The organism is Cellulomonas terrae (genome assembly GCF_007990265.1).
Classification (GTDB): Bacteria; Actinomycetota; Actinomycetes; order Actinomycetales; family Cellulomonadaceae; genus Cellulomonas; species Cellulomonas terrae.
In genome coordinates this window covers 114,983-172,653 of sequence record NZ_BJWH01000006.1, presented here as the reverse complement: position 1 = coordinate 172,653, position 57,671 = coordinate 114,983, and the positions used below count along the sequence as shown (strand labels likewise).

The 57,671-nt window shown below is 73.1% G+C and carries 52 protein-coding genes and 1 tRNA gene (2 of these 53 running past the window's edge); 32 read left to right on the top strand and 21 right to left on the bottom strand.

The genetic code is table 11. The features are described 5' to 3' along the window. Positions 1–1,479, bottom strand: partial view of a polysaccharide biosynthesis tyrosine autokinase gene (locus tag CTE05_RS08305; protein ID WP_186814783.1) — the 5' portion only. 567 nt of this gene lie to the left of the window's left edge; the window shows 1,479 of its 2,046 coding nt (coding positions 1–1,479); its start codon is at positions 1,477–1,479; its stop codon lies off the left edge, out of view. Between the two features lie 296 nt (positions 1,480–1,775). Here CTE05_RS08305 and CTE05_RS08300 point away from each other — a divergent pair, with 296 nt between their 5' ends. The 7 genes from CTE05_RS08300 to eno all read left to right on the top strand — a co-directional run bounded on the left by CTE05_RS08300 (position 1,776) and on the right by eno (position 11,760). Then, on the top strand, positions 1,776–2,225 hold the full coding sequence (locus CTE05_RS08300; RefSeq protein ID WP_146845652.1) for an FAD synthase family protein: 450 nt from the start codon (positions 1,776–1,778) through the stop codon (positions 2,223–2,225). A gap of 134 nt (positions 2,226–2,359) precedes the next feature. Next, entirely contained in the window at positions 2,360–6,037 is a 3,678-nt protein-coding gene (mfd, locus tag CTE05_RS08295; protein ID WP_146845651.1) for a transcription-repair coupling factor, read from the top strand. A 51-nt stretch (positions 6,038–6,088) separates the two neighbouring features. Further along, complete coding sequence (locus CTE05_RS08290) at positions 6,089–6,667, top strand: SurA N-terminal domain-containing protein (protein WP_146845650.1); 579 nt, start codon at positions 6,089–6,091, stop codon at positions 6,665–6,667. After that, positions 6,664–7,296, top strand: a complete 633-nt coding sequence (locus tag CTE05_RS08285; protein WP_307724284.1) for a nucleoside triphosphate pyrophosphohydrolase — start codon at positions 6,664–6,666, stop codon at positions 7,294–7,296. Before CTE05_RS08290 ends, CTE05_RS08285 begins: the two co-directional genes overlap by 4 nt. A gap of 157 nt (positions 7,297–7,453) precedes the next feature. Continuing rightward, the gene (locus CTE05_RS08280; RefSeq protein WP_146845649.1) at positions 7,454–9,007 is read left to right on the top strand and encodes a Re/Si-specific NAD(P)(+) transhydrogenase subunit alpha; all 1,554 of its coding nucleotides are present in this window, start codon (positions 7,454–7,456) and stop codon (positions 9,005–9,007) included. A 4-nt stretch (positions 9,008–9,011) separates the two neighbouring features. After that, positions 9,012–10,394, top strand: a complete 1,383-nt coding sequence (gene pntB, locus CTE05_RS08275) for a Re/Si-specific NAD(P)(+) transhydrogenase subunit beta (protein WP_146845648.1) — start codon at positions 9,012–9,014, stop codon at positions 10,392–10,394. 85 nt (positions 10,395–10,479) lie between these two features. Next, positions 10,480–11,760 (top strand): phosphopyruvate hydratase, encoded by a 1,281-nt coding sequence (eno, locus tag CTE05_RS08270; RefSeq protein WP_146845647.1) that lies wholly within the window; start codon positions 10,480–10,482, stop codon positions 11,758–11,760. A 53-nt stretch (positions 11,761–11,813) separates the two neighbouring features. On the opposite strand, the gene CTE05_RS08265 is transcribed toward eno, so the two are convergent. Together CTE05_RS08265 and CTE05_RS08260 are read right to left on the bottom strand one after the other, a co-directional pair. Continuing rightward, complete coding sequence (locus tag CTE05_RS08265) at positions 11,814–12,374, bottom strand: HAAS signaling domain-containing protein (RefSeq protein WP_186814782.1); 561 nt, start codon at positions 12,372–12,374, stop codon at positions 11,814–11,816. Beyond that, complete coding sequence (locus CTE05_RS08260; protein ID WP_146845645.1) at positions 12,374–12,724, bottom strand: PadR family transcriptional regulator; 351 nt, start codon at positions 12,722–12,724, stop codon at positions 12,374–12,376. The genes CTE05_RS08265 and CTE05_RS08260 overlap by 1 nt, the downstream gene beginning before the upstream one ends. Before the next feature lie 107 nt (positions 12,725–12,831). Between CTE05_RS08260 and CTE05_RS20570 the strand changes: the two genes are divergently transcribed. The 8 genes from CTE05_RS20570 to CTE05_RS08220 all read left to right on the top strand — a co-directional run bounded on the left by CTE05_RS20570 (position 12,832) and on the right by CTE05_RS08220 (position 20,358). Continuing rightward, positions 12,832–13,566, top strand: coding sequence for an FtsB family cell division protein (locus CTE05_RS20570; RefSeq protein WP_246123429.1), 735 nt, complete (start codon positions 12,832–12,834; stop codon positions 13,564–13,566). Positions 13,567–13,595: 29 nt separating this feature from the next. After that, on the top strand, positions 13,596–14,096 hold the full coding sequence (locus CTE05_RS08250) for a DUF501 domain-containing protein (protein ID WP_146845644.1): 501 nt from the start codon (positions 13,596–13,598) through the stop codon (positions 14,094–14,096). A gap of 245 nt (positions 14,097–14,341) precedes the next feature. Beyond that, entirely contained in the window at positions 14,342–15,295 is a 954-nt protein-coding gene (locus CTE05_RS08245) for a Ppx/GppA phosphatase family protein (RefSeq protein WP_146845643.1), read from the top strand. Positions 15,296–15,623: 328 nt separating this feature from the next. Further along, positions 15,624–15,953, top strand: a complete 330-nt coding sequence (locus tag CTE05_RS08240; protein WP_146845642.1) for a PadR family transcriptional regulator — start codon at positions 15,624–15,626, stop codon at positions 15,951–15,953. After that, complete coding sequence (locus CTE05_RS08235) at positions 15,950–17,062, top strand: HAAS signaling domain-containing protein (protein ID WP_146845641.1); 1,113 nt, start codon at positions 15,950–15,952, stop codon at positions 17,060–17,062. The genes CTE05_RS08240 and CTE05_RS08235 overlap by 4 nt, the downstream gene beginning before the upstream one ends. Before the next feature lie 115 nt (positions 17,063–17,177). Further along, the gene (locus CTE05_RS08230; protein ID WP_146845640.1) at positions 17,178–18,656 is read left to right on the top strand and encodes a GH1 family beta-glucosidase; all 1,479 of its coding nucleotides are present in this window, start codon (positions 17,178–17,180) and stop codon (positions 18,654–18,656) included. Positions 18,657–18,726: 70 nt separating this feature from the next. Further along, positions 18,727–20,208, top strand: a complete 1,482-nt coding sequence (locus CTE05_RS08225; RefSeq protein ID WP_146845639.1) for an NAD(P)/FAD-dependent oxidoreductase — start codon at positions 18,727–18,729, stop codon at positions 20,206–20,208. Positions 20,209–20,284: 76 nt separating this feature from the next. Further along, positions 20,285–20,358, top strand: a tRNA-Leu gene (locus CTE05_RS08220). Positions 20,359–20,475: 117 nt separating this feature from the next. Here the strand turns inward: CTE05_RS08220 and CTE05_RS08215 are convergent. From CTE05_RS08215 to CTE05_RS08205, 3 genes are all read right to left on the bottom strand, one after another. Then, positions 20,476–21,336: a siderophore-interacting protein gene (locus CTE05_RS08215; RefSeq protein ID WP_146845638.1), complete on the bottom strand. Its 861-nt coding sequence runs from the start codon at positions 21,334–21,336 to the stop codon at positions 20,476–20,478. Positions 21,337–21,486: 150 nt separating this feature from the next. Continuing rightward, entirely contained in the window at positions 21,487–22,350 is an 864-nt protein-coding gene (locus CTE05_RS08210; protein ID WP_146845637.1) for a DUF2705 family protein, read from the bottom strand. Continuing rightward, complete coding sequence (locus CTE05_RS08205) at positions 22,347–23,318, bottom strand: ABC transporter ATP-binding protein (protein WP_146845636.1); 972 nt, start codon at positions 23,316–23,318, stop codon at positions 22,347–22,349. The genes CTE05_RS08210 and CTE05_RS08205 overlap by 4 nt, the downstream gene beginning before the upstream one ends. Positions 23,319–23,514: 196 nt before the next feature. Here CTE05_RS08205 and CTE05_RS08200 point away from each other — a divergent pair, with 196 nt between their 5' ends. From CTE05_RS08200 to CTE05_RS08190, 3 genes are all read left to right on the top strand, one after another. Next, positions 23,515–24,330 (top strand): Bax inhibitor-1/YccA family protein, encoded by an 816-nt coding sequence (locus CTE05_RS08200; protein ID WP_146845635.1) that lies wholly within the window; start codon positions 23,515–23,517, stop codon positions 24,328–24,330. A gap of 98 nt (positions 24,331–24,428) precedes the next feature. After that, entirely contained in the window at positions 24,429–25,814 is a 1,386-nt protein-coding gene (locus CTE05_RS08195; RefSeq protein WP_146845634.1) for a cystathionine beta-synthase, read from the top strand. Positions 25,815–25,889: 75 nt separating this feature from the next. Next, complete coding sequence (locus CTE05_RS08190; protein WP_146845633.1) at positions 25,890–26,906, top strand: acetylxylan esterase; 1,017 nt, start codon at positions 25,890–25,892, stop codon at positions 26,904–26,906. Positions 26,907–26,922: 16 nt separating this feature from the next. On the opposite strand, the gene CTE05_RS08185 is transcribed toward CTE05_RS08190, so the two are convergent. Next, a complete protein-coding gene (locus CTE05_RS08185) occupies positions 26,923–27,519 on the bottom strand; it encodes a TetR/AcrR family transcriptional regulator (protein ID WP_146845632.1) in 597 nt (198 codons plus the stop codon). Further along, entirely contained in the window at positions 27,512–28,375 is an 864-nt protein-coding gene (locus tag CTE05_RS08180; protein ID WP_146845631.1) for an alpha/beta fold hydrolase, read from the bottom strand. Before CTE05_RS08180 ends, CTE05_RS08185 begins: the two co-directional genes overlap by 8 nt. A gap of 111 nt (positions 28,376–28,486) precedes the next feature. On the opposite strand from CTE05_RS08180, the gene CTE05_RS08175 reads away from it, so the two are divergent. From CTE05_RS08175 to CTE05_RS08165, 3 genes are read left to right on the top strand one after another with little or no spacing between them, the layout of a single operon-like run. Continuing rightward, the gene (locus CTE05_RS08175; RefSeq protein WP_146845630.1) at positions 28,487–28,894 is read left to right on the top strand and encodes an FKBP-type peptidyl-prolyl cis-trans isomerase; all 408 of its coding nucleotides are present in this window, start codon (positions 28,487–28,489) and stop codon (positions 28,892–28,894) included. A gap of 57 nt (positions 28,895–28,951) precedes the next feature. Continuing rightward, positions 28,952–29,776 (top strand): MerR family transcriptional regulator, encoded by an 825-nt coding sequence (locus tag CTE05_RS08170; protein WP_146845629.1) that lies wholly within the window; start codon positions 28,952–28,954, stop codon positions 29,774–29,776. 33 nt (positions 29,777–29,809) lie between these two features. Then, complete coding sequence (locus CTE05_RS08165) at positions 29,810–30,724, top strand: transglutaminase-like domain-containing protein (RefSeq protein WP_146845628.1); 915 nt, start codon at positions 29,810–29,812, stop codon at positions 30,722–30,724. 20 nt (positions 30,725–30,744) lie between these two features. On the opposite strand, the gene CTE05_RS08160 is transcribed toward CTE05_RS08165, so the two are convergent. After that, a complete protein-coding gene (locus tag CTE05_RS08160) occupies positions 30,745–31,989 on the bottom strand; it encodes a D-arabinono-1,4-lactone oxidase (RefSeq protein ID WP_146845627.1) in 1,245 nt (414 codons plus the stop codon). 9 nt (positions 31,990–31,998) lie between these two features. Then, entirely contained in the window at positions 31,999–32,796 is a 798-nt protein-coding gene (locus tag CTE05_RS08155) for a CPBP family intramembrane glutamic endopeptidase (RefSeq protein WP_186814787.1), read from the bottom strand. A gap of 126 nt (positions 32,797–32,922) precedes the next feature. Between CTE05_RS08155 and CTE05_RS08150 the strand changes: the two genes are divergently transcribed. Continuing rightward, entirely contained in the window at positions 32,923–33,210 is a 288-nt protein-coding gene (locus tag CTE05_RS08150; RefSeq protein WP_146845625.1) for an Rdx family protein, read from the top strand. Positions 33,211–33,535: 325 nt separating this feature from the next. Here the strand turns inward: CTE05_RS08150 and msrA are convergent, their stop codons facing one another. After that, positions 33,536–34,204, bottom strand: coding sequence for a peptide-methionine (S)-S-oxide reductase MsrA (msrA, locus tag CTE05_RS08145; RefSeq protein ID WP_146845624.1), 669 nt, complete (start codon positions 34,202–34,204; stop codon positions 33,536–33,538). 194 nt (positions 34,205–34,398) lie between these two features. Between msrA and CTE05_RS08140 the strand changes: the two genes are divergently transcribed. The 3 genes from CTE05_RS08140 to ilvA are packed head-to-tail and all read left to right on the top strand — an operon-like array spanning position 34,399 to position 38,103. Then, entirely contained in the window at positions 34,399–35,631 is a 1,233-nt protein-coding gene (locus CTE05_RS08140) for a cystathionine gamma-synthase (protein WP_246123427.1), read from the top strand. Then, entirely contained in the window at positions 35,628–36,920 is a 1,293-nt protein-coding gene (locus tag CTE05_RS08135) for an AI-2E family transporter (RefSeq protein WP_146845622.1), read from the top strand. The genes CTE05_RS08140 and CTE05_RS08135 overlap by 4 nt, the downstream gene beginning before the upstream one ends. Further along, positions 36,904–38,103: a threonine ammonia-lyase gene (gene ilvA, locus CTE05_RS08130; protein ID WP_146845621.1), complete on the top strand. Its 1,200-nt coding sequence runs from the start codon at positions 36,904–36,906 to the stop codon at positions 38,101–38,103. Before CTE05_RS08135 ends, ilvA begins: the two co-directional genes overlap by 17 nt. 51 nt (positions 38,104–38,154) lie before the next feature. Here the strand turns inward: ilvA and greA are convergent, their stop codons facing one another. Next, positions 38,155–38,640, bottom strand: coding sequence for a transcription elongation factor GreA (greA, locus tag CTE05_RS08125; RefSeq protein ID WP_146845620.1), 486 nt, complete (start codon positions 38,638–38,640; stop codon positions 38,155–38,157). Positions 38,641–38,892: 252 nt separating this feature from the next. Further along, entirely contained in the window at positions 38,893–39,312 is a 420-nt protein-coding gene (locus tag CTE05_RS08120; protein WP_246123425.1) for a DUF4307 domain-containing protein, read from the bottom strand. Positions 39,313–39,457: 145 nt separating this feature from the next. Between CTE05_RS08120 and mca the strand changes: the two genes are divergently transcribed. From mca to CTE05_RS08105, 3 genes are read left to right on the top strand one after another with little or no spacing between them, the layout of a single operon-like run. After that, positions 39,458–40,342 (top strand): mycothiol conjugate amidase Mca, encoded by an 885-nt coding sequence (mca, locus tag CTE05_RS08115; RefSeq protein WP_246123424.1) that lies wholly within the window; start codon positions 39,458–39,460, stop codon positions 40,340–40,342. Continuing rightward, a complete protein-coding gene (locus tag CTE05_RS08110; protein WP_146845618.1) occupies positions 40,339–40,725 on the top strand; it encodes a hypothetical protein in 387 nt (128 codons plus the stop codon). Before mca ends, CTE05_RS08110 begins: the two co-directional genes overlap by 4 nt. Then, positions 40,722–41,555 (top strand): carbon-nitrogen hydrolase family protein, encoded by an 834-nt coding sequence (locus CTE05_RS08105; RefSeq protein ID WP_146845617.1) that lies wholly within the window; start codon positions 40,722–40,724, stop codon positions 41,553–41,555. Before CTE05_RS08110 ends, CTE05_RS08105 begins: the two co-directional genes overlap by 4 nt. A 4-nt stretch (positions 41,556–41,559) precedes the next feature. Here CTE05_RS08105 and trhA read toward each other — a convergent pair whose 3' ends face one another. Further along, positions 41,560–42,294 carry a PAQR family membrane homeostasis protein TrhA gene (gene trhA / locus CTE05_RS08100; protein WP_146845616.1) on the bottom strand — a complete coding sequence of 245 codons (735 nt, stop codon included), beginning with the start codon at positions 42,292–42,294 and terminating at the stop codon, positions 41,560–41,562. 262 nt (positions 42,295–42,556) lie between these two features. Here trhA and CTE05_RS08095 point away from each other — a divergent pair, with 262 nt between their 5' ends. Then, complete coding sequence (locus tag CTE05_RS08095; RefSeq protein ID WP_146845615.1) at positions 42,557–43,318, top strand: isoprenyl transferase; 762 nt, start codon at positions 42,557–42,559, stop codon at positions 43,316–43,318. A 397-nt stretch (positions 43,319–43,715) separates the two neighbouring features. Beyond that, on the top strand, positions 43,716–45,083 hold the full coding sequence (gene phoH2 / locus CTE05_RS08090) for an RNA 5'-3' helicase PhoH2 (RefSeq protein ID WP_146845614.1): 1,368 nt from the start codon (positions 43,716–43,718) through the stop codon (positions 45,081–45,083). A gap of 69 nt (positions 45,084–45,152) precedes the next feature. Here the strand turns inward: phoH2 and CTE05_RS08085 are convergent, their stop codons facing one another. Continuing rightward, positions 45,153–45,647: a MarR family winged helix-turn-helix transcriptional regulator gene (locus CTE05_RS08085; protein ID WP_146845613.1), complete on the bottom strand. Its 495-nt coding sequence runs from the start codon at positions 45,645–45,647 to the stop codon at positions 45,153–45,155. Positions 45,648–45,705: 58 nt separating this feature from the next. Here CTE05_RS08085 and CTE05_RS08080 point away from each other — a divergent pair, with 58 nt between their 5' ends. Beyond that, on the top strand, positions 45,706–46,350 hold the full coding sequence (locus CTE05_RS08080) for a class I SAM-dependent methyltransferase (RefSeq protein WP_146845612.1): 645 nt from the start codon (positions 45,706–45,708) through the stop codon (positions 46,348–46,350). Positions 46,351–46,356: 6 nt separating this feature from the next. Here CTE05_RS08080 and CTE05_RS08075 read toward each other — a convergent pair whose 3' ends face one another. The 6 genes from CTE05_RS08075 to CTE05_RS08050 all read right to left on the bottom strand — a co-directional run bounded on the left by CTE05_RS08075 (position 46,357) and on the right by CTE05_RS08050 (position 56,452). Beyond that, entirely contained in the window at positions 46,357–47,079 is a 723-nt protein-coding gene (locus CTE05_RS08075; RefSeq protein ID WP_146845611.1) for an ABC transporter ATP-binding protein, read from the bottom strand. Further along, positions 47,076–48,128 carry an ABC transporter ATP-binding protein gene (locus CTE05_RS08070; protein WP_146845610.1) on the bottom strand — a complete coding sequence of 351 codons (1,053 nt, stop codon included), beginning with the start codon at positions 48,126–48,128 and terminating at the stop codon, positions 47,076–47,078. The genes CTE05_RS08075 and CTE05_RS08070 overlap by 4 nt, the downstream gene beginning before the upstream one ends. A gap of 22 nt (positions 48,129–48,150) precedes the next feature. Then, positions 48,151–50,937: an FtsX-like permease family protein gene (locus CTE05_RS08065; RefSeq protein ID WP_146845609.1), complete on the bottom strand. Its 2,787-nt coding sequence runs from the start codon at positions 50,935–50,937 to the stop codon at positions 48,151–48,153. After that, positions 50,934–54,230 carry an FtsX-like permease family protein gene (locus CTE05_RS08060; RefSeq protein ID WP_146845608.1) on the bottom strand — a complete coding sequence of 1,099 codons (3,297 nt, stop codon included), beginning with the start codon at positions 54,228–54,230 and terminating at the stop codon, positions 50,934–50,936. Before CTE05_RS08060 ends, CTE05_RS08065 begins: the two co-directional genes overlap by 4 nt. Positions 54,231–54,396: 166 nt before the next feature. After that, positions 54,397–55,794: a class II fumarate hydratase gene (locus CTE05_RS08055; RefSeq protein WP_246123422.1), complete on the bottom strand. Its 1,398-nt coding sequence runs from the start codon at positions 55,792–55,794 to the stop codon at positions 54,397–54,399. Between the two features lie 22 nt (positions 55,795–55,816). After that, the gene (locus CTE05_RS08050) at positions 55,817–56,452 is read right to left on the bottom strand and encodes a carbonic anhydrase (protein WP_146845606.1); all 636 of its coding nucleotides are present in this window, start codon (positions 56,450–56,452) and stop codon (positions 55,817–55,819) included. Between the two features lie 139 nt (positions 56,453–56,591). On the opposite strand from CTE05_RS08050, the gene CTE05_RS08045 reads away from it, so the two are divergent. Continuing rightward, a protein-coding gene (locus CTE05_RS08045; RefSeq protein WP_146845605.1) for a sugar ABC transporter substrate-binding protein crosses the window boundary here: on the top strand, positions 56,592–57,671 show its 5' portion. 216 nt of this gene lie beyond the right edge of the window; 1,080 of the gene's 1,296 nt are visible here — the first part of the coding sequence; the start codon lies at positions 56,592–56,594; the stop codon falls past the right edge of the window.

Genomic DNA, 57,671 nt, shown 5'->3' with positions numbered 1-57,671 from the left:
GGGAGCGACCGGGACCTCGCGCGGGAACGTCGTGCTCGTGCCGACCGGGGTCGGCTCGCCGCGCTTGCTGCGGGAGCGTCGCGACGCGCGCTGAGGTCGCTGGCCGTTCGCGTGCCAGCGGGCGGTCGCCTGCGGGGTCGACCCGTACACGTACGTGGCGCCGACGTCCTTGCCGGACACCCGGTTGAAGACGAGGCCCAGGACGCGCCCGCCGGCCGTCGACAGCGTCGCGAGGCCGTCGGCGAGCTGGTGGCGGTGCACGCGCTTGGACCCGACCACGACGAGCGCCCCGTCGGTGAGCCGGGAGAGCACCGCGGCGTCGGTGACGGGCAGCAGCGGGGCGGAGTCGAGGATCACCACGTCGTACGAGGAGGCGAGCTCCGCGAGCAGCTCGACCATCGTGGTCGAGTCGAGCAGCTCGCTCGGGTTCGGGGGGACCTGGCCGGACGGGAGGACGTCGAGCATGTCGCCCCACCGCTGCACGACGTCGGCCGTCGTCGCCTCGCCGATGAGCACGGTGGTGAGCCCGACCGTTCCCTCGATCCCGAGGTGCCGGGCGACCGACGGCCGGCGCAGGTCGGCGTCGACGAGCAGGACGCGCGCACCGCCCTCGGCCATGGCCCAGGCCAGGTTGATGGAGGTCGTCGTCTTGCCCTCGGTCGGCAGGGAGGAGGTGACGACGATCGACCGGTTGGGTCCGCGCAGGTTCAGGTAGCGCAGGTTGGTGCGCAGGCGGCGGTACGCCTCGGCCTGGTCGCCGAACGGCTGGCTGCGCATGACGGCCGCCTCGTGCGTCGACTTGCGGTCGTAGCGCACGGTGCTGAGCACGGCGACGTCGGTGACCCGGCGGATGTCCTTCTGGGTCCGCACGCGGGTGTCCAGGATCGTGCGGGCCAGGGCGAGGACGATGCCGAGCACCACGCCGACGACGAACCCCGTCGCCGCGTTGAGCTTGGTGTTGGGCGAGAACGCGTACGACGGCGGCGTCGCCGGCGAGATGACGGTCATCCCGATGTGCGGGGTGGTGTCGTCGTCGCTGCCGGCGCCCTCGATGCGCTCCACGGCCCGCGCGAGCTCGGTGCTGACGGTGTTGGCGATGTCCGCCGACTTCTCGGGGTTCCCGCTGACTGCGGAGATGTCGAGGATCAGGCTGTTGATCGGGCTGGTCGCCGAGACCGAGTTGGCGAGCGAGCGGGCCGTCGTGTCCAGCTCCAGCTCCCGGATGACCGGGTCCAGCACGTACGCCTTGGTGGCCAGCTGGGCGTAGGACTCGATGCGGTTCTGGGCGTACGTGGACCCCTGGAGCGACTCGCCGACCGTGGTGCCGGCCTGCTCGGAGACGAACAGCGAGGCGGTCGCCCGGAAGCTGGGCGGGATCGTCTGGGAGTAGGCGTAGCCGCCGACGAACCCGAGCACGCCGAGCGCGGCGATCATCAGCCAGTGCTTGCGCAGCAGTGCGAGGTACTCGCTCGGTTCCATGGTCACCCCTCCTCGATCACGGACGGGATCGATGGTCAGCGGCACGTGCGTGCCCCGGAACGATTGTCCAGGATGTGCCGCCGCCATGGTGAGGGCGGATGAGGGCGATATGTAGAGATACGAGGGAATTCACCCGACTAGTGGAACGCCCGCTCACCAGCGCCGACGGTCGCGCTGGGCCATCCGTGGCGCCTCGGGTGAAGTACGCCACGAACTATCCCCTTTGTCCGACTTGCACCCCTATCGTGAGCGGGGTCGGTACCCCGGCCGACGTCGAGAACAGCAGGAGGCGGCACGTGGCGCGAATCGTCGGGTACGCCCCTGGGGCGTACGACCTGTTCCACGTCGGCCACCTCAACATCCTCAAGCACGCCAAGCGACGCTGCGACTACCTGATCGCCGGCGTCGTCGCGGACGACATGCTGGAGCTGACCAAGGGGCGCCGCCCGATCGTCCCGCTCGCGGAGCGCATGGAGATCGTCCGGCACATCTCCTACGTCGACGAGGTCGTCGCGGAGGTCGTGCCCGACAAGGTCGAGACGTGGCGCTCGGTCGGGTTCGACGTGATCTTCAAGGGCGACGACTGGCGGGGGACCCCGAAGGGCGACCGGCTGGAGCGCGACTTCGCCGCGGTCGGCGTCGAGGTCATCTACTTCCCGTACACGATGCACACCTCCAGCACGGCGCTGCGCCGGGCGCTGGCCGTCTTCGACGAGGCGGAGCTGGTGGAGTCCGAGGTCGGCTGACCCACCCGCGCCGCCCACCGCGTGTCGGCGGGGCGCCTTAGGATGACGACGCACCCCGGATCCTGTGGATCTGGGGCATTCGCGTTGCTCGGGACGGCTCCGGGCGAGCCGTTCGCGCACTATCGAAGGACCCCATGGACCTCACCGGCCTGCTTCCCGCCCTGCTCTCCGACCCTGCGGCCGCCGCGGCGGTGGAGTCCGTCCGCGCGCGCGGCGAGCTCGACGTCGTCGGCCCCGCGGGAGTCCGTCCGCCGCTGCTCGCGGCGCTGGCGTCCGGACGGCCGCTCGTCGTCGTGACCGCCACCGGCCGGGACGCGGACGAGCTCGCCGCGGCGGTCCGGTGCTACGTGCCGGCCGACGACGTCGCGGTGCTGCCGTCCTGGGAGACGCTGCCGCACGAGCGGCTGTCGCCGCGCAGCGACACCGTCGCCCGTCGGCTCGCGGTGTTCCGCCGGCTCGCGCACCCGGAGACCGACGGGCACGCCGGTCCGGTGCGCGTGCTCGTCATGCCCGTGCGGGCGCTGCTGCAGCCGGTGGTCGAGGGCCTCGGGGAGCTGGTGCCGGTCTCGATCAGCACGGGCGACCGTGTGGACCTCGCGGACCTCGCGGAGAAGCTCGTCGCCGCGGCCTACACGCGCGTCGACATGGTGGAGAAGCGCGGCGAGTTCGCGGTGCGCGGTGGGATCATCGACGTGTTCCCGCCGACGGAGGACCACCCGCTGCGCGTCGAGCTGTGGGGTGAGGACGTCGAGGAGATCCGCTGGTTCTCCATCGCGGACCAGCGCAGCCTCGAGGTGGCCGACCACGGCGTGTGGGCGCCGCCGTGCCGGGAGATCCTGCTGACCGACGCGGTGCGCGCCCGCGCGGCGGAGCTCGTCCCGCAGCTGCCGGGTGCGGTCGACATGCTGGACAAGCTGGCCAACGGCATCGCGGTCGAGGGCATGGAGTCCCTCGCGCCCGCGCTGGTCGAGTCGATGGTGCCGGTGCTCGACCTGGTGGGCGACGACAGCCTGCTGGTGATGGTCGACCCCGAGCGGGTGCGGCGGCGCGCGCACGACCTCGTCGCGACCACGCAGGAGTTCCTCGAGGCCGCGTGGACGTCCGCGGCGGCCGGTGCGGCGACGCCCCTGGACCTGTCCGCGGCGAGCTTCGCGTCGTTCGCGGAGATCCGTGCGCTCGCGGCCGTCCGCGGGCTCGGCTGGTGGACGCTGTCGCCGTTCTCGCTCGACGTCGACGCGACGGAGGCGGCCAAGCCGGACGACTTCTACGAGGGCGCCACGGGGACCGGTCACACGGCCGCCCGGAACGAGTCGCCGCACGCCAGCGCGATGGCGGACGACCTCGCGGCGACCACGCAGACGCTGGTGATCGGTGCGCGGGACGTCGAGCGGTACCGCGGCGAGGTCGCCCGCGCGGTCGCCGACGTGCGCGTGCTCCAGCAGGCCGGCTGGCGGCTGGTGCTGGCTACCGAGGGGCACGGCCCCGCGCAGCGCATGGTCGAGCAGCTCAAGGCCGCCGAGGTTCCGGCGCGGCTCGTCGGCACCATCACCGAGGAGCCCGAGGGCGGTGTCGTCCTCGTCGTGCCCGCGCCCGTCGGACCGGGTTTCGTCGCGGAGCCCCTGCACCTCGCGGTGTTCTCCGAGTCGGACCTCACCGGCCGCGCCGGGACGTCGACCCGGGACATGCGCAGGATGCCGAGCCGGCGTCGCAACGTCGTCGACCCGCTCCAGCTGCGCCCGCACGACTACGTGGTGCACGAGCAGCACGGTGTCGGGCGGTTCGTGGAGCTGGTGCAGCGGACGATCGGCTCCGGCTCCACCGCGGCGACGCGCGAGTACCTGGTGATCGAGTACGCGTCGAGCAAGCGCGGTCAGCCCGGGGACCGGCTCTACGTGCCCAGCGACCAGCTGGACCAGGTCACCAAGTACGTCGGCGGCGAGGCTCCGTCGCTGTCCAAGATGGGCGGCGGCGACTGGGCGAAGACCAAGGGCCGCGCCAAGAAGGCCGTCAAGGAGATCGCTGCGGAGCTCATCCGGCTGTACTCGGCGCGCATGGCGACCGCGGGGCACGCGTTCGGGCCGGACACGCCCTGGCAGCGCGAGCTCGAGGACGCGTTCGCGTACGTGGAGACGCCGGACCAGGCGGCCACGATCGACGAGGTCAAGGCCGACATGGAGAAGCCGATCCCGATGGACCGGCTGGTCTGCGGCGACGTCGGCTACGGCAAGACGGAGATCGCCGTCCGGGCCGCGTTCAAGGCGGTGCAGGACGGCAAGCAGGTGGCGATCCTGGTGCCGACGACGCTCCTCGTGCAGCAGCACCTCGACACGTTCAGCGAGCGGTACAGCGCGTTCCCCGTGACGGTGAAGGCCCTGAGCCGGTTCCAGTCGCCGAAGGAGTCCAAGGAGGTCGTCGCCGGGCTGTCCGACGGCACGGTCGACGTCGTCATCGGCACCCACCGGCTGATCACGGGGGAGGTGCGGTTCAAGGACCTCGGCCTCGTGGTGATCGACGAGGAGCAGCGGTTCGGCGTCGAGCACAAGGAGACGCTCAAGGCGCTGCGCACCAACGTCGACGTGCTGGCCATGAGCGCGACGCCGATCCCGCGCACGCTGGAGATGGCCGTCACGGGCATCCGCGAGATGTCGACGCTGGCCACCCCGCCCGAGGAGCGGCACCCGGTCCTGACGTTCGTCGGCGCGTACGACGAGAAGCAGATCAGCGCGGCGATCCGGCGCGAGCTGCTGCGCGAGGGCCAGGTGTTCTACGTGCACAACAAGGTCGACTCGATCGAGCGGACCGCGTCGCGCCTGATGGAGCTGGTCCCGGAGGCCCGGGTCGCGGTGGCGCACGGGAAGATGAACGAGCACCAGCTCGAGCAGGTCATCGTCGACTTCTGGGAGAAGAGGTTCGACGTCCTGGTCTGCACGACCATCGTCGAGACCGGTCTGGACATCTCGAACGCGAACACGCTCATCCTGGAGCGTGCGGACCTGCTGGGCCTCTCGCAGCTGCACCAGCTGCGCGGGCGCGTCGGGCGCGGGCGCGAGCGGGCCTACTCCTACTTCCTCTACCCGCCGGAGAAGCCGCTCACGGAGACCGCGCACGACCGGCTCCAGACGATCGCCGCGAACACCGACCTCGGGGCCGGCATGGCGGTCGCGATGAAGGACCTGGAGATCCGCGGCGCCGGCAACCTGCTGGGCGGCGAGCAGTCCGGCCACATCGAGGGCGTCGGCTTCGACCTCTACATCCGCATGGTCGGCGAGGCCGTCGCCAACTTCCGTGGTGACGTCGAGGAGGAGCTGCCCGACGTCACCATCGAGCTGCCCGTCGACGCGCACATCCCGCACGACTACATCGCGCACGAGCGCCTGCGGCTCGAGGCCTATCGCAAGATCGCGGCGGCGGCGGACTCAGCGGCGCTCGGCGAGGTCCGGGCGGAGCTGGTGGACCGCTACGGCGCGGTGCCGTCGGCGGTCGACAACCTGTTCGAGGTCGCGGAGTTCCGCCAGCACGTCCGGGCGTCCGGGCTGTCCGACGTCACGGCCCAGGGCAAGTTCGTCCGCTTCGCACCCGTCGACCTGCCGGAGTCCGCACAGCTGCGGCTCAAGCGCCTCTACCCCGGCGCGGTGCTCAAGCCCGCCGTCCGCACCGTCCTGGTGCCGTGGCCGATGACCGCGCGCCTGGGCGGCAAGCCCGTCCAGGGCCGCGAGGTCATGCTCTGGGCGCGGCAGTTCATCGACGCGGTGGTCCGGGGGGACGTCGCGGCCGCGGCCGCCGCGGGCACGGGGGGCACCGCACGCAGGTGAGGGCCCTACGATGACCCACGATCGACGAGCGACGACGCGGGAGGTCCGGCGGTGGCGGTGCAGTGGCGTACGAAGGCGGCGGGGGTGCTGGTCGCGCTGACGACGGTCGGCCTGGCGGGGTGCGCCGGGCAGCCCGGGGCGGCGGCGGTGGTCGACGGCACGGCCATCCCCACGTCGGACGTCGAGGCGGCGCTGTCGGAGCTGCTGCCCTGGTTCCAGGGCGTGACCACGACGAACGTGCTCTCCGTCCTGGTCCAGGAGCCCACCGTGGTCGAGCTGGCCGAGGAGAAGGGTGTCGGCGTGTCCGACGAGGACGCCCGGACCCTGCTGGACGAGGTGGTGAAGCAGAAGTCCCCCGACGCGACCGCGACGTTCACGGAGCCGGCGCTGGCGGTCGCCCGCTACTCGATCGCCTACAGCAACCTCGAGGACCTCGCGAACCCGTCCGAGATCGGCGAGGAGATCGACACCCGGCTGCGGGCGCTCGACATCGAGGTCAACCCGCGGTTCGCGTCGCTGGAGGACGACTTCCAGATCGGTGCGCCGGTGGCGCCGCCGTGGCTGGTGGGCTCGGGCTCCGGTACGGACGACAGCGTCCCCGAGCCGGCGCCGACACCCTCGGCCTCGTGACGCGGACGGAGCCGGACCCGCTGCGCGACCTCGTGCGCGTGATGGACCGGCTGCGCTCGCCCGGCGGCTGCCCCTGGGACGCCCGGCAGACCCACGAGTCGCTCGTGCCGTACGCGCTGGAGGAGGCCCACGAGCTGGCGGAGGCGATCGAGTCGGGGGACCGGCCCGGGCTGCGCGAGGAGCTGGGGGACCTGCTGCTCCAGGTGGTCTTCCACGCGCGCATCGCCACCGAGCACCCGAGCGACCCGTTCGACGTCGACGACGTGGCCGCCGACCTCGTCGCCAAGCTCGTCCGCAGGCATCCCCACGTGTTCGAGGACGCGGAGCTCGACGGCGACGTGCACGTGCAGTGGGACCGGCTGAAGAACGCCGAGAAGCAGCGCGCGTCGGCGCTCGACGGTGTGCCGCTGGCCCTCGGTGCGCTGGCGCGGGCGCAGAAGGTCGCGGGCCGGGCGGGACGAGCGGGCCTGGACGCGCCGGTCCCGGCCGGGGACGGGCTGGGGGAGCGGCTGCTCGCGCTGGTGCTGGAGGCCGACGCCGCCGGGGTCGACGCCGAGGGGGAGCTGCGCCGGACGGCGGCCGCGTGGGAGCTCGACCTGCGGTCGCGGGAGCAGGCGGGCGGTTCCTGACGCCGGAAGTTCTCCCGATCATCCGAATGGCGGACGGAAAGCGCTTGCCGCACCGGTGACGGAACCCGTAGCCTGCGCGTGGCCGCCATGATGAGGGCGGCTCGTCGTCCCCCGACGGCCAGCCCGTGACGACGATCCGACGACGGAGGCACGCCCGATGCGCATCGGCATCCCGATCGAGAGCCGGTCCGGCGAACGGCTCGTCGCCGCGACGCCGAAGACGGTCGGCCAGCTCGTCGGCCTCGGCTACGAGGTCGTCGTCGAGAGCGGGGCGGGCGCCTCCGCGACGTTCCGGGACGAGGACTACGAGGCGGCGGGCGCAGCCGTCGGGGGCGTGGCCGACGTCTGGCACAGCGACGTCGTCGCCAAGGTCAACCCGCCGACGGACGCCGAGGTCGCCTCGTTGCGCGCGGGCGCCACGCTCGTCGCGATGCTCGCGCCCGCGTCCAGCCCCGCGCTCGTCGAGGACCTGCACGCCCGCGGCGTGACCGCGCTCGCCCTCGACGCGGTGCCGCGCATCTCGCGGGCGCAGGCGCTCGACGTGCTGAGCACGATGTCGAACGTCGCCGGCTACCGCGCGGTCGTGGAGGCCGCCGAGGTCTACGGCGGGATGTTCACGGGCCAGGTCACCGCCGCGGGCAAGACGCCGCCGGCCCGCGTGTTCGTCATCGGCGCGGGCGTGGCCGGGCTGGCGGCGATCGGGGCCGCGGGTTCGATGGGCGCGCGTGTGCGCGCGTTCGACGTCCGGCCCGAGGTCGGCGAGCAGATCGAGTCGATGGGCGCGACGTTCGTCCAGGCCGCGGCCGCGCAGCAGGCGGTCAGCAGCGACGGGTACGCGAGCGCACTGACGCAGGAGCAGGAGCGGCTGACGCAGGAGATGTACGCCGCGGAGACCGCCGACGCGGACATCGTCATCACCACCGCGCTGGTGCGCGGGCACGCGCCGACCACCATCACCGCGGCGATGGTCGCGGGGATGCGGCCCGGCAGCGTCATCATCGACCTCGCCGCGTCCGGCGGCGGCAACTGCGAGCTCACCGTCCCGGGCAAGGCCGTGGTGACCGACAACGGCGTGACGGTGGTCGGGTACACCGACCTGACCAGCCGGATGCCGCAGCACACGTCCCAGCTCTTCGGGACCAACATCGTGCACCTGCTCCAGCTGCTCACCCCCGGCAAGGACGGGCAGCTCGTGCTCGACCTGGACGACCCGGTGCAGCGCGGGATGGTGGTGACGCACGACGGCGAGGTGCTGTGGCCGCCACCGCCCGTCCAGGTCTCCGCCGCGCCGGTCGCGCCGGCCGGCCCCACCCCGCAGGAGCGGGCTGCGGCGGCCGCGGCGCTGGAGCAGGACAAGGCCCGCCGACGGCAGCGGCGCTCGGTCGTCCTCGCCCTGCTCGCCGTCGCCGTGCTGTTCGCGGTCTCGTTCGCACCGGCCGTCTTCCTCGGGCACTTCACCGTGTTCGTGCTCGCGGTCATCGTCGGCTACTACGTCATCTCCAACGTCAGCCACTCGCTGCACACGCCCCTGATGGCCCAGACCAACGCGATCTCCGGGATCATCCTCGTCGGCGCGCTCCTGCAGATCGGCGACGACAGCTGGCTCGTCACCGTCCTCGCCGTCATCGCCGCCTCGGTGGCCAGCATCAACGTCTTCGGGGGCTTCCTCGTCGCGAACCGCATGATCCGCATGTTCCGGAAGGACGCCTGACCCCGTGCTGACCTCCGTGGCCCAGGCTGTCTACCTCGCCGCCGCCGTCCTGTTCATCCTCAGCCTCGCCGGGCTCTCGAAGCAGGAGACCGCACGGCGCGGCAACCTCGCGGGCATGGTGGGCATGGCCCTCGCGCTCGTCGCGACCGTCGCGCTCGCCCTGGAGGGCTCCGAGCGGCCCGTCGAGGTCACCGCGTCGCTGATCCTCGTCGTCTTCCTCGTCGGTGCGACCGTCGGCACGTGGCAGGCGCGTCGCGTCGAGATGACGCAGATGCCCGAGCTCATCGCGATCCTGCACTCGTTCGTCGGGCTCGCGGCCGTGCTCGTCGGCTACAACTCGTTCCTCACGGAACCGTCCGACCCGGCGCACCTCGTCGAGGTGTTCCTCGGCGTGCTCATCGGCGCGGTGACGTTCACCGGCTCGGTCGTCGCGTACCTGAAGCTCTCGACGAAGATCAGCTCCGCGCCCATGGTGCTGCCCGGCCGCAACTGGCTGAACCTGGGCATGGTCGTGGTGTCCGGCGTGCTGCTGGCGTGGTTCCTCGGCTCCGGGAGCGTCTGGCCCCTGCTGCTCATGACCGTCGTCGCGCTCGCGCTCGGCTGGCACCTCGTCGCGTCGATCGGTGGCGGCGACATGCCGGTCGTCGTGTCGATGCTGAACTCGTACTCCGGGTGGGCGGCCGCCGCGGCGGGGTTCATGCTCAGCAACGACCTGCTCATCGTCACCGGCGCGCTCGTCGGCTCGTCCGGTGCGATCCTCAGCTACCTCATGTGCACGGCCATGAACCGGTCGTTCGTCAGCGTCATCCTCGGCGGGTACGGCACGGCCGGCGGGACGGTCGTCGCGTCGGACGCCGAGCTCGGCGAGTACCACGAGATCAAGCCGCCCGAGGCCGCCGAGCTGCTCGCCGACGCCCGCCGCGTGGTCATCACCCCCGGCTACGGCATGGCCGTCGCGAAGGCGCAGTACCCCGTCGCGGAGCTCGTCGCGAAGCTGCGGGCCCGCGGGGTCGAGGTCAGGTTCGGGGTGCACCCGGTCGCCGGTCGGCTGCCGGGGCACATGAACGTGCTGCTCGCCGAGGCCAAGGTGCCCTACGACATCGTGCTCGAGATGGACGAGATCAACGGCGACCTGGCGGACACCGACGTTGTCCTGGTGATCGGCGCCAACGACACCGTGAACCCGGCGGCCCTCGACGACCCCTCGTCGCCCATCGCCGGCATGCCCGTGCTCGAGGTGTGGAAGGCCGCCCGCGTCATCGTGTTCAAGCGGTCGATGGCCACCGGCTATGCGGGCGTGCAGAACCCGCTGTTCTTCCGCGAGAACACGTCGATGCTGTTCGGCGACGCGAAGGACCAGGTCGAGCACATCATGCTGGCGCTGTAGTCCACGGGTCGAAGGGCCCGGGCGGCGCGGTGTGGGACGCCACTAGGGTGAGGTCGTAAACCCACCCGCTTCCAAAGGAGCACCCATGGCCAGCATCGAGGCCGTCGGCGCCCGCGAGATCCTCGACTCGCGCGGCAACCCCACTGTCGAGGTCGAGGTCGCACTCGACGACGGCACCATCGCCCGTGCTGCCGTCCCCTCGGGTGCGTCGACCGGCGCGTTCGAGGCCGTCGAGCGCCGTGACGGCGACTCCGCCCGCTACCTGGGCAAGGGTGTCGAGGAGGCCGTCAGCGCCGTCATCGACGAGATCGCCCCCGAGCTCATCGGCTTCGAGGCCACCGAGCAGCGCCTGATCGACGGTGCGCTGATCGACCTCGACGGCACCGCCAACAAGGGCAAGCTCGGCGCCAACGCGATCCTCGGCGTCTCGCTCGCCGTCGCGAAGGCCGCCGCCGACTCGGCCGACCTGCCGCTCTTCCGCTACCTCGGCGGCCCCAACGCCCACGTGCTGCCGGTCCCGATGATGAACATCCTCAACGGTGGGTCGCACGCCGACTCCAACGTCGACATCCAGGAGTTCATGGTCGCCCCCATCGGTGCGACCACGTACCGCGAGGCGCTGCGCACCGGCGTCGAGGTCTACCACTCCCTGAAGTCCGTGCTGAAGAGCAAGGGCCTGTCGACGGGCCTCGGCGACGAGGGCGGCTTCGCCCCGAACCTGGGCAGCAACCGCGAGGCGCTCGACCTCATCCTGGTCGCCATCGAGAAGGCCGGCTTCACGCCCGGTGTCGACCTGGGCCTCGCGCTCGACGTCGCCGCCACGGAGTTCTTCACGGACGGCGCCTACCAGTTCGAGGGTCGCGCGCACTCCCCGCAGGAGATGATCACGTACTACGAGCAGCTGGTGCGTGACTACCCGCTGGTCTCCATCGAGGACCCGCTGTCCGAGGACGAGTGGGACTCCTGGTCGCAGCTGGTGGCCGAGGTCGGCGACCGCGTGCAGATCGTCGGCGACGACCTGTTCGTCACCAACCCCGAGCGTCTCCGTAAGGGCATCGAGCTCAAGTCGGCGAACTCGCTGCTGGTCAAGCTCAACCAGATCGGCACGCTGACGGAGACGTTCGACGCCGTCGAGCTGGCCCAGCGCAGCGGGTTCACGACGATGACCTCGCACCGCTCCGGCGAGACCGAGGACACCACCATCGCCGACCTGTCGGTGGCCACGAACGCCGGCCAGATCAAGACCGGTGCCCCCGCCCGCGGCGAGCGCATCAACAAGTACAACCAGCTGCTCCGCATCGAGGAGGAGCTGGACGACGCCGCGCGCTACGCCGGTCGCTCCGCCTTCCCGCGGTTCACGGCCTGACGCACGGCTCTCGGAGGCCGGTCACCCCGTGGGGTGGCCGGCCTCCGGCGTCGTCAGGGGGTCGACGGCACCGAGACGATCGGCTGGGGGTCGCCGCCGACGGACTCCGAGCTCGAGTAGACGGCGGTGAGCGCCACGGTCACGAAGCCCGTCACCAGCAGGACGGGCACGGTCAGGACGAAGGTCGTGCGCCAGCTCTTCCAGTGCGTCCCGCGCCGGACCCAGCCGACAGAGCTCACGATCGCGAGGACCAGCGCGGCCGCCGGGATGGCGAGCAGGACCAGGCTGACCGGCGCGAGCACGAGCCCCAGCGCCAGGCCGCCGAGCGCGACGAGGACGACACCGACGGGCGAGTCGGTCAGTGAACGGCGGACCGTCGGGAGGGGCGGTGTGTCGGGGCTCCAGGCGGCGACCACGTCGTCGACGGTGCCCAGGTCGGCGAGGACGCGCCGCACGTCGTCGCCCGTCGGGTCGTGCTCGAGCTCGTCGAGGGCGACGTCGATGTGCTCGCGGACGGAGTCCACGATGTCGGCCCGCTCGGCCGGGTCCGCGCCCGAGAGGCGGCGGTCGAGGTCGGCGAGGTAGGCCGCGACGAGCGGTGGGACGGTACGCATCACGCGATGCCCTTCATGAGGTGGTCCACGCCGGTGCGGAACGGCTCCCAGACGGCGACGAAGGAGCGCAGCGCGTCCCGGCCCTCGTCGGTGAGCGCGTGGTAGCGGCGCGGCGGGCCGGTCGGGGACTCCTGCCAGGTGGTGTCCACCCAGCGGCGGCGGCGCAACCGGGTCAGCAGGGGGTAGAGCGTGCCCTCCGACCCGAACAGGATGTCGTCCCCGCCGAGAGCGCGGGCGATGTCCTGGCCGTACGACGGGCCGCGGTCGAGGTGGGCGAGCACGCAGTACTCGAGGGTGCCGCGCCGCAGCTGGGTGAGGACGGCGTGCGCCTCCGATCCCTTCGGTTCCATGTGACGCATGGTACCGAGCGACGCATGGGACGTGTCAACGACCACCCGGCGCGCCACGGCATCCGACATCCGGGCAGGTCGGGGCGGTACGGGGCACAATCGACGCCATGTCTGCCCCCCGACGCCCGGCGTCCCCGAGCGCCCCCGGTCGGCGCGCGGCGGCACCCCGGTCGGGGACGCCCACGCCCGCGGGAGGCGTGCCGCGGGGGAGCGCGGGCAGCCGTCCGTCGTCACCCCGCTCCGGGACGACCCCCCGCGTCGGCCCCACCCCGTCGTCGTCGCCCAAGCCCTCCTCGTCGCGACCCGCCGCCACCCGCCCCGCGACGCGCGGGGCGCCGACCCCGCCGCGGGGCACCCCGCGCGCCGAGCGGGTGCAGGTGCGGGTGCCGCGACTGTTCACCGTCCGCACGATGGTCTTCTCGTGCGTGCTCCTGCTCGCGTTCGTGCTGGTGTACCCGACGCTGCACGCCTACCTGGAGCAGCGCGTCGAGGTGGACCAGCTCCGCGCCGAGGTCGAGGCGGCGCGCGAGCGCAACGAGAACCTCGAGGCGGACCTGCGGCGCTGGGACGACCCCGCGTACGTGACCGCGCAGGCGCGCGAGCGGCTCTCGTTCGTGCTGCCGGGGGAGAAGGCGTTCCGCGTCGTCGACCCGGAGACCGTGCCGGACACGCCGCCCGCCGACGACGGCCCCGCCACCGCGCTGGACGCCGGGTCGACCCTGCCCTGGTACGCCAACGTCTGGGAGTCGGTCGAGGTCGCGGGCGAGACGCCTGTGCCCGGGTCGGAGGATGCCGCGACGCCGGGCGACAATGGGACGCCCGCGCCGCCCGCCGGCGGCTGACCGGACCCACTGCACGAACGGATCGACCTGTGGCCCCCTCCTTCGACACCGTGACCGACCAGGACCTCGCGGTGCTCGCCGAGCAGCTCGGCCGTCCCCCGCGCGGAGTCGTCGGCATCGCCGCCCGCTGCGTCTGCGGCCGGCCGCTCGTGGTCCGTACCGCCCCGCGGCTCGACGACGGCACCCCCTTCCCGACGACGTACTACCTCACCTGCCCGCCGGCGGTTGCCGCCGTGAGCACGCTCGAGGCAGGCGGGCTGATGAAGGAGCTCACCGCCCGGCTCGCCGACGACGAGGAGCTCGCCGCCGCCTACCGTCGCGCGCACGACGCCTACCTGGCCGACCGCGAGGCGCTCGGGCACGTCGAGGAGATCGCGGGCATCTCGGCAGGCGGCATGCCGACCCGCGTGAAGTGCCTGCACGTCCTGGTCGGCCACGCCCTGGCGGCCGGCCCGGGCGTGAACCCGATCGGCGACGAGGCCCTGACCCTGATCCGCGACGACTGGCGCCCCGACCGCTGCACCTGCTGACCGCCACGCCGCGACGACGTCCACACCTGTCGCCTCGGTCCTGCCGGCGGACACGCAGGACGTCCGAGCTTCTGCGCGTCGTGGCGCACACGTCCTCGGACGTCGCGTCTCCCGCTCCACGACGCCCGAGCTCTGCGCGCCCGGGCGCTCAGTTCCTCGGACGTCGCGCGTGAGGGGCGGTCTCGTGCGGCCACGTGGTCGGACGTTGCCGGTGGGGGTGGGTGTGCGGTGCGAGGATGGGGCGCGTGACGCGTGTGGCTGCCATCGACTGCGGGACCAACTCCATCCGACTGCTCGTCGCCGACGTCGATCCGGACGCCGGGACGCTGGTGGACCTGGACCGGCGGATGGAGGTCGTCCGGCTCGGCCAGGGCGTGGACCGGACCGGGCGGATCGCCCCGGAGGCGCTCGCGCGGACCCTGGACGCCGCCCGCCGGTACAACGACATCTGCACGGGGCTCGGGGTCGAGGCGGTCCGGTTCGTCGCGACGTCCGCGTCACGTGACGCGGAGAACAGGGCGGACTTCGTCGACGGCGTGCGAGCCGCGCTCGGGGTGGAGCCCGAGGTCGTCGCGGGTCAGGAGGAGGCCGAGCTCTCGTTCCGGGGGGCCACTGGTGTCCTCGGCGCGAGCCATCCCGGACCGTTCCTCGTGGTCGACCTCGGTGGCGGATCGACCGAGCTGGTGCTGGGCACGACGACTCCCGAGGCCGCGTTCTCCATGGACGTCGGCTGCGTGCGGATGACCGAGCGGCACCTGCGCAGCGACCCGCCGACCGCCGCAGAGATCGCTGCGGCGCACTCCGACGTCGCCGCGGCGCTGGACACCGCGTCGGCCGTCGTCCCGCTCGGCAAGACCGTCACGCTCGTCGGCCTGGCCGGGACCGTCACCACCGTCACCGCCCACGGTCTCGGCCTGCCCGCCTACGACGCCGAGGTCATCGACGGGTCGGTGCTGCCGGTCGACGTCGTCCTCGCCGCGTGCGACGACCTCCTGCTCCGGTCCCGCGAGGACCGCGCCGCGCTGGGCTTCATGCACCCCGGCCGGGTGGACGTGATCGGCGCCGGCGCGCTGGTCTGGGCCGACGTGATCCGTCGGGTCCGCGACGAGGTCGCCGCCGCGGGCGGTGAGCTGACCGAGGTCGTCACGTCGGAGCACGACATCCTCGACGGCATCGCCTGGAGCATCGCCACCCGCTGACTGGCGCCCGCCCCACCGACGACGTCCGCACTCCGGGGGCTCCCACCCCCCACGAGCGCGGACGTCCCACCGGTCCGCGTCGCAACGTCCGCACTCCGGCGGGTCCCACCCCTCACGAGTGCGGACGTCCCGGCTCTGGGGGTGCGCGCGATCAGTGGGCGTGGGCCTTGTTTCGACGTGCTCTGGCGCGTTGTGGACGGTAGTGCGCATTGTGTAATAGCGTCTGGCCTGCGGGAGCCGGAGGGGGCTCCCGCACCAGCTCGTCGGCCGAGGTCGTCGGACGCCCCGCGCGGCGGTCCGTGACCCGGGCGCGGACCCCGGAGGACCCATGGACACCACCCAGCTGCTCAAGGGCGTGCTCGACCTGGCAGTGCTCGCCGTCGTCTCGGACGAGGACGGGTACGGCTACGACGTCGTCCGTCGGCTCCGCGCCGCGGGCATCGAGGAGGTCGGGGACGCGTCCGTGTACGGGACGCTGCGGCGCCTGTACTCGTCGGGGGCGCTGACGTCGTACGTGGTGCCCAGCGACGAGGGACCGCACCGGAAGTACTACGGCATCAACGCGCAGGGTCGGGCAGTCCTCGAGGCGCAGCGCAAGGACTGGCAGGAGTTCGCAGGCGCCATGGGCCGCCTGCTCAAGACGGAGGTCGTGCGATGAGCGTGCTGGACACCACGGACGCGCTGGACGTCGCCGGTTACGCGGCGGCGGTGCGGCGCAGCCTCGCGGACCTGGGCCCCGAGCAGGTCGACGACCTGACGGACGACCTCGAGGCGGACCTGGCAGAGGCGCTGGACGACGAGCGGCACGTGGCGCACGGGCGCGGGGTCCTGGAGCAGTTCGGGCCGCCCGAGGAGTACGCCGCCGAGCTGCGTGCGGCGGCCGGTCTCGCCCCGGCGTCGGCCGCCGCCCGGGCCGGCCTGCCGCTCGGCGATCCGGTCGCGGACGCGCGCAGGCTCGGCCGCTGGGCCCTGCGGCGGCTGCGGGCGCTGGCCTGGTGGCCGCCGGTCGAGTCGTTCCTGGTCGCGCTGCGGCCGGTCTGGTGGCTCCTGCGCGGGTGGGTCGTCTACCAGCTCGTCGCGATCATGTCCGGGGTGTCGGGCTGGCTCCCGCACAACCTGCCGGCGTTCCTGGTGCTGGTCGGCTGCGTGGTCCTGAGCGTGCAGTGGGGCCGGGGGGCGTGGTTCCGGTCGAGCCGCGTGGCGTGGATCGCGACGACGGCCAACGTCGTCGCGGTCGTGGCCGTGGTGCCGCTCCTCGGCTCGGCGCAGGACTGGCTGGGGGACCGGGAGACCGTCTACGACGCGTACCTGGCCGGCGCGCTGGGCAACGGCGACCCGGAGACGATCGTCCGGGACAGGGCGGTCGACGGGGTCGTCGTCGACGGCATGCAGGTGAGCAACCTGTTCGTGTACGACGCGGAGGGCAACCCGCTGACGGACGTCCAGGTGTACGACGACCGCGGGCGCCCGGTGCGCACGACGTTCGACAACGGCTTCGAGCAGTACTGGTTCCCGGAGGCCACGGAGCCGTGGTCGTTCGTCAGCCGGGTGGACTCGGACGGGCGTGCCCGCTGGAACGTGTACCCGCTGCAGGGGGCTCCGACGTCGGAGTTCACCTACGACGACGAGGGTCTCCAGGTGCTGCCGGCGGGGTCCAGCGCGACGACGCCACCGTGGCCGTTCGCGAAGGCGCCCGCGCTCGACGCTGCCCCGGAGGCGGCCATCGGCGCGGAGGGCCCCGTGCCGTCGCCGACCAGCACGCCGTGACGACCGTCGGCGGCATCCTCCGGAAACGGGTGCCGCCGACGGCCCTGGGCTGCGATGATGGGCAGTGGGAACGCTCCCAGCGATTCCTCCCCGTCGGCGCTCGAAGAGGAGAGCCATGCCCTCCCGTGACCTGAACCGTCGCACCGTCCTCCACCTGGGGGGCGGGGTGGCCGCCGCCGGCCTGCTCGCGGCCTGCACGTCCGGAGGTCAGGTCACTGCGACACCGACCCCCACGGCGCCCACCGGGTGGCAGCCTCCCGCCGAGCCGATGGCGTTCCCCGAGGGGTTCGTGTGGGGCGCCGCGACGTCGGCGTTCCAGGTCGAGGGCTCGACCACCGCGGACGGTCGTGGGCAGTCGATCTGGGACACGTTCGCGGCGACGCCGGGCCGGATCCGCGACGGGTCGACGGGTGACCCGGCCGCCGACCACTACCGCCTGTGGGAGTCGGACCTCGACCTGGTCGCGGACCTCGGGCTGGCCGCCTACCGGTTCTCGGTGGCGTGGCCCCGGATCCAGCCGACGGGCTCGGGGGACGTCAACCAGCCGGGGGTCGACTTCTACCGTCGGCTGGTCGACGGCCTGCTGAGCCGCGGGATCCGCCCGGCGATCACGCTCTACCACTGGGACCTCCCGCAGGCGCTGCAGGACGCGGGCGGGTGGGCGGTGCGCGAGACGGCGGACCGGTTCGGGGAGTACGCGGCGATCATGTTCGAGGCTCTGCGGGACGTCGACGCCACGTGGCTGACGATCAACGAGCCGAAGACGACCGCCTACGTCGGGCACCGGTGGGGTGTGCACGCGCCGGGGATCACGGACGTGGACCAGGCCGCCGCGGCGATCCACCACCAGCTCCTCGGGCACGGGCGGACCGTCGAGGCGTTCCGGGCCAGCGGGGCGGCGGGCGGGATCGGCATCGCGCTGAACCTCCTGCCCGTCTACCCGACCAGCCGCGACGCGGACCCGGCAGCGGTGCACACGGATGCGGTCGAGAACCGGATGTTCCTCGAGCCGGTGCTCCTGGGGCGGTACCCGTCGGACGCGATCGGGACGAAGCCCGGGCAGCTGCCCGCGGACGCCGGGGCGTTCCAGGACCTCGTCCTGGAGGGTGACCTCGAGGTCATCAGCTCTCCGCTGGACGTGCTCGCGGTGCAGTACTACGGCGTCACCGGGGTCGACGAGACGGGCAACCAGGTCGACCTCTACCCGACGTCGGCGGCGGTCTGGCAGCAGGTCCACCCCGAGGGTCTCTACGACCTGCTGATCGACCTGCTCATCGACTACCCGGACGCACCGCCGCTGCTCATCACCGAGAACGGCATCCCGGACCCGACGCCCGAGGGCACCACCGACGACGTGGAGCGGCTCGAGTTCCTCCGGGCGCACCTGCAGCAGGCCGCTCGGGCCATCGGCGACGGCGTCGAGCTCGCCGGCTACTACGCCTGGTCGCTGCTGGACAACTTCGAGTGGGCCGAGGGGATGAGCCAGCGGTGGGGTCTGGTGCACGTCGACTTCGAGACCCAGGCGCGGACCCCCAAGGCGAGCATGGACTGGTACTCGACGGTGGTCCGCGCGAACGAGGTGCCACCCTCCTGAGTTCCCGGTGTGCGCATCATCACCGGCATCCAGGGGGGCGTTCACCCCCCGGCGCCGTTACCGTTGAGGCATGCCTACCCCCGTCTCCGATGTCGGCACCACGACCAGCACGGCAGCCCGCCCGGGCAAGCCGCGCAAGGTGCCCCGTGTCGTCATCCTCGGCGGCGGCACCGTGGGTCTGTACACGGCGCGCCGGCTGCGCAAGCGGCTGGGCAAGCGCGAGGCGGCCATCGTCGTCGTCGACCCCCGCCCGTACATGACGTACGCGCCGTTCCTGCCGGAGGCCGCGGCCGGGTCCATCGACCCCCGCAACATCGTCGCCCCGCACCGCCGGGCCCTCAAGGGCGTCGACGTGCTGCAGGGCAAGGTCAGCGAGATCAACCACGCCGGCCGCACGGTCCAGATCACGCCCGAGGAGGGTGACCCGTACTGGATCACCTACGACCACCTGGTCGTCGGCCTCGGCTCGGTCGCCCGCACGTTGCCGATCCCCGGGCTCGCGGAGCAGGGCATCGGCTTCAAGAACGTCGAAGAGGCCATCGCGGTCCGCAACCACGTCCTCAACCGGATCGACCTCGCGGCCAGCACCTGGGACCCTGAGCTGCGCAAGCGCATGCTGACGTTCGTCTTCGTCGGCGGCGGGTTCGCCGGCATCGAGGCGCTCGGCGAGGTCGAGGACATGGCCCGTGCCGCGGTGAAGTACTACAAGGCGATCGAGCAGGAGGAGCTGCGCTTCGTCCTGGTCGAGGGCTCGCCGCGCATCCTGCCCGAGGTCAGCGAGGAGCTCGGTGGGTACACCCTCGAGCAGCTGCGCAAGCGGCAGATCGAGATCCACCTGTCCACGTTCCTTGACAGCTGCGTCGACGGTCACGTGGTGCTGTCGAACAAGCTGGAGTTCGACGCGGAGACCATCGTCTGGACGGCCGGCGTGAAGGCGAACCCCGTGCTGCAGGACTCGGACCTGCCGCTCGACAAGATGGGCCGGGTCACCTGCAACGCGGCGCTCCAGGTCATCGACGCCGACGGGGCCGTCGTGCCCGACGCGTACGCGGCCGGTGACTGCGCGGCCGTCCCGGACCTGTTCAACCCCGGGCAGATGTGCCCCCCGAACGCCCAGCACGCGCTGCGCGAGGGGAACCACCTGGGCGACAACCTGGCGCGCGTCCTGCGCTCCGCCGAGGTGACCGACTACAAGCACAAGAACATCGGCGCCGTCGCGTCGCTCGGCATGTACAAGGGCGTCGCGCAGATGTTCGGCCGGATCAAGGTCCGCGGCTTCCTCGCGTGGGTGCTGCACCGCTCGTACCACGTCGCGGCCATGCCGACGTGGAACCGCAAGATCCGCATCGCGGCCGGGTGGACCGGTGCGCTGCTGCTCCGCCGCGAGGTCGTCGCGCTCGGCAGCCTGCACGACCCGCGCGCCGAGTTCCGCGCCGCGTCGGTACCGGCCAAGCCGCGCGCCGTCGAGCCCGGCGAGGGTGACGCGGCGCTGCCGCCCCAGAAGGCGGAGCCGGGGTCGCCGGCGGCGAAGAAGTCCGCGAAGACCGCCTGACCAGTCCTGACGCGAGCCCCCGACCCTCGTGGGTCGGGGGCTCGCGTGCTGGGTGCGCCTGGCAGGATGGCTCGCGGCCCCCGTAGCCCAACTGGCAGAGGCAGCCGGCTTAAACCCGGCCCAGTCCGGGTTCGAACCCCGGCGGGGGCACCGCCGCCGAGACATCGGGGACCGGCCGCGCAGGAGACCCCGGTCGCGGCGACCGGCCTCCTGTCGTGTCAGCTGACGGCCGGCCGGCTCGGGTGCTCGCCCCAACGTCTCCCCGGGTCAGTCGAGCCCTTCCGCCGCCTCGGACTCCTCGATGGTGGCGAGCCAGTCGCGCTTGGTGGCACGCCAGCCCTCGTCGTCGGCGCCCAGACGCCAGTAGCCGGACACGGAGAGCCGGTCCCGGGTGATCCCACGGTCGACGCGGACGTGCCTGCGCAGCTCGCGCACCACACCCGCCTCGCCGTGCACGAACGCGCTGACGGGAGCGGGGAGGTCGGGGAGGGCGGTCACGGTGTCGACGAGCGCGAGCCCGGCGACCGAGAAGCCCTGGTGCACCCACAGCACCTGCACGCCGGCGGGGGAGGCCAGCGGGATCTCGTCCTCGGGGCCGTGCACCTCGATCACGGCGTGGCCGACGGCGTCCGCGGGGAGCCGTTCGAGCGCGACCGCGATCGCGGGCAGCGCGCTCGCATCGCCGGCGAACAGATAGGACGCCGCGTCGAGGTCGGGCGACCACGCGCCGCCGGGGCCGACCAGGAGGACCTCGTCGCCGGGCTGCGCCGTCGCCGACCACGGTCCGGCGATCCCCTCGTCTCCGTGCACGACGAAGTCGAGGACGAGCTCGCGTGCCACCGGGTCCCAGGCGCGGACCGTGTAGGAGCGCTGGCGGGGCTGCTGGTCGGGCGGGAGGCTCGCGCGCACCGCGTCGAGGTCGAGCCGCCCGTCCTCGCGCCGGGGGCGGTCGGTGCCCTCGGGCAGGAACACGACCTTGACGTAGGAGTCGGCGTGCGGTGAGGGCTCGAACGTGGCCAGGCCGGGACCGCCGACGACGACGCGGACCATCGTCGCGGCGATGCGTTCGGTCCGGACGACCTCCGCCACGAGTGGTGCGGGGCGGGGTCGGGCCGGTGCGTCGGTCATCGAGGTCCTTCGTCGGGGAGTGGTCCTGCGGCGGCCCACGCTAGCCGCTGTCAGCCCCGGGTGCCGTGGGCGTCGTGCTCGTCCCCACGCCGCTGGGCGCGGCGACGGGGGCGGCCCGCACGCGGACCGCCCCCGTCGTCGTGTGTCAGGTCAGGCGTCGCGCTTCTTCAGCAGCACGGCGGCCACCCCGAGGACGACGACGACCCACAGGACCAGGACGCCGTAGCCCTCCCAGGCGCTGAGGTCGGCACCGACGTCCGAGAACGAGGCCGACATCTCGAGCTGGGCATCCGTCTGCGTGAGCTGCTGACCGGCGAGACCCGGCAGGAACGGGGCCATCAGGGTCAGCGGCTTCCACGGGATCGAGCTGAACAGGATCGGCGCGACGAGCAGGAGGCCCAGCACGGTCGCGATGGCCGCGGCCGAGTGCCGCATGAGCGCACCGAGCGCGTACGAGAACAGCGCGATGGTGGCGAGGTACACCGCGGTGCCGACGAGCGGACGGATCATGTCCGGGTCGCTGAAGTCGACCGAGAGGCCCTGGCTGTCGAAGAACAGCCACTGCAGGCCCGTCCCGGCGGCCACGGCCACGAGCGACGCCCCGAGGACCGCGACGACCAGCACGATCGCCTTGGACCACAGGACCGGGAGGCGCTTGGGGGCGGCCGTCAGGCTCGAGCGGATCATCCCCGTCGTGTACTCGCTCGTGATGGTCAGGGCGCCGAGGACGGCCAGCGCGAGCTGGCCGAGGGTCACCGCGAAGCTCAGCGGCCCGAGCGCGTCGCTCGCGTCGGGCGGACCGCCCTCTTCGGGGCTGGGAGCGTTGACGAACGCCAGGCTGATCAGGACGACCAGGCCGACGGTCGCCAGCAGGAAGATGGCCAGGGTCCAGATGGTCGACCGGACCGACCAGAACTTGATCCACTCGCCGCGCAGCAGGTGGCCGAACGTGAGCTTGTGGGGGGTCAGCGGGGCGTTCGTGCGCGGGGGCTCGGTGGCGACGGCGGTGCTCATCGGGCGTCCTCTCCGGTGGTCGTCGCGGCAGTCGTCGTGGCGCGGGGCTCCGCACCCGGGATCTCGGCGGAGTGGTACTCGACGGAGTCCGACGTCAGGGACATGTACGCGTCCTCCAGGGAACCCTGCAACGGCGTGAGCTCGTGCAGGACGATGCCCGACGCGGCGGCGATCTCGCCGACCTCGACGGCCGTGGCGCCGTGCACCTCGAGCAGACCGTCCTCGGCGGGGGTGATGGTCACGGCGGGACCGGCCAGGCGTGCGGCCAGGTCCGTGGCCTGCGGCGACCGCACGCGCACGGTGGACCGGGTGGCCTCGGAGATCACGGTGTCGACGGGGCCGTCGGCGATGATCTTGCCGCGGCCGATGACGATCAGGTGGTCCGCGGTCACGGCCATCTCGCTCATGAGGTGCGAGGACAGGAAGACCGTGCGGCCCTCGGAGGCAGCCAGGTACTTGACCAGGTTGCGCACCCACAGGACGCCCTCGGGGTCCAGCCCGTTGACCGGCTCGTCGAGGATCAGCGTCTGCGGGTCCCCGACCAGGGCGGCCGCGATGCCGAGGCGCTGCCCCATGCCGAGCGAGAAGCCCCCGACGCGACGCTTCGCGACGGTGTCCAGGCCGGTCATCGAGATGACCTCGTTGACGCGCTTGTTCCCGATGCCGTGCGTCGCCGCGATGGCGCGCAGGTGGTTGCGGGCGCTGCGGCCGGTGTGGACGGCCTTCGCCTCGAGCAGCGCGCCGACCTGCGTGAGCGGGGAGCGGTGCTCGGCGTAGGGGCGGCCGTTGACGGTGACGGTGCCGTGCGTCGGCCGGTCGAGGCCGACGATCATCCGCATCGTGGTGGACTTGCCGGCGCCGTTGGGCCCCAGGAAGCCGGTGACCCGGCCGGGCTGCACGGTGAACGAGATCCCGTCCACCGCCAGTTTGCTGCCGTATCTCTTGGTGAGGTCGTGGGCCTCGATCATCGCTGAATCCTCGTCGTCGGGAGTGGAGCCGTGTCGACCCTAGGGGGCTACGGCAAGGCCATACATCGGACCAAGGGGGGATCCGCCCCCGCCGAATGGCCGAGGCGTGCGAGACGTGGGAACGAACGCGCCCCTGCCGACGTTCGCTACGGTGACAGCCTCGTCTGACAGCGCCCGATCCGTCCAGGAGGACGCCATGGCCAATCCCATCTTCAACAACAGTCCCGTCTTCCAGGATCCCGTGCAGCGCAAGGGCCAGAGGTCGACGGTCTCCTACGGCACCGCCGGTGCCCAGGTGGCTGATGCCGCCACCCTCGACCAGATGTACGACGCCCCCGCCGCCACCACGCGCGAGACGGGCCGGCTGACGTACGACGACGTCATCATGAAGACCGCCGGCCTGCTCGCGATCCTGGTCGTGACCGGCGCGGCGACGTGGGTGCTCGCACCCGGGCTCTGGATCTTCGGCGCGATCGTCGGTCTCGTGCTCGGCCTGGTCAACGCGTTCAAGAAGCAGCCGAGCCCGCCGCTGATCATGCTATACGCCGCGGCGCAGGGTGTCTTCCTCGGGGGCCTCAGCGCGTTCTACGAGGCGCGGTTCGAGGGCATCGTCGGTCAGGCCGTGCTCGCGACGCTCTCGGTGTTCGCGGTCTCGCTCTTCCTGTTCAAGTCCGGCCGGGTCCGGGTCACGCCGAAGTTCCAGCGCGTGCTGCTGGTCGCCATGGTCGGCTACCTCGCGTACTCGCTGATCAACGTCGTGTTCATGCTGTTCGGCAACACGGGCGACGGGTACGGCCCGATGCGGTCCGGGCCCCTCGGCGTGGTCATCGGCCTGATCGCGGTCGTGCTCGCAGCCGCGATGCTCATCGTCGACTTCGACTCCATCAAGCGCGGTGTCGAGGCCGGTGTGCCGGCCAAGCTCGCGTGGACGGCGGCGTTCGGCCTCGTCGTGACGCTCGTCTGGCTGTACCTGGAGCTGCTGCGGATCTTCGCGATCCTGCGTGGCGACTGACCGCCTGACCTGACTGCCGTCGGCCCGGGTGCGATGATCGATCGCACCCGGGCCGACGTGCGTCTGCCCGACCCACCACCCATGGGAGCGGCAGCACAGTGAAGTACGCCAAGCACATCTCGGAGCTCGTCGGCGGCACCCCGCTCGTCCAGCTCACGTCCGTGACGGCCGGCCTGACGGCGACGATCCTCGCCAAGGTCGAGTACATGAACCCCGGCGGCTCCGTGAAGGACCGCATCGCCCTGAAGATGATCGAGGCCGCGGAGGCGAGCGGCGAGCTGCTGCCCGGCGGCACGATCGTCGAGCCGACCAGCGGCAACACGGGCGTGGGGCTGGCCCTGGTCGCCCAGCGCAAGGGCTACCGCTGCGTGTTCGTCTGCCCCGACAAGGTCAGCCAGGACAAGCGCGACGTCCTGCGCGCGTACGGGGCGGAGGTCGTCGTGACCCCGACCGCCGTCGCACCGGACCACCCCAACTCGTACTACTCGGTGTCCGACCGCCTGGCCAAGGAGATCCCGGGCGGCTGGAAGCCCAACCAGTACGCCAACCCGAACGGCCCGGCGAGCCACTACGAGACGACCGGCCCGGAGATCTGGGCGGACACCGAGGGCCAGGTGACGCACATGGTTGCGGGCGTCGGCACGGGTGGCACGATCACGGGCACCGGGCGCTACCTGCACGACGTGTCCGACGGGCGGGTGGTCGTCATCGGCGCCGACCCCGCCGGCTCGGTGTACTCCGGCGGCGACGGGCGGCCGTACCTGGTCGAGGGCGTCGGCGAGGACTTCTGGCCGACGGCGTACGACCCGACGGTGCCCGACGAGATCATCGCCGTCTCCGACGCCGACTCGTTCGCGATGACGCGCCGGCTCGCCCGCGAGGAGGGGCTGCTGGTCGGCGGCTCGTGCGGCATGGCCGTCGAGGCGACGCTGCGGTACGCGCGCCGGCTCCAGGAGGAGGACCCTGCCGCGGCCGCGAGGGCCGTGATCGTCGTGATCCTGCCCGACAGCGGGCGCGGCTACCTGTCCAAGATCTTCAACGACTCCTGGATGCGGTCCTACGGGTTCCTGGCCGCCGACGAGGGCGCGACGGTCGCCGACGTCCTGCGCACCAAGACCGGCGAGCTGCCCGACCTGGTGCACACGCACCCGAACGAGACGGTGCGCGACGCGATCGAGATCCTGCACGAGTACGGCGTCTCGCAGATGCCCGTCGTCGGTGCCGAGCCGCCCGTGAAGATCGGCGAGGTGGCCGGTGCGGTGAGCGAGCGGGAGCTGCTCGACGCGGTGTTCTCCGGCGACGCCGAGCTGTCCGACCGCGTCGACCGGCACATGGCGGCGCCGCTGCCGCTCATCGGCTCGGGGGAGAGCGTGCAGTCGGCTCGGGACGCCCTGCAGAAGGCGGACGCGCTCATGGTGGTCGACGACGGGTCGCCGGTCGGCGTGCTCACCCGCCACGACCTGCTCGGTTTCCTCGCGCGGTAGGCCGTCGCACGTCCCTGCGGGGAGCTGTAGGTTCTGCGGGAACCGCTGTCCGTCCGGTCGCTGCGAAGGAGCACGATGGCCCTGTTCGACCTTCCCCTGCCCGAGCTCGAGCGCTACCTGCCCGAGCTGGACGAGCCGGCGGACTTCGACGAGTTCTGGTCGTCGACGCTGGCGTCGGCGAGGTCGCACGACCTGGCGCTCTCCGTCGAGCCCGTCGACTCCGGGCTGACCGTCATCGACGCGTTCGACGTGACGTTCGCCGGGTTCGGCGGGCAGCCGATCAAGGCGTGGGTCACGCGGCCCGCGGGGGCGGTCGGGGACCTGCCCGCCGTGGTCGAGCTCATCGGGTACGGCGGCGGGCGCGGGTTCGCGCACGAGCGGCTCGCCTGGGCGGCCGCCGGGTACGTGCACCTGGTCATGGACACGCGCGGGCAGGGGTCCACCTGGGGGGCCGGCGGCCACACGCCCGACCCGGCAGGCTCCGGACCGGCGTCGCCCGGGGTGATGACGCGGGGGATCCACGACCCGCACGAGCACTACTACCGGCGGCTCATCACGGACGCCGTCCGCGCGGTCGACGCCGTGCGTGCGCTGCCCGGCGTCGACCCCGCGCGGGTGACCGTCGCGGGGATCAGCCAGGGCGGCGGCCTCGCGCTCGCGGTGGCCGGCCTGGCCGACGGCCTCGCCGCGGTCATGCCCGACGTGCCGTTCCTGTGCCACTACCCCCGCGCGCTGGGCATCACCGACGCGTTCCCGTACGGCGAGCTCGTGCAGTACCTCGCCGTGCACCGCGACCAGGAGGCCACCGTCCTGCGCACGATGTCGTACCTGGACGGCGTGCACTTCGCGCGACGTGCGTCGGCGCCCGCCCTGTTCTCCGTCGCGCTGCGGGACCAGACGTGCCCGCCGTCCACGGTGTTCGCGGCCTACAACCACTACGCGGGGCTGTCGCCGACACGACCCGCCACCGACATCGAGGTCTACGCGTTCAACCAGCACGAGGGCGGTCAGGCCCACCAGCTCGACCGGCAGCTGCGCTGGCTGCGGTCGCTGCTGGCGCAGCGGACCGTCCCGGCGTCCGCGCTCGCCTGAGCGGCGGTCGGCCCGGTCAGGCCGGGGCGTTCGTCGCGAGGCGCTCCAGGCCGCCGACGAGGCCGGCGACGAGGAAGTCGAAGCTCGCGTCGACGTCGTCGGGCATGCCGAAGCCGCCGTCGAGCTCGAGGACGACGAAGCCGTGCACGGACGCACGGACCGCGCGGACGGCGTCGATCCTGCGGTCGTCGGGGACCCCCAGCGCGGCGACGGCGTCGACGAGCTCGGCCACCACGCGGACGCTCGCCTCGCGGACAGCCTGGGCGTCGGGGTCGTGCACCCACGCTGCGCCCTGGACGGCGCCGTAGCGGCCGGGCCAGCGGCGTGCGAACGACCGCATCGCACGCGCCATGGCCGGCAGCAGGTCGGCGCCGTCGTGGTCCGCGCGGGCGGCGCGCAGGGCGTCCCCCACCTGCTCGATGCAGACCAGGGCCACCTCGCGGCGCAGCGTGGGCAGGCCCGGGACGTGCTTGTAGAGGCTCGGCACCGCGACGCCGGCACGGGCAGCGACGGCCGAGAGCGTGAGGTCGGCGAAGCCCGTCGGACCGCCGGCGTCGACGGCCGCGAGGGCCAGGTCGACGACGGCGGACCGGTCGAGTCCGGCCCTAGGCACGCGCGTCCGCGCGGACCTGGAACCGGCCGGCGGCGTCGCGGGGGAGGTCCGCGAGGAACGCGAGCGTGCGAGGGACGACGATCTCGGGCGCCTGGTTCTGCGGGTAGTGCGCGACGTCGGGGATGAGGGTCACGTCGGCGTCGATCGCGCCGCGCAGCCACTCGGCCTCGGCAGCGGGATCCGTGAAGTCGGGGTCGATCGCGCCGACGAAGGCGACCGCCGGAGCCGTGATCTCCGAGATGCGGGCCTCGACCGGCGCGTGCGTGAGCTGCACGGACAGGTGGCGGAAGGAGCGCAGGTGCGCGGGGTCCGTCATCGACGCCTTGAGGTCTGCGACGTGCTCGTCGAGCCACGGAGCCTTGGTGCCGCGGTTGAGGGTGCCGCGGTAGTACGCGGCCCAGGCGGCGGCGCCCCACGGGCGGGTGAAGAGGACGCGCATGAGGCCGTGCATGACGCCGGTGACGACCGCCGGCATCGGGCGGTCGCGCAGGAACGGGCAGGTCAGGACGAGGCCCGCGACGAGGTCGGGTCGTTCGGCGGCGGCCCACGCGGCGGCACCGGCGCCCATCGAGTTGCCGACGAGCACGGCGGGTCCGCCGAGGTGCTCGACGAGGGCGAGGGCGTCCTGGCCGGTCACCACGTCGCCGTGCGTGGCGAACGTCGTGTCGGAGTCGCCGTGGCCGCGCAGGTCCATGACGGCGACGCGGTGGCCGGCCTCGACGAGCGGGCCGGTGAGCTCCCGCCAGGTGCTCCGCAGGTCGCCCATGCCGGGGATCAGGACGACGAGCGGACCGGCTGCGGGGCCGTCGAGCGAGTAGGCGACGCGCCCCTCGGGGCGGCGGAGATGCTGTGTCATGAGATAAAAGCTAATGGCATTAGCCAACGTCGTCAACCCCCTCGGTTCGGCACCTGTCGGTCGACGTTGGCAAGATGGTGCGCGCACTGTCATCCACCGAAGGAGTACGTCATGTCCGCAGCGCTGCCCGAGGTCTCGGGTTCTTTCGGCCAGAAGCCGACGCTGACCTTCCCGGACGCCGCGGCGTCCGGTGAGCTCGAGGTCCTGGTCCTGTCCCGCGGCGACGGCGCTCTCGTCGAGGCCGGCGACGACCTCGAGGTGCACTACCTCGGTCAGGCGTGGCAGGGCGGGGTGTTCGACAACTCGTACGACCGCGGCTCCTCGATCAGCTTCCCGATCGGCGTCGGCGCGGTCATCGGCGGCTGGGACGAGGGCCTCGTCGGCCAGCAGGTCGGCTCGCGCGTGCTCCTGTCGATCCCGTCGCACCTGGGCTACGGCGACCGCGGCGTCCCGCAGGCCGGCATCAAGGGTGGGGACACGCTCGTCTTCGTCGTCGACATCGTCGGCACCAGCAACTGAGCTCCCCGCGACGGGTCCCTCCGCTGTGGTGGAGGGGCCCGTCGCTATCCTCGGCCCGTGGCGGACGGCGAGGTGACCATCGGTGAGTTCGCGCGCCGGTCGGGGCTCTCGCTCAAGGCGCTGCGCCTCTACGACGCGCGCGGGCTCCTGGAGCCGGTGCGGGTCGACCCCGCCAGCGGTTACCGCTACTACGACCCGGAACAGCTCGGCCGGGCGCGCACGATCTCGCTGCTGCGCCGCCTGGAGATGCCGCTGGGCGCGATCGCGGACGTGCTGGCCGCGCCGGCCGGGCAGGCGTCGGCGATCCGGTCCTGGTGGGACGGCCGGCGACGCGAGCTCGTCGACCGTGGGCCCGAGCTGGACCTCGTCCTGCAGACGCTCGGTGAACCCGCCGGTCCCGCCCACCCGGGGCAGTTCGGCGTCGACGACGTCGTCGTCCACGAGGTCGCGGCGCGGACCGTCGCGACCGTCCGCCGCCACGTCGTCCAGGAGGACCTCATGGCCGCCTTCGCGTCGGACGTGCTGGAGCTGCGCGCGTTCCTCGACGCGAGCGGGGCGTCGTACGGGACCGAGTTCTGGGTCCTGTTCCACGGCGCGGTGGGGCACGACGGTGACGGTCCCGTCGAGACGTGCGTGCCGTACGAGGGGGCGGTCGTCCCGGCTGGCACGGTCGTGCTGCGCCAGGAGCCTGCGCACACGATGGCGTTCGTCCCGGTCACCGCGGCCGACTGCCGGTACCCGCAGATCATCGGCGCGTACGTCGCGCTGGAGACCTGGTTCACCACGGGTGATCGCCGGGCAGCCGGTCCGTCCCGGGAGATCTACCCCGTCCCATGGTCCGACGAGGGCGTCGTCGCGCACGTCGCGCAGCCGGTCGCTTGACCCTGCCCCAAGGGCAGGGACCACGCTGACGACATGCCCGACCTCTCCGCGTACGCCACCCACAGCCCGTACACCGACCCCCGCCACCACGCGCCTCTGCTCGCCGCCGTCGGTACCGACCCGGCGGCGCTGCACGCAGCAGCCTGCGGCACGGTCATCCACTACCGGGCCGGCGCCGAGCAGCTCGTCCCGGGCCAGGACGCCGACATCGACCTGCGCTGGCTCTCCGACATCCTCGGCGAGGCCCAGGACCGTGCGGCCGGACCGCTCGACGCCGCGCGCCCGCCCGCCCGGCAGATCGCCGGCTGCTGCCGCGACCACACCCTGGTCGCGATCGGGGTCCTGCGCGAGCACGGCATCCCGGCGCGCAGCCGCGTGGGGTTCGCCGGCTACTTCCGGCCCGGGTTCCACCACGACCACGTGGTCGCCGAGCGCTGGGACGGCTCCCGCTGGGTGCGCTTCGACGCCGAGCTGGACATGGCCGAGAACTGGTTCGGCTTCGACTCGCACGACCTGGCGACCGGGCTCGGGGCGCCCTTCGAGACGGCCGCCGAGGTGTGGCTCGCGCACCGGCGCGACGGTCTCGACGTGTCGACCTACGGCGTGGACCCGTCGTTGCCCGAGCTGTGCGGGCCGGAGTTCGTCCGCGGGTACGTGGTCACCGAGCTCGCGCACCGGCAACGCGACGAGCTGCTCCTGTGGGACGTCTGGGGCGACACGCTGCCCGGGACGCCGACGCCCACCGAGGAGCTCGACCGGCTGGCCGACGAGGTCGCCGACCTGCTCGTCGCCGCCGACGCCGGGTCCTCCGACGCCGAGGCGTCGCTGGAGGACAGGTACGCGACCGACCCGCGGCTGCGGCCGAACGGCTCCGTGGTGACGCTGTCCCCGACCGGGCGGGTCGCGGACGCCGATCTGGTGGCCAAGGTCAACCGCTGGCGCTCCTGACCACACCGGACGTTGCGGGACTACAGGACGTGCCGGTCCAGGAAGTCGTTGCGGAAGACGCCGTCGGGGTCGGTCCGCGCGACGAGGGCCCGGAAGTCGTCCCAGTGCGGGTAGAGGCGCGCGAGGTCGCGATGCTCGTCGGCGAAGAGCTTGCCCCAGTGCGGTCGTGCGTCGAACGGGGCCAGCGCTGCCTCGATCGTCGGCAGCACCGCCTCCACCTCGGGCTGCCGCGGGAGCCACGTGAAGTGCAGGGCGACGCGGGGGCCGCCCTGCGCACCGGACAACCACAGGTCGTCGCCGGCCATGGTCCGGACCTCGGTGACCTGCAGCAACGGCGAGACGACGTCGCTCAGCGCGCGGACGGCCTCCAGCGCAGCGACCGCGTGGGCGCGCGGGACCAGGTACTCCGTCTGCAGCTCGTCGCCGTTGCTCGGCGTGAAGTCCATCCGGAAGTGCGGCAGACGGTCGTGCCACGGGCCGGGCTCGCCCAGCTGCGCGGTGCAGTTCACGGGGTCGATGCCGGGCAGCGGGTGGCGGGGGCCGTCAGCGGGCGTCGTGCCGAACAGGTCGGTGCGCAGCGCGTAGCCGGGCGTGACGCGCGTCTTGCGCCAGACCTGCTGGATCGTGTCGCCGGTCCAGTCGGTGAAGAGGCTCACGGAGTCGGCGCTGCTGGTGATCTCGTCGAGGTGCGCCAGCGCCTCCGTCCACGGCAGGTCGACGTGGACCTCCTGCGCGACGTCGTAGGTCGGTTCGATGTCGAGCGTCACGCGGGTGACCACGCCGAGGGCGCCGAGCGCGACGACGGACCCGGCGAAGTCGTCGTCGCCGCGCCGGACCGTCCGGAGGTCCCCGTCGGGACCGACGATCTCCAGGGCCGCGACGGCCGACGCGAGGTTGGCGCTGCGGTCGCCCGACCCGTGCGTCGCGGTGGCGACGGCACCGGCGACGGAGATGTGCGGCAGCGACGCGAGGTTGTGCACGGCCCAGCCGGCGGGGTGCAGGTGCTGCGCGAGCGTCCCGTAGCGGGTGCCTCCCGTGACGGTGACCGTCCGGGCGTTCTCGTCGATCTCCGGTCCCTGGCCGAGCGCGTCGAGCGCGACGAGCGCCACGGGGTCGTCGGCGAGGTCGTTGAAGCAGTGGCGGGTACCCAGGGCGCGGATCCGCGGGGACCTCGCGACGAGCTCCTGCAGCTCCTCGACGGAGGCTGGGTGGTGCACGACCTCCGCGCGGTAGACGTAGTTGCCGGCCCAGTTGGTCAGTGTCACCGGTCCAACCTACGGTGCGGGCGCGGTGACGAAGATGTCGAACATGCTCGGGTCGTGCGCGTGCACGAGCACCATGAACACGAACAGGTCGAACAGCAGGTGCACCGCGACCACGTACGTCAGCGACGTGGTCCGGCGGAAGATCCACCCCTGGATCAGCGCGAACGGGATGGTCAGGAGCGGCCCCCACTCGCGGTAGCCCAGCTCCCACAGGAACGACACGAACACGGTCGCCTGCAGCAGGTTGGCCAGCCAGAACGGGAAGTGCGGCCGCAGCAGCGCCAGCACCACGCAGATGAAGAACAGCTCGTCCCAGATGCCGACGGCGTTGACCCCGACGAAGAGCCGCAGCACGTCGCCCGTGCCGTCGAGGTCGGGCCAGTTCTGCCACACCCCCGACCCCAGGAAGTACGCCGGCAGGATCAGGTACGCCGCGAACGCCACCGCCACCAGGTACAGCGCCTGCCAACGGTCCCAGCGGCGGCCCGTCCGGACGGGGAAGTGGATCTTGTCGTCGTGGAACACCCGGCTCGACAGGAGCGTCGGCACGATCACCGCGAGGCCCAGCGCGAGCGTGAACTTGAGCATGCCGACGTTCGACAGGTCGGCCTTCAGGGAGATCGTGCTGATGATCACCTGACCGAGGGCGATCAGGGCGAGGTCCCTGCCCAGCCGCTTGTCCACGACGAGGCCGAGCACGACCCCCGCGACGAGCGGCACGTAGCCGAGCGGGCGGACGTGGACCGCGAACAGCAGGATCGCCGCACCGCACACGAGCGCGGCCGCGAGGATGCGCGCCGTCGACAGTGCGGGGGTCTGGTCGACGACCTGGGGGTGGTCGTGGGTCGTGCTGGACGGGTCTGGCACGGGCGGGCCTCCGGGGTCTCGACGTGCAGTCTGACTGCTCGTCGGCCGCTGGGCGACACTTGGCCCATGGACCTCCCGCGCGTCGCGATCACCTACTGCACGCAGTGCCGCTGGCTCCTGCGCGCTGCCTGGTACCAGCAGGAGCTGCTGACCACGTTCCACCGCGAGCTCGGGGAGGTCGCGCTGCGGCCGGCGACCGGGGGAGTGTTCCGCGTCGAGGTGGACGACGTGCTCGTGTGGGACCGGTCCGAGCGCGGCGGGTTCCCCGACCTGCCCGAGCTGAAGCGGATCGTGCGGGACCTCGTCGCACCGGACAAGCCGCTGGGGCACACGGACCGCGTCGCCGAGGGCTGAGCGAGATGGACGTTCGTGCAGGTGGACCAGGGTCCAGCCCCAGATGGACGACCGTGGACGAGGCCGGTCCCGCGTCGATAAGTTCACGGCGGACCGGCAGGGAGAGCGACCCGGCCGGTCCGCCACAGGCGCTCCCGAGGGCGGCTGGCCGGGAAAGACGGGGGACTCCGGCCGGCCCCATGACGGGCGGGTGACCGACAGCGGGGGCTCCTCGGTCACCCGCCCGTACATCTGACGGCCAGTCACGATGCCGGGCGGCGACGAAACGTGCGACGACGCCGGGCCGCCGCTGGTCAGCGACAGCCCGGCGTCGGTCGGGTGAGGGTCAGGCGCCGGTCGGGCGGGGGCAGGACACGCCGGTCCCGCCGAGGCCGCAGTAGCCGGCCGGGTTCTTGTCGAGGTACTGCTGGTGGTAGCCCTCGGCGTAGTAGAACGTGCCGGCCTCGTCGGCGGACCGGATCTCGGTGGTGATCTCCCCGAAGCCGGACTGCGTGAGCCGCGGCTGGAACTCGTCACGCGTGCTGCGTGCGGCGAGCTCCTGCTCGGGGGTGGTCGTGTAGATGGCCGACCGGTACGTCGTGCCGACGTCGTTGCCCTGCCGGTACCCCTGCGTGGGGTCGTGCGACTCCCAGAAGGTGCGCAGCAGGTCGCCGGCCGAGACGACGGTCGGGTCGTACGCGATCATCACGATCTCGGTGTGCCCGGTCAGGCCCGTGCAGGTCTCCTCGTAGGAGGGGAAGGGCGTGAAGCCACCCTGGTACCCCACGGCGGTCGTGACGACGCCGGGGATCTTCCAGAAGGTGCGCTCGGCGCCCCAGAAACAGCCCATCCCCACGTAGAGGACCTCGGTGCCCTCGGGCCAGGGGCCCTGCAGGGGGGTGCCGAGGACGGTGTGCGTGGTCGGGACGGTGTACGCGTACCCGTCGCGACCGGCGAGGGCCCGCTCCGGGGCCACCATCGTGGTCTTCAGGGCGGATCCGAAAAGCCAGTTCATGGTCGTGATCCTCTCCGGGAGCCCGGTTGGTCACCTGGGTCCTCCCGGGATCTGCAACGGTACGCACGCCGTCGGTGTTCCCGCAGAGATGGAGAAGTCTTGACCGAACCAATACCAGACCACGAGCGCACCGGCGCATGACTCGCAGCGCACCCGGAGCGGTGCGAACGTCCCGAGCGCCTAGCCTGGGACGCGTGACGAACCACGCGCACCCCCAGGACGACGACTGGTCCTCCGCAGGCTTCTCGACCCGCGCCATCCATGCAGGTCAGGACCCGGACCCCACCACCGGAGCGGTCGTACCGCCCATCTACGCGACCTCCACGTACAAGCAGGACGGCGTCGGCGGGCTGCGGGGCGGGTACGATTACTCGCGCTCGGCCAACCCGACGCGGACCGCGCTGGAGTCCGCGCTCGCTGCGGCGGAGGGCGGAGCGGCCGGCTTCGCGTTCGCGTCCGGCCTCGCCGCGGAGGACACCCTGCTGCGGGCGACCCTGCGGCCGGGCGACCACGTCGTCGTCCCGAACGACGCGTACGGCGGCACGTACCGCCTGATCGCCCGGGTCTTCGGCCCGTGGGGCATCGAGCACACCCCCGTGGACCTGTCCGACGCCGACGCGGTGCTCGCCGCGATACAGCCGGGCCGCACGAAGGTGGTCTGGGTCGAGACGCCGACCAACCCGTTGCTCGGCGTCGCCGACATCGCGGTCCTCGCCGCGCACGCGCGTGCGGCGGGCGCCCTGCTCGTCGTCGACAACACGTTCGCGACGCCCTACCTGCAGCAGCCGCTCGCGCTCGGGGCCGACGTCGTCGTGCACTCGACGACGAAGTACATCGGCGGGCACTCGGACGTCGTCGGCGGGGCGCTCGTCGTCGCCGACGGCGCGCAGCTGCCCGTGGGGCTGGAGGCGCCCACCGGCACGACGAGCCTGGCGGACGCCGTGCGGTTCCACCAGAACGCGTCCGGTGCGGTCGCGGGGCCGTTCGACGCGTGGCTGACGCTGCGCGGGCTCAAGACGCTCGCGGTGCGCATGGACCGGCACGAGAGCAACGCGCGCGCGATCGCGGACTTCCTCGTGGCGCACGACGCCGTCACCTCGGTGATCTACCCGGGGCTGGACAGCCACCCGGGGCACGAGGTCGCCGCGCGGCAGATGACCGGGTTCGGCGGGATGGTCTCGTTCCGGACGGGCAGCGAGGCATCGGCTCTCGCGGTCTGCGCGGCGACGCACGTGTTCACGCTCGCGGAGTCGCTCGGCGGCGTCGAGTCGCTCATCGAGCACCCGCACAAGATGACCCACGGGTCGGTGGCGGGCACGGAGCTGGAGGTCCCCGACGACCTCGTGCGGCTGTCCGTGGGCATCGAGGACGTCGCGGACCTGATCGCCGACCTCGACGCCGCGCTGGCCGCGGGACGCGACGCGTGAGCGCCTCGGAGCTGCGCACCCCCCGTCCTGACGGCACCTCTGTCCCCCCGTCGGTCCGCAACGCCGCCGCGTGGTCGTGGCGCCTGCTGCTCATCGGCGCAGCGCTCGCGGTGCTCCTCTGGCTCCTGAACGAGCTCAAGGTCGTCGTCGTGCCGATCGCGGTGGCCCTGCTGCTCACCGTGCTGCTCGCCCCGTTCGTCGGCTGGCTGGACCGGCGCGGGCTGCCCCGGGTGGCGGCCGTCGGGATCGCGCTCGCCGGCCTGGTCGCCCTCGTCGCCGGCCTGCTCACCCTGGCGGGCCGCTCGATCGTCAAGGGCTTCGGCGAGCTGTGGGACCAGGCCGCGCAGGGCATCGACAAGCTGACCACGTGGCTCGCGGAGGGCCCCTTCCAGCTCACGACCGCGGACATCTCCGGCTGGATGGAGCGGATCCAGGGGTCGCTCAGCGGCGGCAGCTCCGAGCTCGTCACCGGGGCGCTGCACGCGGGGACCACGGTCGCGCACGTCGCGGCGGGGTCGCTGATCGCGTTGTTCTGCACGTTCTTCTTCCTGCTCGACGGCCGCACCATCTGGGCGTGGGTCATCGGGCTCCTGCCGCGCGGCTCCCGTGAGCACGTGCACCAGGCAGGCCGGCGCGGGCTCGTCACGCTCGGCGCGTACACGCGCACGCAGATCCTAGTCGCGGCCGTCGACGCCGTCGGCATCGGGCTCGGTGCGGCGATCCTCCAGGTGCCGCTCGCCCTGCCGCTGGCCGTGCTGGTCTTCCTCGGGTCGTTCATCCCGATCGTCGGTGCGGTCGTCACCGGGTCCATCGCGATCCTGGTCGCGCTCGTGTCCAACGGCCCGGCGACGGCGCTCTGGATGCTGGTCGTCGTCCTGGCCGTGCAGCAGATCGAGGGGCACGTCCTGCAGCCGTTCCTCATGGGCCACGCGGTGTCGCTGCACCCTGTCGCGGTCCTGCTGTCGGTCGCGGCGGGCTCGTTCGTCGCGGGGATCGTCGGTGCGCTGTTCGCCGTGCCGATCGCCGCGACCCTCAACACGGTGCTGCTCTACCTGCACGGGCACGACAAGTTCCCGCAGCTGGGCACCGACGACCACGTCCCGGTGCGCGGGCGAGGGCACCCCGTGCTCGACCGCGCCATCGCGCAGGTCGCGGAGGCGACATCAGAGCGTGTCGCGACGCAGGCGGAGACCGCCGAGCGGCTCGACGCCGACGAGCCACCCCCCGTGATCGACACCGAGGCGGACGACGCCGGCGAGCCCGGAGGACCCGATGACCGGCCTCGCTGACGTCCGGGAGGCCGCACTGCTGCTCGAGGGGGTCTCGGACCGCACCCCCGTGCAGCTCAGCAGGGCCCTGTCGCAGGCGTGCGGGGCCGAGGTCTGGCTCAAGTGCGAGAACCTGCAGCGCGCCGGCTCGTTCAAGCTGCGCGGCGCGTACGTCCGCATGGCCCGCCTGTCGCCGCAGGAGCAGGCGCGCGGCGTCGTCGCGGCCAGTGCCGGCAACCACGCGCAGGGCGTCGCGCTCGCGGCCCGCATCCTCGGGCTCACCGCGGTCGTGTTCATGCCCGCCGACGCCGCCCTGCCGAAGATCGCCGCGACCCGCGACTACGGCGCCCGGGTCGAGCTGGTCGGCGCCAGCGTCGACGAGGCCCTCGTGCACGCGCGGGAGTACTCCGAGCGCACCGGCGCCGTCCTCATCCACCCGTTCGACCACGAGGACGTCGTCGCCGGGCAGGGCACCATCGCGCTCGAGATCGTCGAGCAGGTCCCCGACGTGGCGACCGTCGTCGTGCCGATCGGCGGCGGAGGTCTGGCCGCCGGGGTCGTCGCCGCGCTCGCCGAGCTGCGGCCCGACGTGCGCGTGATCGGGGTGCAGGCCGCCCGCGCCGCCTCCTACCCCGCGTCCCTGGCGGCCGGACACCCGATCCCCGCCCCCGAGCTGCGGACCATGGCCGACGGCATCGCGGTCGGCCTGCCCGGCACGGTGCCGTTCGAGATCCTGGCCGGACACCACATCGAGGTCGTGACCGTCTCGGAGGAGGACCTGTCCCGCGCGCTGCTGCTCGTCGCGGAGCGCGCGAAGATGCTGGTCGAGCCGTCCGGCGCGGCGGCCGCTGCCGCGGTCATGGCGGGCATCGAGGCGCTCGAGGGGCCCGTCGTGGTGATCCTGTCCGGCGGCAACATCGACCCGCTGGTGCTCATGCGGGTGGTCCGTCACGGGCTCGCGTCCGCCGGGCGGTTCCTGCAGCTGCAGGTCCGCATCGACGACACCCCCGGGGCGCTCGCCGACCTGCTGCGCGCGCTCGCGGACACCGGCGGCAACGTCATGCACGTCTCGCACGCCCGGACGGTCGGCGACCTCCAGCTCGACGAGGTGGCGATCGTCGTGCAGGTCGAGACCAAGGGCCCCGACCACTGCGAGCACGTCGTGGAACGGCTGCGCGCGGCGGGCTACCGGCTCGGCGCCTGAACGACGACGAGGCGCCACCCCGTCGGGTGACGCCTCGTCGACGCGCGGGTCTCAGCCCGCGAAGGGCTTCGCGTCCGTGATCTTGACCTTGATCTCCCGCCCGTTCGGGGCGGTGTACGAGGTCGAGTCGCCGACCTTGGTGCCGTTGATCGCCGCGCCGAGGGGCGACGTCGGCGAGAACACCTCGATGTCGGAGGTCCCGGCGATCTCGCGGGAGCCGAGCAGGAAGACCATCTCGTCGCCGGCGACGACGGCCGTCACGACCATGCCGGGCTCGACGACGCCGTCGTCCGGGGGCGTGCCGATCTGGACGTTGCGCAGCTTCTCCTTGAGCTCGCGGATGCGGGCAGCCTGCTTCGCCTGCTCCTCGCGAGCGGCGTGGTAGCCGCCGTTCTCCTTCAGGTCGCCCTCGTCGCGCGCGGCGGCGATGCGTTCGATGATCTCCGCGCTGCCCTCTCCTTCGAGGTGGGCGAGCTCGGCCGTGAGGCGGTCGTAGGCCTCCTGGGTCAACCATGTGGCCGCAGTCGTATCGGTCACGATCGCTCCTTTCCTGACGTACGTGTGTGCCGGACGGGCCGACGTCCGCGCTGCCCGGGGGGCCAGCGCTCGGCAGTCCGAACTGCCGGACGCATCCTGCGGACGCGTCCGGGTAGCGGGTATTGAGGGGTGCTCCGCCGTTCCCTCTCGGTCGGGTGGACCAGTGGTGGCGCCGGACCGGGGCGGCGTTGAAACGAACAGGATAGCAAGGCGGGGCCGCCGGGACCGCGGGATCACCCGCTCAGCAGCCGATCAGGGTGCGGGGTCCTCGACCAGCTCGCAGGAGTCCACGATCCCCGTCACCGCGAGCTCGGTGGTCTGCACGGGGACGGTGACCCGACGGGTGGCCGCGTCCGCGGGACCGATCTCGACCGTGCGGACCCCGACCTCGGCGTAGGACTCCGACAGCGCGGTGACCGTGCAGGTCACCGTCGCCTCGCGGGGCTTGGTCACCTCGAAGGTCACGTCGACCGCCCGGGACCCGTCGACGTCGAACCCCACGTCCGTGAACGACACGGGCTGTCCCGCCTGGCCGAGGCCGATCCAGACGACGACGGCGAGCCCGATCACCGCGGCGACGACGATCCCGATGCGCCCGCGCCGGGCGGACCGTGCGGTCGGCTCGGGCCCGTACCGACCGGCGGGCGGTCGGGTGGTGGGCGACTCGGTCACGGAGCTCCTCGTGCTGGTGGGGTGGCGCGACACGGGTGCCGCGTGAGCGATCATTGTCTCTCGTCCGACCACCCGTCCGTGCCGAGCGGACCGCGACCCCGCGGTCCCGGCGGGCCACCGGCGGGCGACCGACGGGAGGCCCGAGGTGACCGGAGAGCGGCTGCGCCTGATGGCGGTGCACGCCCACCCCGACGACGAGTCGAGCAAGGGCGCCGCGACCACGGCGAAGTACGCGGCCGAGGGCGTCGACGTCCTCGTCGTGTCGTGCACGGGTGGGGAGCGCGGGGACGTGCTCAACCCGCAGCACCCCCCGGTCGACGGCGGTCTGGACGGCATGCGGGAGTACCGCAAGCACGAGATGGCCGCGGCGGCGCTCGCACTCGGGGTCCAGCACAGGTGGCTGGGCTTCGTCGACTCCGGGCTTCCCGAGGGCGACCCGCTGCCACCGCTGCCGGAGGGCTGCTTCGCGCTGGTCCCGCTCGAGGAGGCGTCGGCCCCGCTGGTGGAGCTCGTCCGCGAGTTCCGGCCGCACGTGATCACCACGTACGACCCGACGGGCGGCTACCCGCACCCCGACCACATCATGTGCCACCGCGTCTCGGCCGAGGCGTTCGAGGCCGCCGGAGACCCGGAGCGGTACCGCGGGCACGGCGAGCCGTGGACGCCCTCGAAGCTCTACTACAACCACGGGTTCTCGCTCGCGCGGATGCGGGCGGTGCACGACGCGATCGTCGCCGCGGGCCGTGAGTCCCCGTTCGGCGACTGGCTCGACTCCCGCCAGGCCCGCGAGGTGCCCGAGCGCGAGGTGACCACCCGCATCGAGTGCTCGGCGTTCTTCCCGCAGCGCGACGACGCCCTGCGCGCCCACGCCACGCAGATCGACCCGGACGGGTTCTTCTTCGCGGTGCCGCGTGAGCTCGAGGTCGCCCAGTGGCCGACCGAGGAGTACGAGCTCGCGTCGTCGCGCGTGCCCGTGTCGCTGCCGGAGGACGACCTGTTCGCCGGGCTGCGCCGGGACGTGACGCCGTGATCCACGGCCTGCTCCTCGTCGCGCCGAGCCCGTCGCCGACGGAGGTCGCGATCGACGGCACCCCGCTGGGATCGCCGGGGTTCCTCGGCTTCGTCTTCACGTTCGCGCTCGCGCTCGCGGTGGTCTTCCTGTTCCTGTCGCTGACCAAGCAGCTGCGCATCGTCGACCGCCGCGCGAAGGCGCTGGGGCTCGACGACGAGGACGACCGCCCGGCCGGTCCGCACGCCGACCCCGGGTTCATCGACGCGGGACCCGGTGGGCCGGACCTCGAGGTCGACGCGGACGTCGAGGTCGCACCGTGGGACGTGCTGCCCGAGGAGCCGCGGCGGGCACCCGACGACGACTCGCCCGACCGGCCGCAGGACCCGGGCGCGTCGCGGTGAGCGCAGCCCCGGCGCCCCCGCAGCGGCCGTCCGTGCGGGTGACCGTGGCGCAGCTGGAGGTCAGCGACGACCACACGGCCAACCGTGAGGTCGTCGAGGACGCGTTCCAGACGGCGTCCCGGGCGAGCGCCGACCTGCTGGTGCTGCCGGAGTACGCGTCCGGGTTCGACCCTCGCGGGGTCGGCTCGGAGCACGCGGAGCCGCTCGACGGCCCGTTCGTGACGATGCTGCGCACGCGCGCGGCGGCGACCGGCGTCGCGGTGCTGGCCGGCACCACCCTGCCGGCGGACGGCGACGACCCGCGCGCGGTGAACGCGGTCGTGGCCGTCGACGGGACCGGGACGCTGGTCGGGGCGTACCGCAAGGTGCACCTGTACGACGCGTTCGGGCAGCGGGAGTCGGACCGGCTGGCGCCGGGCCCGTCGGACGCGCCGCCGCTCGTGCTCGAGGTGGGCGGCCTGACGTTCGGGGTGCTGACCTGCTACGACCTGCGGTTCCCGGAGTCGGCGCGCCGGCTGGTCGACGCGGGCGCGCAGGTGCTCGTCGTCCCGGCGGCCTGGGCGGCGGGGGAGCTCAAGGCGATGCACTGGCGGACGCTCGCGATCGCACGGGCCATCGAGAACACGGCGGCGGTCGTCGCGGTCGGGCAGGCGGGCCGCGGGGTCACGGGGCGCTCGTTGGTCGTGGCGCCCGACGGGATCGTCGGCCTGGAGATGGACACCGCGCCGCAGGTGCGGACCGTGGACCTGGACGGCGCGGCGCTGCTGCGGGTCCGGGAGCAGAACCCGTCGTTGGCCAACCGTCGCTACACGGTGGTCCCGGTCGTCTGAGCCGTCAGGCCGACCCGTACGACGCCATCGACACCGCGACGTAGTGGCACCCGTACCCGACCACGGTCAGCACGTGGAAGATCTCGTGGAACCCGAACCAGCGCGGGCTCGGGTTGGGCCACTTCGTGCCGTACACGACCGCGCCGAGCGTGTAGGCGAGGCCACCGCCGGCGATGAGCAGGACGATCGCCAGCCCGCCGGACCGGTAGAACTCGGGGAAGAACCAGACCGCGACCCAGCCCAGCGCCACGTACACGGGCACGTAGACCCAGCGGGGCGCGCCGAGCCAGAACACGCGCGCGAGGAGGCCGACGAGCGCACCCGACCAGACGACGATGAGCAGCGTGCGAGCGGTGTCGGCGGGCAGCAGCAGCAGCGTCAGCGGCGTGTAGGTGCCGGCGATGATGAGGAAGATGTTGGTGTGGTCGAGCCGGCGCAGGACCCCGGCGACCTTGGGCGACCAGTGGCCCCGGTGGTAGACGGCACTGGTGCCGAAGAGCATGACGGCGGTGAGGCCGAAGACGGCGGTGGACCACTTGGCGACCGGCGTCGGTGACAGGACGACCAGGACGATCGACGCGACGAGGACGACCGGTGTCACGCCCGCGTGGATCCAGCCCCGCAGGTGCGGCTTGACGCTCTCCGCGACCCGCTCGACCAGCCCCTCCTGCTCGACCTCGGGCGACGCCGCGGCCGGTGCGCCCGGCTGTCCGGGGGCGGACGCGGGGGAGGAGCTCATGGACCGGACTCGATTCGTCAGGGGAAACCTACGACACCGTAGGTTACGACACCGTAGGTAGCGTGTCGACCACGCCGCGGGCGATGTGACGCGGTCGACGCACGTCGTCGACGGCACCCTCGAAACTACCCCGCGCCGGCATCGGGGCGGGACTGTGAAGGTCCGGTGCACCGACGTCCCACGGGCGGGGAGACCGGGTCCGCCGAGCGCGCCCGGCGAGTACGGTGAGCGGGTTCCCGTCGCCTGGACCGAAGGAGTGCGCGTGCGTCTGCCCCACCCGCTCTACGGGCTGTACGAGCGCCGGCTGGCGGCGTCGCTCCCGAAGGACGGACTGCCCCGCCACGTCGGTGTCATCCTCGACGGCAACCGTCGATGGGCACGCAGCGTGGGGGAGTCCACCCGGCACGGGCACCAGGCGGGTGCGGACAAGATCGCCGACCTGCTCGAGTGGAGCGAGGACGTCGGGGTCGAGGTCGTCACGCTCTGGATGCTGTCCACCGACAACCTCGCCCGAAGTGCCGACGAGCTCGAGCCGCTGCTGCGGATCATCGAGGACGCCGTGGCGGCGCTCGCGGCCACGGGTCGGTGGCGGATCCAGGCCGTCGGGGCGCTCGAGCTCCTGCCCGACCAGACCGTCAAGGCCCTCGTCGCCGCACAGGACGCCACCTCACGTGTCTCCGGGCTGCACGTGAACGTCGCGGTCGGCTACGGCGGGCGCAAGGAGATCGCTGACGCCGTGAAGTCGTTCCTGCGCGAGCACGCCGACGCCGGGTCGAGCCTCGACGAGCTGGCGGAGGCGTTCGACGTCGAGCACATCGCCGAGCACCTCTACACGAAGGGGCAGCCGGACCCCGAGCTCGTCATCCGCACGTCGGGGGAGCAGCGCCTCGGCGGGTTCCTGCTCTGGCAGAGCGCGCACTCCGAGTTCTACTTCTGCGAGGCGTACTGGCCCGACTTCCGGCGGGTGGACTTCCTGCGCGCCGTCCGCGCGTACGCCGCGCGGGAGCGGCGCGGCGGTCGCTGAGGCGGCCCGGGCGAAATGTTACGGAGCGCTCGCCTCCGGCTGGACGCCCGTCCGGTCCGCTCGACGGCTCCCACCTGCGGGTCCGCGCCGCACGGGTGCCAGGGTCCGGTGGAACTGCGGAACCCGCTCAGGTGAACAGCGTGTAACCACTTCGCGTGTCGTGCCGGAGGTCGGCAGCGCCGGGCTTATGTTCCGCCGTAGAGGACAGCGACCGCCGTCCCCGGGAGGCCAGCCCATGGAGCATCCGCTCCGGGAGGAGGGCCGGATCCGGCCCTCTGTTCCCGGAGGGGCCGACCGCCCCCGTCCCGTCGCCGTACGTCGGTGCGTGGTCCTGCTCTGGCAGGACGCCGGTGTCCGGTGCCCGTCTCGGCGCACGTAGCGCCAGAGGGAGCCTGCCGTGGTCAGCAAGGCGCAGCTCGACCCCCAGCTGGACGTGGCCGTAGGCCGCAAGACCCACGTGCTCGACACGTCGGTGCTCCTCTCGGACCCGCGGGCGATCCTGCGGTTCGCGGAGCACGACGTGGTCCTCCCCGTCGTCGTCATCACGGAGCTCGAGGCCAAGCGGCACCACGCCGAGCTCGGCTACTTCGCCCGGTCTGCCCTGCGGATGCTCGACGACCTGCGCATCGAGCACGGCCGCCTCGACACCCCGATCCCCCTCGGGGACGACGGCGGCACCCTGCGGGTCGAGCTGAACCACACGGACCCCAGCGCCCTGCCCGACGGGGTCCGTCTGGGTGACAACGACAGCCGGATCCTCGCGGTCGCGGCCAACCTCGCGGCCGAGGGACGGGACGTCGTCGTCGTCTCGAAGGACCTGCCGATGCGGGTCAAGGCGTCGGCCGTGGGCCTGACGGCGGAGGAGTACCGCGCGGAGCTCGCCGTGGACTCGGGGTGGACGGGGATGGATGCCCTGGACCTGGCCGAGCAGCAGATGGCGGCGCTCTGGGAGCACGAGTCGGTCCCGCTGGCGGACGTCGCGACCGGTTTCGGCGGGGGGAGCCAGAACCCCAACGACATGCTCTGCCACACCGGCGTGGTGCTCCACAGCCCGCGCGGCTCGGCTCTCGGCCGGGTCACCGCCGACAAGCACGTGCAGCTCGTCCGCGGCGACCAGGACGTGTTCGGGCTGCACGGGCGCAGCGCGGAGCAGCGGATCGCGATCGACCTCCTGCTCGACGAGGAGATCGGCATCGTCTCGCTCGGTGGGCGGGCGGGGACCGGCAAGTCGGCGCTCGCGCTGTGCGCCGGGCTGGAGGCGGTGCTGGAGCGTCGGCAGCACCGCAAGGTCATGGTGTTCCGGCCGCTGTACGCGGTGGGCGGTCAGGACCTCGGGTACCTGCCCGGCAGCGCCGACGAGAAGATGAACCCCTGGGCGCAGGCCGTCTTCGACACCCTCGGGGCGCTGGTGTCCAAGGAGGTCGTCGAGGAGATCATGGACCGCGACATCCTCGAGGTCCTGCCGCTCACCCACATCCGCGGGCGCTCGCTGCACGACGCGTTCGTGATCGTCGACGAGGCCCAGTCCCTCGAGCGCAACGTGCTGCTGACCGTGCTGTCCCGGATCGGGCAGAGCTCGCGCGTCGTCCTCACCCACGACGTGGCCCAGCGCGACAACCTGCGGGTGGGCCGGCACGACGGGGTCGCCGCCGTGATCGAGGCGCTCAAGGGGCACCCCCTGTTCGCGCACATCACGCTGACGCGCTCGGAGCGGTCGCCGGTCGCCGCCCTGGTGACCGAGCTGCTGGAGAGCATCGAGGTCTGAGACGACGCAGGACGCCCGGGCACCCGCAGCGGAGCCCGGGCGTCCTGCCGTTCCCGGACGCAGGTCCGGTCAGTGGTCGGTGCCGTCGTGGTGGTCGTGCCCGCCGTACCCACCGTGCCCGGCGTCGAGCTCACGGACCAGCGCACCGAGCCCGACGCCGAGCGCGTGCCGCTCGTCGGGGCTCAGCCGGGCGAGCAGGCGGCCGTGGTGCTCGCTCAGCTCGGTCCCCACCCGGTCGGCGACGTCCTGGCCCGCGGCGGTCAGCTGCAGCCGGTACAGGCGACGGTCGTCGGGGTCGCGCTCGCGGCTCAGCCAGCCGCGGTCCACCATGCCCGCGGCGAGACGGCTGACCGTGCTCTTCTCCAGCCCGAGCCGTGCTGCGAGCTCCTGCTGGGAGAGGGCTCCCGCCTCGACCAGCTCGCCGAGCGCGAAGGTCTCCGACACGGACAGCCGGATGCCGGCGTGCTCGTGCGGCCGCTGGACCGACTCGAGGAAGCCGCTCGAGCGCACGATCTGCTGGATGAACCGGCGCAGATCGTCCCGAGGGAAGGTTGTGCTCTGCAACTGTTTCCCCTACTGTCGTCGTGAGAGTTGTGACGTACAACTGTAGGGGAGAACCTCGATGACCGACATCGATCACCACCACGGCGACCATCAGCAGGGCGGCCACCAGCACCGGCACGGGCGGCTGTTCACACGCCTCACCACGCACGGCCACGGCATGGGGCCGATGGACGACCCGGAGCGGTACGAACGTCTCTCCGGGCGCCTCGCCGCGCGGCTCTACCGTCGCGTCGCCCGCGACGTCACGGCGCTCGGGCTCCCCGAGGGAGCGCGCGTGCTCGACGTCGGCACCGGCCCCGGGACGATGCCGCGTCGTATCGCTGAGGCCGCCCCCGGGCTCCAGGTCGACGCGATCGACGTCGCGCCGGAGATGATCGCCTGGGCGCAGCAGACGGCGACCCCGGGCGTCACCTTCACGGTCGCTGACGTCGCGGCGCTGCCCTGGCCCGACGCCACCTTCGACGTCGTCGTGTCCACCCTCAGCCAGCACCACTGGGCGGACGTGGACGCCGGCCTGCGGGAGGTGCGACGCGTGCTGCGACCCGGCGGGCAGGCGTGGGTCTACGACGTTCGGTGGGCCCTCCCGCAGGAGGGGGCCGTGGCCGCGTCGCTCGGCACCGGGACGTCGGTCGTGCGCGAGCGACGGCTCGCCCGGACGTCGTGGCTGAACCCCATCGGTCGCCTGGTGCTGCGCCCCGCCTGAGGCTCGTCAGCCCGCGACGAGCTTCCCGTCGGCGATGCGCAGGACGCGGTCGGCCAGCGACACCATGAGCGGGTCGTGGGTGGACACGATCGCCGTCATCCCCTCGGCCTCGACGACGGCCCGGATCAGGGCCATCACCGCGGTGCCGGTCTCGGTGTCCAGCTGGCCGGTCGGCTCGTCCGCCACCAGGAGGCGCGGCGAGTTGGCCAGCGAGCGGGCGATGGCGACGCGCTGCTGCTGACCGCCGGACAGCTCACCGGGACGCTGGAGCGCGTGCGGGCCGAGGCCGACCAGGTCGAGCAGCAGCTGCACGCGTGCCTCACGGTCGGCGGTCGGCAGCTTGCGCAGCCGCAGGGGCACACCGACGTTCTCCGCTGCCGACAGGACGGGCACGAGGCCGAACGTCTGGAACACGAACGACACCACGTCCCGACGCAGCTCGACCAGGCCGCGCTCGTCGAGCGACGAGACCTCGCGCCCGTCGACGACCACGCGGCCGCCGTCGGGCCTGTCCAGCCCGCCGATCACGTTGAGCAGCGTCGTCTTGCCCGATCCGGAGCGCCCCACGAGCGCGACCAGCTCACCGGGCGCGATCGTGAAAGACACGTCCTGCAGGGCGTGCACGGCGGCCGAGCCCGTGCCGTAGGTCCGGCTGACGTTCTCGACACGGACCACCGGCTCCGTGCTCGCGGACGACGACGGAGCGGGGGTGGTGAGGGCGGTGGTCACCGGTCTGCCTCCTCGTCGGCGGGTGGTGCGGGGACGACGGGGACCGCCCCGGTGGGTGTCGCGGAGTGCCGGCCCGCAGGTCGGCCAGGGGCCCGCGCCGGCATCGGCCGGTCCGGCCACAGCGAGACGTGCGACTCCTCGAGCGCCAGCCGGACGCGGCCCACGAGGTTCAGGGCGTCCCGGTACTCGCGCGGCAGCTGCACCCGACCCGCACGGTCGAGCACCGCCAGCTCCTCGGCGACCACGTGCTCGGTGCCGTCGTCGCGGGTGTGCGTGCGCCGGACGGTCTCCGAGCTCGTGCGGCCGTCGCGGATGGCGACCGTGCGCTGCACGTGCTCGCTGACGCCCGGGTCGTGCGTCACGACCACGACCGTGGTGCCGAGCTCCCGGTTGACGGTCCGCAGGCCCTCCAGGACGTCGTGCGACGTCGCGGAGTCGAGCTCACCGGTGGGCTCGTCGGCGAAGAGGACCTGGGGGGAGTTGGCGAGCGCGACCGCGATGGCGACGCGCTGCTGCTCTCCGCCCGACATCTGCCCGGGGCGGCGGTCGGCGCAGTACCCGACGCCGAGCACGTCCAACAGCTCGGCAGCCCGTCGGTCGCGCGTCTTGCGCCCCACCCCGGCGAGCGCGAGCGGGAACGCGACGTTCTCGGTCCCGCTCAGGTACGGCACCACGTTGCGGGCGGTCTGCTGCCAGACGAACCCGACCATGGAGCGCCGGTACTCCACCCGCTGCCTGCTCGACATCGCCATGAGGTCCCACGGGCCGACGCGGACCTTGCCGGCGGTCGGGACGTCCAGCCCGGACAGCACCGACAGCAGCGTCGACTTGCCCGAACCGGAGGCACCCACGATCGCGACGAGCTCGCCGTCCTCGACCAGCAGGTCCAGGCCCTGCAGCGCCTGCACCTCGACGCCCTCGGACTGGTAGATGCGCACCAGGGAGTCGCACACGATGAGCGCGTGCTCGCCGAAGTCCCCGGTCCGCCTCCGGGCGCGCGCCTCGAGCGTGTCCAGCGTCGGCTCCTCGACCGTCTGCACCGCGTTCATCCGTGCCTCCTTGTCGTCGTGCTCATCGCTCGCCCACCCGCAGGACGTCGCCGAGCCGGTCCCGCCGCCGGACCGCCGACTCGACCCACACCGCGACCGCGAGCGCGCCCAGGACCACGGCGGTCGCCCCGACGATCGGGACCCAGGTGACCTCCAGCGACGTCGCCGCCGGGTGACCCGTGAGCAGGTCCAGCCCCAGCGCTCCCATGAGCACCCAGGGGACCGCGATCCCGATGGTCGTCCCTGCCAGCACCGCGGCGAGCGCCAGCGGGGCCAGCTCGCCGAACGTCATCGCCCGTGCGGTCCGCGCGTCGAGCCCGAGCGTGCGCAGCGCGGACAGCGTGCGACCGCGCTCGCGGCTCGTCGCCACGACCGTGAGCACCAGCCCGAGCGCCGCGTAGCCGGCGAGGACGATGCCCGTCGCGACGAGGAGCGCGAGCAGGCCCGCGTTGAGGGGCGACGCCCGCCACGTGCTCAGCCAGTCGGCGCGCTCGGTCACGGTGGTCCCGGGGGACTCGGCCACCCCCGCGTCACGCACCGCCGCCACGGCTCCGGGACCGTCCACCCAGGTGGTGGTCGCGGGCATCTCGTCGCCGGACACCGACGCGAAGACCTCGCGGTCGACGACCACGACACCCTTCGCCGTGGACAGCGTCGACGACCGCGTGGGCAGGACGGGCGGGTTGTCCGCGGACCCGATGACCGAGAGAGGGACGAAGTCCTCCGCGCCCATGACGGCCGGGGCGATGAGCTCCGCCGTGCTGCGCAGAGACGGCGAGATGAGCGCGGGAACGCTGTCGTCCTGCGCGGACCCGAGCGACGTCAGCCCCGGGTCCACCGCGCGGTCGTGGGCGGTGAGGATCTGGGCCAGGTCGGCGGAGTCCACGAGCATGACCTGCGCCTTGACCCCGCTGGACCGGCCGAACGTGCGCTCGCTCAGGACGGTCGCGCCGGCGACCGCCGTGACCCCGGGTGCGTCGCGCAGCCCTGCGACGACGGCCGGGTCGAGCTCTCCGTCGATGCGGACCTCCGCGCCGACCACGATCTCGGCGGCGGTGACCTGCCCCGAGGCGACCGTGACGGCGGTGGTGCCGCAGAAGACCACGAGGGCGATGGCGATGGTCAGGGTGAGCAGCGGGACCCGCGTCCCGGCGGTGCGACCCGCCCGCGCCGTGGCGACGACGGGCACGAGCGAGCGCTGGCGCGCCGCGAGGCCGGACAGGCCGCGCAGCAGCGGGGGGAGGACGCGCGCCAGGAGCACGGTCGCGGCGCCGGCCAGGAGGACGGGGGTGGCTGCCAGGAGCAGGTCGACGCCGCCGGTGGCGGTCTGCACGAGCCCGCGCCCCCGCGCCGAGACCAGCGCCGCCGCGGCGATCGCGACCAGGGCCAGCTCGGCCGTCAGGCGGCGGACGCGGCGGCGTCCGAGCACGCGCTCGCGGTCCGCGCGGTTCGCGGGCAGGCGACGCCCGGTCCAGGCGCCGGCCACGACGACCGCCGCGGCGATCGCGGGCGCCGTCGCGGCGACCAGCACGATCGCCGCGGCCACGGCCCACGTCCCTCGGGGGTCCGGCACGATCAGCCACGCCCCGGCGGCACCCACGACGGTCGCCAGGGCGACGATCGGGACGCTCTCCACCAGGGCGCGCAGACCGACCGACGCGACGGACGCCCCGCGGGCGCGCTCCGCGAGCAGGAAGGTCTCGCGGCGGACCACCAGCAGGCGCGCGGCGAGGACGAGCGTGAGCGCGCCGACGGCCGCGAGGCCCACGAGGAGCACCGACGTCTGCGCCGTGCCCGCGAGCAGGCGCGCGTCGGCGGCGCGCAGCACCGTGTCCAGGTCGCTGCCGACCGACGGTGTCCGCCCGTCCGACCCGGTCAGCGGACCGGGCAGCGCGATGACCTGCGTGACGGCCTGCGCGACCGCGCGGGTGTCGGTCGCGCGCAGGTCGGTCGCGACGACCGGGAACCGGAAGGTCATGCTGACCGAGGTCGAGACCTGCAGCGCGTCGGCCAGGGACGCGTCCGAGGTGAGCAGGCCCGCCCGGCCGACGAGGGCTGCCACCGCGGGCGCCGGCTGCGGTTCGCGCAGGTCGGCGAACGAGGACCACACGGGCGACATCGGGTCGACGGGCTCGTACAGGCCGGTCACGACGGCCACGGCGTCGCCACGGGTGGGACCGGTCAGCGGCAGCCGGGTGCCGACCTGGATCCCGAGCTGCTCCGCCGCGGCGGTGGACACCCCCACCTCGACCGCGCGCGGCTCCGTCGACCCGGCCGGGAGCACGGGCGTCATGCGGGGCTCGATCCCCGTGACCCACCGGACGATCGGATCGTCGGAGGTGGGCGTGCCGAGGTGCACGATCCTCGTGCCGACGAACTCGTCGCCCAGCCGCGCGGTGAGCGGAGCGCCCTGGACCGAGGTGACGACGGGCGCCGTCACGGCCTGCACGGGCTCCGGGAGCGAGGTCGCCATGTCCCTCGCCGCGTTCGCGACCAGGGTCGACGCGTTGTCGACGCGTGCGGGGCGCCCCGCGGCGTCGACGGCGCCGACGCCCGGTCCGCCCAGCACGGCGACGACGTCGGCTGCCGGTCCGGCGTCCCGGACGGCGCCCTGGACGCCCGCGTCGGCGGTGCGCAGCACGATCCGGGGGACGGCGAGGGCGATGAGGACCGTGACGGCGAGCACGACGGCTGCCAGGACCAGCAGGCCGGCGTCCTGGCGGCTGCGTCGGCGCGCGACGAGGACCGCGTCTCCCGTGGTCGCGCGCCAGCCCGACGCGGTCCGCGTGCGCAGCGTCGTCATCGTCATCGCTCGTCCCCCAGCCGCAGGAGCTCGCCGGACGCGCGCTTCAGCAGGGCGTTGGTCGTCAGCGCGACGGCGCCGCCGACGAGCACGACGAGCACGACGACGAGCGTCGCCTGCGAGAGCCACGGCCACTGCACGACCACCGACGGGATGGGCCGGCCGCCCTCGGCGGACACGGTCACCAGCGGGGCCACCACCTGGCCGAGCACGGCGCCGAGCGTGAGCCCGGCGAGCAGGCCCAGCACGCCGAGGATCCCGTGCTCGACCAGCACGGAGCGGACCAGGCCGGACCGCGGAGCACCGAGGGCCTGCAGCCGCGCCAGCTCGAGGCGACGGGTCCGCACGGCCACCGTGGCGCTCATCGCGAAGCCCGCGACCGCGAGCGCCACCGCGGCGGCGGTCACGATCCACAGTGCGGCCTGCACGCCGACGCGCAGGGGGCCGTCGATGGCGACCTCGCGGGCGGTGACCCGGTCGACGGCGACGCCGAGGTCCTCCTGCTGGGCGTGCTGGACGGCCCCGGGCGCGCTCGCGTCGGGGACCTGGAACCACCACTCGTCGAGCAGCTGGCTGGTGGACGACCCCAGCAGGGAGGCGCGCGTCAGCAGGTCCCGGTCGACCAGCAGGGCCGCGCCCGTGGGCAGTCCGGGCAGGTAGGCGACCTCCCGCTCCATGACCACCGGCATGCGGACCCCGTCGAGGTCGAGCACGAGCTCGTCGCCGGCCTGTACCGCGAAAGAGGCAGCCAGCGTGTCGGTCACGACGACCGGGATCGGGCCGGGCGCCTCGAACGTCGCCGCGGCGAACCCGGAGTGCCCGAAGAGGATCACGAACGGGTCGATCGCGCCGGTGATGCGCAGGACCTCGGCCTCGGTACGGACCGCCAGCAGCGGCCGCGTGCCGTCCTCCTGGAGCGCGCCCTGGACGGTCCACGGCGCCGCGGTGAGCACGACGGGCGTCACGGTGTCGGTGGTGGCCCCGGCTGGACGCTCGACGGCGCGCAGGTCCCGCACGCTCACGTCGAGTCGGACGTCGGCCAGGCCGTCCCCGATCACGCTCTCCGGGTCGGCGTCGCCGGGCAGGAGCTGCGCGACGATCCCGACGAGGCGCAGACCGCTGGCGGTGTCCGGCAGCGGGACGGTGACGTCGTCCGCGACGCCGACCGCGGGGATCGGCGCGAGCTCCACCGGGCTGCGCGTCCCGAGCGGGTCCTCGAGGACGACGCTGATCAGCAGCGTGCTCGGGACGGCCGGGGACAGGGAGCTCTCGACGTCGAGGAGGAGGGCCGTAGGAGCGCCCGGGAGCGCGATGCCGGTCGCGGGCGCGGCGGGCTGCAGGGGCTCCGCGATGGCGCCCCAGGACGGGGTCATCCGGCCGCGCAGGAGGGCGTCGGCCTGCGTCGTGTCGAGCGCGAGGAGGTTGACCGAGCGTCCTCGGCTCTCACCGGGGGTGTCGGCGGGGTCGCCCACGGTCACCGACCGGAACGTCACCGGGCTGGTCGCCTGCACGTCGGGCAGGCTCTCGACGGCCGTCGCCTGCGCGATGCCCGAGCCCCCCACCCGGTCGAGCCGCAGGTCGGTCCCCACGACGAGGTCCACCTGGTCGGCCTGCGAGGTCCGCCACGTGTCGAGGAAGGACTGCGAGAACGAGCCGACCGCCAGAGCCAGGGTGAGCAGCAGGACGGCCCCGGCCGCCCGGCCGGGTCGGCGACCGACCTCCCACGCGGCGAGCGGGGAGATGAGCGACCGGCTGCGGGTGGCCAGCCGCTCGCCGACGTGCGCGACCAGGGGCAGCAGGCGCAGCGCGAGCACGGCGCCGGCGAGCAGCAGCAGCGCTGGGGCCGCCACGAGGAGCGGGTCCAGACGCTCCGAGCCGTCCCCGGCGACGGGCGACTTGTAGGCCCGGAGCTGCCAGACGGCGAGACCGGCCAGCACGAGGAGGGCGAGGTCCGCGCCGGACCGGGCGATCCCGCCGCGCCGGTCCTGGCGCACGAGCTGCTGCTCGGCGTCGACGACGCTTCCCCGGCGCCGCAGCAGGGGCCCGAGAAGCACGCCCGCGAGGACGAACGACGAGACGACGCAGGTGATCCACAGCGACGGGGGGCGGCCCGGGTCGTGGTTCAGCCCCGCCTCCGCGAGAGGGCCGACGGAGGTGATCGCCTGGAACAGCCACACGGCGAGCCACGGGGAGACCAGGGTCGTGACGAGCGCGACGCACGCCGCCTCGAGCGCCGCGAGCCCGAGCAGCTGCCGGCCGGACGCCCCGCGGGACGACATGAGGGTCTGCTCCGGGGCGCGACGGTCGGCGAGCAGGCGGGCGGCCAGCAGCAGGACCGTGACCGCGAGCACCACGAGCATGAGCCCGATGATGACGAGGCTGACCCGTGTGACCGCCAGGTTGCCCTGGGCCACGTCGATCGTGGTGGCGAGGCGCGACCGGAACAGTGCCGTGACCACGTCGAGGTCGGTCGCGGCGACGAGGGTGGCCTGGGCGTCGTCGAGGCGCGCGCGCACGGCGTCGACGGCGCCGGCCGGGCTGTCCGCGAGCTGCGGCGACGCGACCATCCGGACCGTGGCCACCGAGCCGGGGGCGGTCAGCGCCTCGGGTGCGACGACGAACGGGCCCCAGGCGTCGGTGGCGACGAAGCCGAACGAGCCGGGCACCGGGTACCGGGGGTCGTGCTGGGCGCCCTGCAGGAGGTCACGCGTCCACAGGCTGCGCGGCTTGCCGAGCTCGTGGATGCCGACGACGACGGCGGACGCCCCCTGCTTGTAGGTGGCCAGGTCCCGCAGCGGGAGCTCGGTGCCGACCGTCCACCCGTACTCCTCGGCCGCGATCTTGGGCACGGCGACCTGGACCCGGCCGTCGACGACCCCGGCGGTCGGCCAGCCGCCGGCCACGAGCGTGGCGTGGTCCGGGATCTCGGGGTTGGTGGCCAGGTAGGCCATGGGGGTGCCCACGGTGTCGCCCTCGGAGAGCAGCCGGTACAGCGGCGACGTGAGCCACTGGGACCGCGTCGACGTGAGGTCGCCCAGGAGCTCGTCGAAGAAGGCCTCGCCGGCCGCGACGGCATCGGCCGGGGTGCCGTTCTGGAGCCCCAGCTCGATGTCGAGGTCGGTGCCTGCGGCCGGTGCCCGCGTCAGGGCGGCGTCCATCGCGCGGGTCTCGCTGGTGAACAGCAGGAGCGCGAACGTGCCGAGCAGGCTGGCGCCGACGAGGGCGACGGCGACGACCGTGGCCAGGAGGGTCCCCTGGGCGGCGGCACGGTGCCGCAGCACGCGCAGGCTCCAGCCCATCCGACCTCCTCGTCCCGTGGGCGCAGCGGAGACAGGGGACGACGCTGCGCGGTCCGGCGATCGTAAAGGAGCAGACAGGAAGTGTGGGAGCGATCCCGCAGTTGTGATCGAACCGATACGAACGAAGGCCCCGGGCGGCGAACCCGGGGCCTTCGTCGTCGTGCGCTCAGGCCTGCGGCGGCCTCGTCATGCTCAGGACGTCCAGGGCGCTGTCCAGCTGCTCCTCGGTGACCTCGCCGCGCTCGACGAAGCCGAGGTCGATGACCGCAGCCCGCACGGTGATCCCGTGCTTCACGGCGTGCTTGGCGATCTTCGCGGCCGCCTCGTACCCGATCACGCGGTTCAGCGGCGTGACGATCGACGGCGACGACTCGGCCAGCTCGCGGGCACGCTCGACGTTCGCGACGAGCCCGACGACCGTCTTGTCCGCGAGCAGCCGGGACGCGTTCGCGAGCAGCCGCACGGACTCCAGCACGCCCGCGGCGATCACCGGGATCTGCACGTTGAGCTCGAACGACCCGCTCGCACCGGCCCACGCGACGGTCGCGTCGTTGCCGACGACCCGCGCGGCGACCATGAGCACCGCCTCGGGGATGACGGGGTTGACCTTGCCGGGCATGATCGACGAGCCCGGCTGCAGGTCGGGGATCGCGATCTCGCCGAGGCCGGTGTTCGGTCCGGAGCCCATCCAGCGCAGGTCGTTGCAGATCTTGGTGAGGCTGACCGCGATCGTGCGCAGCGCACCGGACAGCTCGACCAGCCCGTCGCGCGAGCTCTGCGCCTCGAAGTGGTCCCGCGCCTCGGTCAGCGGCAGGCCCGTGTCCTCGCGCAGCAGCGCGATCACGCGCTGCGGGAAGCCCGCGGGGGTGTTGATGCCGGTGCCGACCGCGGTGCCGCCCAGCGGGACCTCGGCGGCGCGGGGGAGGGCGGACTCGAGCCGCTCGATGCCGTACCGGATCGCGGCCGCGTACCCGCCGAACTCCTGCCCGAGCGTCACGGGCGTGGCGTCCATGAGGTGCGTGCGACCGGACTTCACCACGGTGGCCCACTCGGTCGACTTCGCCTCGAGCGCCTCGGCGAGGTGCGCCAGCGCCGGGACCAGGTCCCGGACGACGCCCGCGGTCGCGGCGACGTGCACCGACGTCGGGAACACGTCGTTGGACGACTGCGACGCGTTGACGTGGTCGTTCGGGTGCACGTCCCGCCCGAGCCTGCGCGTCGCCAGCGTCGCGAGCACCTCGTTGGTGTTCATGTTCGAGCTGGTGCCCGAGCCCGTCTGGTAGACGTCGATCGGGAAGTCGCCGTCGTGCGCGCCGGAGGCCACGTCGTCCGCGGCGGCGACGATGGCGTCCGCGACGTCCTGGTCCAGCACGCCGAGCTCGGCGTTCGCGCGGGCCGCGGCCTTCTTGATGCGGGCCAGGGCCTCGATGTGGCTGCGCTCGAGGCGGCTGCCGGAGATCGGGAAGTTCTCGACCGCCCGCTGGGTCTGTGCGCGGTAGAGGGCGTCGACGGGGACGCGCACCTCTCCCATCGTGTCGTGCTCGATGCGGAACTCAGAAGTCATGCGAGCCATCCTGCCGCACCGGTCAGCCCTCGACGTCCCCCAGCGACTCGGTCAGGTGCACGGTCCCGTCGGCCAGCGTGTACTCGAGCCCGACGATCGCCACGCGCCCCTCGGTCACGGCCTCCGCGAGCGAGCGGGAGTACCCCTGGATCATCTGCACGGTGTGCCGGACGTGCTCGTGCCCGAGCGCCGCCGGGTCCAGCGTGCTCAGCGCACCGAGGCCACCGCCTGCGAGGTTGACGATGCTCGGGATGACCCGGTCGACGATCGCGCGCACGAACCCGGTCGGCAGCTCGCCGGTGGTCAGGGCGGCGGTCGCCGCGGCGACCGCGCCGCAGCTGTCGTGGCCCAGGACGACGACCAGGGACGCCCCCAGGACGTCGACGCCGTACTCGATCGACCCGATGACCGTGGTGTCGAGCACGTGACCGGCGGTCCGGACCACGAACACGTCCCCGAGCCCCTGGTCGAAGATGATCTCGGCGGCGACCCGGGAGTCGGAGCAGCCGAAGATCACGGCGAACGGGTACTGGGCGACGCTGAGCTCGGAGCGGTGGTCGACGCCCTGCGACGGGTGGAGCATCTCGCCGCGGACGAACCGCTCGTTTCCCTCGCGCAGCGCGGACAGGGCTTCGGCGGGTGTGGTGGGACGGGGCACGGCGTCATCGTCGCAGGTCCGGACCTCGCCGGGGAGCCCCGTTCACCGTGCGAGAAACGTCGCTACCGGTGGCGCCGGTGGGGCGAACGGGTGTAGCCCTTGAGTGTGAGGCGTCGACGCCTCGGTTCGGAGGTGCTCCGTGCGACGACGCACACGGGCGCTCGCCCTCGCACTGGGGGTGGGGCTCGTCGCCCCGTTGGCAGCATGTGCGGGATCGGGGTCCGGAACCCCCGTCCTCACCTGGTACATCAACCCGGACGACGGCGGCCAGGCGGAGATCGCCAGGCAGTGCACGGAGGCCGCAGGAGGCCAGTACGCGATCGAGGTGTCGGTGCTCCCGCGCGACGCCAGCGCCCAGCGCGAGCAGCTGGCCCGCCGGCTGGCCGCCAAGGACTCGTCGATCGACATCATGAGCCTGGACCCGCCGTTCATCCCGGAGATGGCCGAGCCCGGGTTCCTGGCGCCCGTCCCCGACGACGTCGCGGAGCGGGTGACGCAGAACGTCGTGGCAGGCGCCCTGGCCGGGGCGACGTGGGACGACGAGCTGGTGTCCGTCCCGTTCTGGGCCAACACGCAGCTGCTCTGGTACCGCAAGTCCGTGGCGCAGGCCGCGGGGCTGGACCCGGAGGCCGCCCCGGTGACGTGGGACCAGATCATGACCGCGGCCCGGGACCAGGACAAGTACCTCGCGGTCCAGGGCACCAAGGCAGAGTCCCTCACCGTGTGGATCAACGCGCTCGTCGCGTCCGCGGGCGGCACGATCATCGAGAACCCCGAGGCCCCGGCCGACGAGGTCACCCTCGGGCTGGAGAGCCCGGCGGGTGAGGCCGCCGCGACGATCATCGGCACGATCGGCAAGGAGAACCTCGGAGGTCCCGCCCTGCCGACGGAGGACGAGGGCGCGTCGTTGTCGATCTTCCAGGGCGACATGGGCTCGTTCATGGTCAACTGGCCGTTCGTCTGGTCCGCCACGAAGGCCGGCGTCGAGGACGGCACGTTCGACCAGGCCCTGCTCGACGACATCGGCTGGGCGCTGTACCCGCAGGTCACCGAGGACCAGCAGACCGCGCCGCCGTACGGCGGGATCAACCTCGGCATCGGCGCCTACAGCAACCACGTCGACCTCGCCTACGAGGCGGCCGAGTGCATCGTGACCCCTGAGCACCAGGCGCAGTACTTCGCGACGAACGGCAACCCGCCCTCCAACACCGAGGCCTAC

Coding starts and splice junctions, on each gene's coding strand:
- mfd (WP_146845651.1), top strand. CDS start 2,360: ATGGACCTCACCGGCCTGCTTCCCGCCCTGCTCTCCGACCCTGCGGCC.
- CTE05_RS08280 (WP_146845649.1), top strand. CDS start 7,454: ATGCGCATCGGCATCCCGATCGAGAGCCGGTCCGGCGAACGGCTCGTC.
- eno (WP_146845647.1), top strand. CDS start 10,480: ATGGCCAGCATCGAGGCCGTCGGCGCCCGCGAGATCCTCGACTCGCGC.
- CTE05_RS08265 (WP_186814782.1), bottom strand. CDS start 12,374: ATGCGTACCGTCCCACCGCTCGTCGCGGCCTACCTCGCCGACCTCGAC.
- CTE05_RS08260 (WP_146845645.1), bottom strand. CDS start 12,724: ATGGAACCGAAGGGATCGGAGGCGCACGCCGTCCTCACCCAGCTGCGG.
- CTE05_RS20570 (WP_246123429.1), top strand. CDS start 12,832: ATGTCTGCCCCCCGACGCCCGGCGTCCCCGAGCGCCCCCGGTCGGCGC.
- CTE05_RS08240 (WP_146845642.1), top strand. CDS start 15,624: ATGGACACCACCCAGCTGCTCAAGGGCGTGCTCGACCTGGCAGTGCTC.
- CTE05_RS08235 (WP_146845641.1), top strand. CDS start 15,950: ATGAGCGTGCTGGACACCACGGACGCGCTGGACGTCGCCGGTTACGCG.
- CTE05_RS08230 (WP_146845640.1), top strand. CDS start 17,178: ATGCCCTCCCGTGACCTGAACCGTCGCACCGTCCTCCACCTGGGGGGC.
- CTE05_RS08225 (WP_146845639.1), top strand. CDS start 18,727: ATGCCTACCCCCGTCTCCGATGTCGGCACCACGACCAGCACGGCAGCC.
- CTE05_RS08215 (WP_146845638.1), bottom strand. CDS start 21,336: ATGACCGACGCACCGGCCCGACCCCGCCCCGCACCACTCGTGGCGGAG.
- CTE05_RS08210 (WP_146845637.1), bottom strand. CDS start 22,350: ATGAGCACCGCCGTCGCCACCGAGCCCCCGCGCACGAACGCCCCGCTG.
- CTE05_RS08205 (WP_146845636.1), bottom strand. CDS start 23,318: ATGATCGAGGCCCACGACCTCACCAAGAGATACGGCAGCAAACTGGCG.
- CTE05_RS08200 (WP_146845635.1), top strand. CDS start 23,515: ATGGCCAATCCCATCTTCAACAACAGTCCCGTCTTCCAGGATCCCGTG.
- CTE05_RS08190 (WP_146845633.1), top strand. CDS start 25,890: ATGGCCCTGTTCGACCTTCCCCTGCCCGAGCTCGAGCGCTACCTGCCC.
- CTE05_RS08180 (WP_146845631.1), bottom strand. CDS start 28,375: ATGACACAGCATCTCCGCCGCCCCGAGGGGCGCGTCGCCTACTCGCTC.
- CTE05_RS08175 (WP_146845630.1), top strand. CDS start 28,487: ATGTCCGCAGCGCTGCCCGAGGTCTCGGGTTCTTTCGGCCAGAAGCCG.
- CTE05_RS08165 (WP_146845628.1), top strand. CDS start 29,810: ATGCCCGACCTCTCCGCGTACGCCACCCACAGCCCGTACACCGACCCC.
- CTE05_RS08150 (WP_146845625.1), top strand. CDS start 32,923: ATGGACCTCCCGCGCGTCGCGATCACCTACTGCACGCAGTGCCGCTGG.
- msrA (WP_146845624.1), bottom strand. CDS start 34,204: ATGAACTGGCTTTTCGGATCCGCCCTGAAGACCACGATGGTGGCCCCG.
- ilvA (WP_146845621.1), top strand. CDS start 36,904: ATGACCGGCCTCGCTGACGTCCGGGAGGCCGCACTGCTGCTCGAGGGG.
- trhA (WP_146845616.1), bottom strand. CDS start 42,294: ATGAGCTCCTCCCCCGCGTCCGCCCCCGGACAGCCGGGCGCACCGGCC.
- CTE05_RS08080 (WP_146845612.1), top strand. CDS start 45,706: ATGACCGACATCGATCACCACCACGGCGACCATCAGCAGGGCGGCCAC.
- CTE05_RS08070 (WP_146845610.1), bottom strand. CDS start 48,128: ATGAACGCGGTGCAGACGGTCGAGGAGCCGACGCTGGACACGCTCGAG.
- CTE05_RS08065 (WP_146845609.1), bottom strand. CDS start 50,937: ATGACGATGACGACGCTGCGCACGCGGACCGCGTCGGGCTGGCGCGCG.
- CTE05_RS08060 (WP_146845608.1), bottom strand. CDS start 54,230: ATGGGCTGGAGCCTGCGCGTGCTGCGGCACCGTGCCGCCGCCCAGGGG.
- CTE05_RS08055 (WP_246123422.1), bottom strand. CDS start 55,794: ATGACTTCTGAGTTCCGCATCGAGCACGACACGATGGGAGAGGTGCGC.